Annotated in this window: 53 protein-coding genes; 29 read left to right on the top strand and 24 right to left on the bottom strand. The window is 41.2% G+C overall.

From position 1 onward, the window contains the following. Positions 1 to 50: 50 nt before the first annotated feature. Positions 51 to 1,526, top strand: a complete 1,476-nt coding sequence (locus tag KVY11_RS03010) for a sodium:alanine symporter family protein (RefSeq protein ID WP_218288060.1) — start codon at positions 51 to 53, stop codon at positions 1,524 to 1,526. A gap of 53 nt (positions 1,527 to 1,579) precedes the next feature. Here KVY11_RS03010 and chrA read toward each other — a convergent pair whose 3' ends face one another. Beyond that, positions 1,580 to 2,767, bottom strand: a complete 1,188-nt coding sequence (chrA, locus tag KVY11_RS03005; protein WP_218288059.1) for a chromate efflux transporter — start codon at positions 2,765 to 2,767, stop codon at positions 1,580 to 1,582. Positions 2,768 to 2,905: 138 nt separating this feature from the next. Here chrA and KVY11_RS03000 point away from each other — a divergent pair, with 138 nt between their 5' ends. Both KVY11_RS03000 and KVY11_RS02995 read left to right on the top strand, forming a co-directional pair. Beyond that, positions 2,906 to 3,904: a patatin-like phospholipase family protein gene (locus tag KVY11_RS03000; RefSeq protein ID WP_218288058.1), complete on the top strand. Its 999-nt coding sequence runs from the start codon at positions 2,906 to 2,908 to the stop codon at positions 3,902 to 3,904. Positions 3,905 to 4,211: 307 nt separating this feature from the next. Further along, positions 4,212 to 4,733, top strand: coding sequence for an acyl-CoA thioesterase (locus KVY11_RS02995; RefSeq protein ID WP_058869179.1), 522 nt, complete (start codon positions 4,212 to 4,214; stop codon positions 4,731 to 4,733). A 248-nt stretch (positions 4,734 to 4,981) separates the two neighbouring features. Here the strand turns inward: KVY11_RS02995 and KVY11_RS02990 are convergent, their stop codons facing one another. Continuing rightward, entirely contained in the window at positions 4,982 to 5,185 is a 204-nt protein-coding gene (locus KVY11_RS02990; protein WP_218288057.1) for a hypothetical protein, read from the bottom strand. Between the two features lie 475 nt (positions 5,186 to 5,660). Here KVY11_RS02990 and KVY11_RS02985 point away from each other — a divergent pair, with 475 nt between their 5' ends. The 4 genes from KVY11_RS02985 (at position 5,661) to KVY11_RS02970 (ending at position 9,657) form a co-directional block, all read left to right on the top strand. Then, complete coding sequence (locus KVY11_RS02985) at positions 5,661 to 6,665, top strand: GTP-binding protein (protein WP_218288056.1); 1,005 nt, start codon at positions 5,661 to 5,663, stop codon at positions 6,663 to 6,665. Between the two features lie 68 nt (positions 6,666 to 6,733). Continuing rightward, the gene (locus tag KVY11_RS02980; RefSeq protein WP_087010480.1) at positions 6,734 to 7,264 is read left to right on the top strand and encodes a YaeQ family protein; all 531 of its coding nucleotides are present in this window, start codon (positions 6,734 to 6,736) and stop codon (positions 7,262 to 7,264) included. Positions 7,265 to 7,312: 48 nt separating this feature from the next. Next, complete coding sequence (locus KVY11_RS02975; RefSeq protein ID WP_004981094.1) at positions 7,313 to 7,651, top strand: FKBP-type peptidyl-prolyl cis-trans isomerase; 339 nt, start codon at positions 7,313 to 7,315, stop codon at positions 7,649 to 7,651. A 131-nt stretch (positions 7,652 to 7,782) separates the two neighbouring features. After that, on the top strand, positions 7,783 to 9,657 hold the full coding sequence (locus KVY11_RS02970; protein ID WP_218288055.1) for a diguanylate cyclase: 1,875 nt from the start codon (positions 7,783 to 7,785) through the stop codon (positions 9,655 to 9,657). A gap of 32 nt (positions 9,658 to 9,689) precedes the next feature. On the opposite strand, the gene KVY11_RS02965 is transcribed toward KVY11_RS02970, so the two are convergent. Next, on the bottom strand, positions 9,690 to 10,136 hold the full coding sequence (locus KVY11_RS02965; protein WP_218288054.1) for a GNAT family N-acetyltransferase: 447 nt from the start codon (positions 10,134 to 10,136) through the stop codon (positions 9,690 to 9,692). Positions 10,137 to 10,473: 337 nt separating this feature from the next. Between KVY11_RS02965 and KVY11_RS02960 the strand changes: the two genes are divergently transcribed. Continuing rightward, complete coding sequence (locus KVY11_RS02960) at positions 10,474 to 10,950, top strand: hypothetical protein (protein WP_218288053.1); 477 nt, start codon at positions 10,474 to 10,476, stop codon at positions 10,948 to 10,950. A 9-nt stretch (positions 10,951 to 10,959) separates the two neighbouring features. Here KVY11_RS02960 and KVY11_RS02955 read toward each other — a convergent pair whose 3' ends face one another. The 3 genes from KVY11_RS02955 to KVY11_RS02945 are packed head-to-tail and all read right to left on the bottom strand — an operon-like array spanning position 10,960 to position 13,310. Continuing rightward, positions 10,960 to 11,544, bottom strand: a complete 585-nt coding sequence (locus tag KVY11_RS02955) for a TetR/AcrR family transcriptional regulator (RefSeq protein WP_218288052.1) — start codon at positions 11,542 to 11,544, stop codon at positions 10,960 to 10,962. Positions 11,545 to 11,550: 6 nt separating this feature from the next. Then, positions 11,551 to 12,459, bottom strand: coding sequence for an alpha/beta fold hydrolase (locus KVY11_RS02950; RefSeq protein WP_218288051.1), 909 nt, complete (start codon positions 12,457 to 12,459; stop codon positions 11,551 to 11,553). A gap of 53 nt (positions 12,460 to 12,512) precedes the next feature. Continuing rightward, positions 12,513 to 13,310 (bottom strand): crotonase/enoyl-CoA hydratase family protein, encoded by a 798-nt coding sequence (locus KVY11_RS02945; protein ID WP_218288050.1) that lies wholly within the window; start codon positions 13,308 to 13,310, stop codon positions 12,513 to 12,515. A gap of 199 nt (positions 13,311 to 13,509) precedes the next feature. Here KVY11_RS02945 and pnuC point away from each other — a divergent pair, with 199 nt between their 5' ends. The 3 genes from pnuC to KVY11_RS02930 all read left to right on the top strand — a co-directional run bounded on the left by pnuC (position 13,510) and on the right by KVY11_RS02930 (position 15,007). Further along, positions 13,510 to 14,085: a nicotinamide riboside transporter PnuC gene (pnuC, locus tag KVY11_RS02940; protein ID WP_218288049.1), complete on the top strand. Its 576-nt coding sequence runs from the start codon at positions 13,510 to 13,512 to the stop codon at positions 14,083 to 14,085. Positions 14,086 to 14,093: 8 nt separating this feature from the next. Beyond that, positions 14,094 to 14,363, top strand: a complete 270-nt coding sequence (locus KVY11_RS02935; RefSeq protein WP_218288048.1) for a hypothetical protein — start codon at positions 14,094 to 14,096, stop codon at positions 14,361 to 14,363. A 134-nt stretch (positions 14,364 to 14,497) separates the two neighbouring features. Beyond that, a complete protein-coding gene (locus KVY11_RS02930; protein ID WP_218288047.1) occupies positions 14,498 to 15,007 on the top strand; it encodes a DUF2505 family protein in 510 nt (169 codons plus the stop codon). A gap of 70 nt (positions 15,008 to 15,077) precedes the next feature. Here the strand turns inward: KVY11_RS02930 and KVY11_RS02925 are convergent, their stop codons facing one another. After that, complete coding sequence (locus tag KVY11_RS02925) at positions 15,078 to 16,355, bottom strand: MFS transporter (RefSeq protein WP_218288046.1); 1,278 nt, start codon at positions 16,353 to 16,355, stop codon at positions 15,078 to 15,080. 213 nt (positions 16,356 to 16,568) lie between these two features. On the opposite strand from KVY11_RS02925, the gene def reads away from it, so the two are divergent. Further along, positions 16,569 to 17,054 (top strand): peptide deformylase, encoded by a 486-nt coding sequence (gene def, locus KVY11_RS02920; protein WP_218288045.1) that lies wholly within the window; start codon positions 16,569 to 16,571, stop codon positions 17,052 to 17,054. A 16-nt stretch (positions 17,055 to 17,070) separates the two neighbouring features. Here the strand turns inward: def and KVY11_RS02915 are convergent, their stop codons facing one another. Beyond that, on the bottom strand, positions 17,071 to 17,853 hold the full coding sequence (locus tag KVY11_RS02915) for a helix-turn-helix domain-containing protein (RefSeq protein ID WP_218288044.1): 783 nt from the start codon (positions 17,851 to 17,853) through the stop codon (positions 17,071 to 17,073). 104 nt (positions 17,854 to 17,957) lie between these two features. Between KVY11_RS02915 and KVY11_RS02910 the strand changes: the two genes are divergently transcribed. Together KVY11_RS02910 and KVY11_RS02905 are read left to right on the top strand one after the other, a co-directional pair. Further along, positions 17,958 to 19,178 (top strand): MFS transporter, encoded by a 1,221-nt coding sequence (locus KVY11_RS02910; RefSeq protein ID WP_218288043.1) that lies wholly within the window; start codon positions 17,958 to 17,960, stop codon positions 19,176 to 19,178. 136 nt (positions 19,179 to 19,314) lie between these two features. Beyond that, positions 19,315 to 19,764 carry a hypothetical protein gene (locus KVY11_RS02905; protein ID WP_125274054.1) on the top strand — a complete coding sequence of 150 codons (450 nt, stop codon included), beginning with the start codon at positions 19,315 to 19,317 and terminating at the stop codon, positions 19,762 to 19,764. 12 nt (positions 19,765 to 19,776) lie between these two features. Here the strand turns inward: KVY11_RS02905 and KVY11_RS02900 are convergent, their stop codons facing one another. Further along, positions 19,777 to 19,980 carry an amino acid transport protein gene (locus tag KVY11_RS02900; RefSeq protein ID WP_218288042.1) on the bottom strand — a complete coding sequence of 68 codons (204 nt, stop codon included), beginning with the start codon at positions 19,978 to 19,980 and terminating at the stop codon, positions 19,777 to 19,779. A gap of 82 nt (positions 19,981 to 20,062) precedes the next feature. Between KVY11_RS02900 and KVY11_RS02895 the strand changes: the two genes are divergently transcribed. Continuing rightward, positions 20,063 to 20,443 (top strand): endonuclease domain-containing protein, encoded by a 381-nt coding sequence (locus tag KVY11_RS02895; protein WP_125274076.1) that lies wholly within the window; start codon positions 20,063 to 20,065, stop codon positions 20,441 to 20,443. 111 nt (positions 20,444 to 20,554) lie between these two features. Here KVY11_RS02895 and KVY11_RS02890 read toward each other — a convergent pair whose 3' ends face one another. Together KVY11_RS02890 and metH are read right to left on the bottom strand one after the other, a co-directional pair. Next, positions 20,555 to 21,847 carry a hypothetical protein gene (locus KVY11_RS02890; protein ID WP_218288041.1) on the bottom strand — a complete coding sequence of 431 codons (1,293 nt, stop codon included), beginning with the start codon at positions 21,845 to 21,847 and terminating at the stop codon, positions 20,555 to 20,557. 244 nt (positions 21,848 to 22,091) lie between these two features. Beyond that, complete coding sequence (gene metH / locus KVY11_RS02885; RefSeq protein ID WP_218288040.1) at positions 22,092 to 25,778, bottom strand: methionine synthase; 3,687 nt, start codon at positions 25,776 to 25,778, stop codon at positions 22,092 to 22,094. Positions 25,779 to 26,204: 426 nt separating this feature from the next. Here metH and KVY11_RS02880 point away from each other — a divergent pair, with 426 nt between their 5' ends. Further along, complete coding sequence (locus KVY11_RS02880) at positions 26,205 to 27,824, top strand: inorganic phosphate transporter (protein WP_005399885.1); 1,620 nt, start codon at positions 26,205 to 26,207, stop codon at positions 27,822 to 27,824. A gap of 87 nt (positions 27,825 to 27,911) precedes the next feature. Here the strand turns inward: KVY11_RS02880 and KVY11_RS02875 are convergent, their stop codons facing one another. From KVY11_RS02875 to KVY11_RS02865, 3 genes are all read right to left on the bottom strand, one after another. After that, positions 27,912 to 29,459 carry a hypothetical protein gene (locus KVY11_RS02875; RefSeq protein WP_218288039.1) on the bottom strand — a complete coding sequence of 516 codons (1,548 nt, stop codon included), beginning with the start codon at positions 29,457 to 29,459 and terminating at the stop codon, positions 27,912 to 27,914. 144 nt (positions 29,460 to 29,603) lie between these two features. Then, positions 29,604 to 29,771 carry a hypothetical protein gene (locus KVY11_RS02870; RefSeq protein WP_218288038.1) on the bottom strand — a complete coding sequence of 56 codons (168 nt, stop codon included), beginning with the start codon at positions 29,769 to 29,771 and terminating at the stop codon, positions 29,604 to 29,606. A 129-nt stretch (positions 29,772 to 29,900) separates the two neighbouring features. Next, on the bottom strand, positions 29,901 to 30,518 hold the full coding sequence (locus tag KVY11_RS02865) for a rhomboid family intramembrane serine protease (RefSeq protein ID WP_218288037.1): 618 nt from the start codon (positions 30,516 to 30,518) through the stop codon (positions 29,901 to 29,903). Between the two features lie 160 nt (positions 30,519 to 30,678). Here KVY11_RS02865 and nfuA point away from each other — a divergent pair, with 160 nt between their 5' ends. Continuing rightward, the gene (gene nfuA / locus KVY11_RS02860; RefSeq protein ID WP_004981041.1) at positions 30,679 to 31,317 is read left to right on the top strand and encodes a Fe-S biogenesis protein NfuA; all 639 of its coding nucleotides are present in this window, start codon (positions 30,679 to 30,681) and stop codon (positions 31,315 to 31,317) included. Positions 31,318 to 31,491: 174 nt separating this feature from the next. After that, a complete protein-coding gene (locus KVY11_RS02855) occupies positions 31,492 to 33,552 on the top strand; it encodes a TonB-dependent receptor domain-containing protein (RefSeq protein ID WP_218288036.1) in 2,061 nt (686 codons plus the stop codon). A gap of 49 nt (positions 33,553 to 33,601) precedes the next feature. Here the strand turns inward: KVY11_RS02855 and KVY11_RS02850 are convergent, their stop codons facing one another. Both KVY11_RS02850 and KVY11_RS02845 read right to left on the bottom strand, forming a co-directional pair. Continuing rightward, the gene (locus tag KVY11_RS02850) at positions 33,602 to 34,603 is read right to left on the bottom strand and encodes a hypothetical protein (RefSeq protein WP_218288035.1); all 1,002 of its coding nucleotides are present in this window, start codon (positions 34,601 to 34,603) and stop codon (positions 33,602 to 33,604) included. A 15-nt stretch (positions 34,604 to 34,618) separates the two neighbouring features. Continuing rightward, positions 34,619 to 35,650: an alpha/beta fold hydrolase gene (locus tag KVY11_RS02845; protein WP_126035829.1), complete on the bottom strand. Its 1,032-nt coding sequence runs from the start codon at positions 35,648 to 35,650 to the stop codon at positions 34,619 to 34,621. A gap of 310 nt (positions 35,651 to 35,960) precedes the next feature. On the opposite strand from KVY11_RS02845, the gene KVY11_RS02840 reads away from it, so the two are divergent. Next, positions 35,961 to 36,575, top strand: a complete 615-nt coding sequence (locus tag KVY11_RS02840) for a carbonic anhydrase (protein ID WP_004694391.1) — start codon at positions 35,961 to 35,963, stop codon at positions 36,573 to 36,575. 30 nt (positions 36,576 to 36,605) lie between these two features. On the opposite strand, the gene KVY11_RS02835 is transcribed toward KVY11_RS02840, so the two are convergent. Next, the gene (locus KVY11_RS02835) at positions 36,606 to 37,247 is read right to left on the bottom strand and encodes an arylesterase (RefSeq protein WP_218288034.1); all 642 of its coding nucleotides are present in this window, start codon (positions 37,245 to 37,247) and stop codon (positions 36,606 to 36,608) included. An 11-nt stretch (positions 37,248 to 37,258) separates the two neighbouring features. Here KVY11_RS02835 and KVY11_RS02830 point away from each other — a divergent pair, with 11 nt between their 5' ends. Both KVY11_RS02830 and KVY11_RS02825 read left to right on the top strand, forming a co-directional pair. Then, the gene (locus KVY11_RS02830; RefSeq protein WP_218288033.1) at positions 37,259 to 37,987 is read left to right on the top strand and encodes an ABC transporter ATP-binding protein; all 729 of its coding nucleotides are present in this window, start codon (positions 37,259 to 37,261) and stop codon (positions 37,985 to 37,987) included. A gap of 1 nt (position 37,988) precedes the next feature. Then, the gene (locus KVY11_RS02825) at positions 37,989 to 40,478 is read left to right on the top strand and encodes an ABC transporter permease (RefSeq protein WP_218288032.1); all 2,490 of its coding nucleotides are present in this window, start codon (positions 37,989 to 37,991) and stop codon (positions 40,476 to 40,478) included. 30 nt (positions 40,479 to 40,508) lie between these two features. On the opposite strand, the gene KVY11_RS02820 is transcribed toward KVY11_RS02825, so the two are convergent. Then, on the bottom strand, positions 40,509 to 41,324 hold the full coding sequence (locus tag KVY11_RS02820; RefSeq protein WP_218288031.1) for a rhomboid family intramembrane serine protease: 816 nt from the start codon (positions 41,322 to 41,324) through the stop codon (positions 40,509 to 40,511). 77 nt (positions 41,325 to 41,401) lie between these two features. Between KVY11_RS02820 and mtgA the strand changes: the two genes are divergently transcribed. Both mtgA and ppk1 read left to right on the top strand, forming a co-directional pair. Then, positions 41,402 to 42,076, top strand: coding sequence for a monofunctional biosynthetic peptidoglycan transglycosylase (gene mtgA / locus KVY11_RS02815; RefSeq protein ID WP_004694386.1), 675 nt, complete (start codon positions 41,402 to 41,404; stop codon positions 42,074 to 42,076). A gap of 110 nt (positions 42,077 to 42,186) precedes the next feature. Further along, entirely contained in the window at positions 42,187 to 44,271 is a 2,085-nt protein-coding gene (gene ppk1, locus KVY11_RS02810; RefSeq protein WP_125274041.1) for a polyphosphate kinase 1, read from the top strand. A gap of 88 nt (positions 44,272 to 44,359) precedes the next feature. Here the strand turns inward: ppk1 and oxyR are convergent, their stop codons facing one another. From oxyR to rubA, 4 genes are all read right to left on the bottom strand, one after another. Further along, a complete protein-coding gene (oxyR, locus tag KVY11_RS02805) occupies positions 44,360 to 45,262 on the bottom strand; it encodes a LysR family transcriptional regulator OxyR (RefSeq protein WP_004981021.1) in 903 nt (300 codons plus the stop codon). A gap of 13 nt (positions 45,263 to 45,275) precedes the next feature. Then, positions 45,276 to 46,214, bottom strand: coding sequence for an alpha/beta fold hydrolase (locus KVY11_RS02800; protein WP_004694383.1), 939 nt, complete (start codon positions 46,212 to 46,214; stop codon positions 45,276 to 45,278). 57 nt (positions 46,215 to 46,271) lie between these two features. Continuing rightward, a complete protein-coding gene (locus tag KVY11_RS02795; protein WP_218288030.1) occupies positions 46,272 to 47,450 on the bottom strand; it encodes an NAD(P)/FAD-dependent oxidoreductase in 1,179 nt (392 codons plus the stop codon). Positions 47,451 to 47,518: 68 nt separating this feature from the next. Beyond that, the gene (gene rubA, locus KVY11_RS02790; RefSeq protein ID WP_004694381.1) at positions 47,519 to 47,683 is read right to left on the bottom strand and encodes a rubredoxin RubA; all 165 of its coding nucleotides are present in this window, start codon (positions 47,681 to 47,683) and stop codon (positions 47,519 to 47,521) included. Between the two features lie 511 nt (positions 47,684 to 48,194). Between rubA and KVY11_RS02785 the strand changes: the two genes are divergently transcribed. After that, positions 48,195 to 48,737 (top strand): adenine phosphoribosyltransferase, encoded by a 543-nt coding sequence (locus KVY11_RS02785; protein WP_184118625.1) that lies wholly within the window; start codon positions 48,195 to 48,197, stop codon positions 48,735 to 48,737. Between the two features lie 35 nt (positions 48,738 to 48,772). On the opposite strand, the gene KVY11_RS02780 is transcribed toward KVY11_RS02785, so the two are convergent. Next, entirely contained in the window at positions 48,773 to 49,279 is a 507-nt protein-coding gene (locus tag KVY11_RS02780; protein WP_004981014.1) for a YqiA/YcfP family alpha/beta fold hydrolase, read from the bottom strand. A 277-nt stretch (positions 49,280 to 49,556) separates the two neighbouring features. Here KVY11_RS02780 and lysS point away from each other — a divergent pair, with 277 nt between their 5' ends. From lysS to KVY11_RS02755, 5 genes are all read left to right on the top strand, one after another. Beyond that, complete coding sequence (gene lysS, locus KVY11_RS02775) at positions 49,557 to 51,083, top strand: lysine--tRNA ligase (protein WP_010326267.1); 1,527 nt, start codon at positions 49,557 to 49,559, stop codon at positions 51,081 to 51,083. Between the two features lie 141 nt (positions 51,084 to 51,224). Beyond that, the gene (locus KVY11_RS02770) at positions 51,225 to 52,670 is read left to right on the top strand and encodes a capsule assembly Wzi family protein (RefSeq protein WP_218288029.1); all 1,446 of its coding nucleotides are present in this window, start codon (positions 51,225 to 51,227) and stop codon (positions 52,668 to 52,670) included. 462 nt (positions 52,671 to 53,132) lie between these two features. Further along, entirely contained in the window at positions 53,133 to 54,047 is a 915-nt protein-coding gene (cysD, locus tag KVY11_RS02765; RefSeq protein ID WP_004694369.1) for a sulfate adenylyltransferase subunit CysD, read from the top strand. Positions 54,048 to 54,187: 140 nt separating this feature from the next. After that, positions 54,188 to 55,804, top strand: coding sequence for a sulfate adenylyltransferase subunit CysN (gene cysN / locus KVY11_RS02760; protein ID WP_218288028.1), 1,617 nt, complete (start codon positions 54,188 to 54,190; stop codon positions 55,802 to 55,804). 144 nt (positions 55,805 to 55,948) lie between these two features. Continuing rightward, positions 55,949 to 56,221 (top strand): hypothetical protein, encoded by a 273-nt coding sequence (locus tag KVY11_RS02755; protein WP_218288027.1) that lies wholly within the window; start codon positions 55,949 to 55,951, stop codon positions 56,219 to 56,221. A 119-nt stretch (positions 56,222 to 56,340) separates the two neighbouring features. Here KVY11_RS02755 and KVY11_RS02750 read toward each other — a convergent pair whose 3' ends face one another. Beyond that, positions 56,341 to 57,504: a sterol desaturase family protein gene (locus KVY11_RS02750; RefSeq protein WP_218288026.1), complete on the bottom strand. Its 1,164-nt coding sequence runs from the start codon at positions 57,502 to 57,504 to the stop codon at positions 56,341 to 56,343. Positions 57,505 to 57,671: the final 167 nt, after the last annotated feature.

The raw sequence follows: 57,671 nt of genomic DNA, 5'->3' as shown, positions 1-57,671 counted from the left end.
AACTAGGGCTTTTTTGCTTTCAGGTCTCTCACAATAATTAGGATATCGAGATGAATGATCAATTAAATGAAACATTACTCGGGTGGGTGAATACACTGAATGGACCTCTGTGGGACTTTTTGGTGATTTTCCTTGTTGCGGTCGGTGTGTTTTACACGCTAATTACGGGTGCAGTACAGGTTCGCTTATTTTTGCACAGCATCAAGGTCATGAAATCAAGCCGTAAGGAATGTGATGATGATCATGGCATTACACCTTTTCAGGCTTTTGTCACTGGGCTTGCAAGTCGTGTAGGGGTAGGTAATGTTGCGGGCGTTGCGATCGCAATTGCGATTGGTGGACCGGGTGCAGTATTTTGGATGTGGGTCACTGCATTTTTAGGCATGAGTTCGGCTTTTGTTGAGTCATCTCTTGCACAGTTGTTCAAGGTGCGTGACCAAGAAAATAAACAGTTCCGTGGTGGACCTGCCTACTATATTACCCAAGGCCTGAAACAAAAATGGTTGGGGGTAGTCTTTGCCGTTGCCCTCATTTCAACCTATGGTTTCGTGTTTAATGCAGTACAAGCCAATGCAATTACAGGTGCGACAGCACATGCATGGGGATGGGATAAAGCCAATCTGGCATTTGAACTCGGCGGCATTCATATTGTGGTGTCTTGGGTTGGACTAGCTTTAGTCTTGCTGACCGCGATGATTATCTTTGGCGGAATCAAACGTATTGCCAAAGTCGCAGAAAGTTTTGTGCCATTGATGGCCTTGTTGTATTTGGCTGTTGCTTTATATATCGCCGTAATCAATTACGCTATTTTACCTGATATCTTCCAACTCATTTTCTCTAAAGCTTTTGAGTTTGAAGCTGCTGCGGGCGGTTTCTTTGGTGCGATGGTTTCTATGGCAATGATGATGGGGATTAAACGTGGTTTATTCTCTAATGAAGCAGGTATGGGTTCAGCACCGAATGCGGCAGCTGCATCGGATGTAAAGCACCCTGTAAACCAAGGTTTGGTACAAATGCTCGGTGTATTTGTGGATACCTTCGTGGTGTGTTCATGTACAGCGATTATTATTTTGGCCTCAGGACTTTATCATGATGCGGGCTTTGAAGGCGTAGCGCTCACCCAAATGGCTTTAGAGAGCCAAATTGGTTCTTGGGGTGATGACTTCCTTGCAACGATTTTGTTCATGTTCGCCTTTTCATCAGTCATTGGTAACTATGCCTATGCGGAAGGGAATGTGCAATTTATCAATAACAATGCCAAGGTGATGTTCGTCTTCCGTATCTTTGTTTTGATTATGGTGTATCTCGGTTCAGTGATGAGTGTGCCTCTCATTTGGAACACTGCGGATTTGTTCATGGGCATTATGGCCACCATTAACTTGTTTGCTATTTTGCTGTTAACACCATTCTTATTGATGTTGTTAAAAGACTATTTGGCACAGCTGAAACAAGGGGTGAAAGAGCCAGTGTTTAAATTGGATAACCATCCTAAATTTAAAGACAAAGTGAAATCAGACATTTGGTAATTATTTAGTACATAAAAAAGCCTCTACATTGATAGGGGCTTTTTTATGGCTATTTAGCCGCTAAAGTAAAAGAACAGCTGATACAGTGCAAAACTTAAAATCAGGCTTAGCCAAATCGGGAGTTTGGTTCGAAGCAGTAAAATAACAGCGATTACAAAAACTAAGTCAGTCCAATGCTTGAAATAACTTTGTCCCATTTGTATCACTAAACACAGCAGTAAACTGACTACTGCAGCATTAATCCCAATCACGGCTTTTCGTATCGTAGCTTGCTGCATAAGCCAAGACCAATAAGGCAAGGTTGCAAAGATTAAAAAGAATGAGGGCAGAAAGATTGCTAAAGTGGCTAGAACCACATTCAGCCAAACAAAGGGCGTTAAAGGCAATAAAGCCCCTAAGTAACTGGCGAAACTAAATAAGGGGCCGGGCATGAGTTGAGCCAGCGCATAACCTAAGTCAAATTGTTCGGCAGATAAAATATGGTTGGCAACAAAGTCCTGATGTAAAAGTGGCAAAATAATATGTCCACCACCAAAAACTAAAGATGCGGCTTGGTAAAAACTAAACAGGCTCTGTGAGAAGAGTGAAGAAGATGAATGCCACACCATAAAAACTACAAAAGGCAAAACAAATGCAATCAGCCAAAGATAAGCCTGCTTTGCTTGGACTTTTGATTTTAAGCTGCTGTCTTGAAGCTTTGATGTCGAATCTGCTGCAAAATAAATACCGACGAGAGCAGCCACTAAGATGACGATAACTTGGCTGAATGACCATGGTACAAAGTAAAGAAACAAGGTGCTAAGTAACATCAGCATATATTGCCAAATGGTTTTGCAGAAACTTGTCAACATTTGCCAAAAGGCCCAGATCACCACAGCAAAAACGATCAACTGAATGCTATGTAGTGTCATCGCGCTGAGTTGATTGAAATACTGCTGACCCAATACCGCGAAACATGCCATGAGGAGCATAGACGGCAAAGTAAAACCGAGCCAAGCCGCGCACGCACCGCGGTAGCCTTGGAGTTGATAACCAATGGCAATACCCACTTGGCTGCTGGTTGGCCCTGGAAGTAATTGTGCGAGAGCAACCAGTTGAGCATATTCAGCATCACTCAACCACCGAAGTTGTTGTACAAAATGTCGGTGAAAAAACACCAAATGAGCAGCAGGCCCACCAAAAGACATGCAGCCCAATTTTAAAAAATGCAGAAAGATGCGAATGAGCTGCTGAGTGTGCATGTTGAATTATGCTGAAAAATTGAAACAGATTATAATAGAGGAATATGACGCTTTTACGAAAAACAACAGTACTTGGACTGCTGATTTTCATACACTATGCTGCTGGAAAACTTCGCTCTATCTCAACCTCGGTGAATCATGTTAAACATTAAACTTAGCCTTATGTCGTTTACATTGCTCGCTTTAGCAGGCTGTCAAAGCATGCCCAAAGTGGCTCAAGAAACGCCAAATCAGGCTTTTTCAGCCGAAACTGAGTCAGGGGAACCCCAAGAGCGACTCAACCAGATTAACTTTAAACAGCTCAAAAAAGAACAAAACCGCCCAATCATTGCTTTGGTATTGGGGAGTGGTGGTGCACGTGGTTATGCACATATTGGCGCAATTCAAGTTTTAGAGCAGTCGGGGATTCGTCCCGACTTTATCGTGGGAACCAGTGCCGGTAGTATCGTCGGTTCACTGTATGCTAGCGGTAAAAATGCCAATCAAATTCGTGATATCGCGCTGAATATGAAAGCCAATGATGTGCGCGATATCCGTTTGGACATGAAAGGTTTCTTTGATGGTCAAAAAGTTGAAGATTATGTGAATGAACAAGTGAGCGATATCCCTCTTCAGCGCTTATCTATCCCGATGTATGTAGTGGCGACTCAGTTAAAAGAAGGTAAAAAAGTCGTCTTTAACTATGGCAATACTGGGCAAGCGGTTCGGGCATCGGTATCGATCCCGAGTATGTTTATTCCAACCAAAATTGGTGCTGACGAATATGTAGATGGTGGTTTAGTCAGCCCCGTACCTGTTGATGTGGCACGTAAGTTAGGGGCAGATATTATTATTGCGGTCGATATTTTGGCGCAGCCGATGTATACCGAAACCTCAAATGTCTGGGGGCTGTTTAACCAAAATATCAATATCATGCAAAAGAACCTTGCACAAATTGAGCTGAAAAATGCTGATATTGTGATTCAGCCAGACTTACGTGAAAAGGTGCATATCTTTGATGTCAGTGGACGGGAAATGACTATGCAAGCTGGGGTCGATGCAACTGTTGCGCAGTTAGGACAGATTCAAAAAGTTTTTGCGCAGAAAAATTATAAGCAAAAATTGAATATTCAAAATATCCAAGCGCGAACGCATTGATCACGCGGATTTCAAAATAAAAGCCTGAATGGACTGGACTAACATGTGTTTCTATAACTCGAAATACAGTCAATCAGGCTCAATGCCATTTATATGCTGTAAAAATATCACAGCGACAATGTTTTTGAATAAATTAAAATTTAAATAAGGCCTATAGATTCAAAAGCTTAGTGTTCTTTATATATATTTTTTTGAATGATAGTCAAATCACTATAAATAATAATGATGGTTTTGTTACCAAATTCAGCGTTCAAAACCGATATAATAAATGTCACATATCCTATTATCTTACCAATTAGAGAACGCGATGTCCCCATTAGATCAAATTGCTGCGGCTGCGGATGACCAGTCTGAACTCACTATGTCGGTCTTAATGACACCTGATATGGCGAATTTTTCAGGAAATGTGCATGGTGGCACCATTTTGAAACTGTTAGACCAAGTGGCATATGCGTGTGCGAGTCGTTTTTCAGGAAGTTATGTGGTGACCTTATCGGTTGATAAAGTTAATTTTAAAGAGCCGATTCATGTGGGCGAGTTAGTGACTTTCTTGGCAAGCGTGAACCATGTCGGTCGTACTTCGATGGAAATTGGTATTCGTGTTGAAGCACAAAATATTCAAAAGCGTACAGTGCGCCATACCAATAGCTGTTACTTCACTATGGTTGCGGTAGATGAAAATGGTAAACCAAAACAAATTCCCGCGTTGAATTTGGACAATGACTGGAAGCGTTGCCGTTTTGAAGCGGCAGAACAACGTAAGGTCGCGCGTTTACAAGAGAACCATCATCCTTCGTGCAGTATTTATAAAAAAACCTCACATAGTTAAGTTTTTAAAAAAAAGATCTCCTACATAGGGGATCTTTTTTTTATGTCTGACGTTTATGTTTGGAATAGAAGTCGATATGGGGAAACTACGCAAATTTGGCTTTCTACACTTGATGATCTCGAATTGCTATAGTCCATGCGCATAAATAAAAAGAAACCAAGATAGGATATATCTTGGTTTCAAGTGACACTAAAAAGTTGTTGCGATCCAGCAGGAGAGTAAAGCCACAGGATCTCTCAACATTTCAATTATTTAGCGGCTTTTTCTTGATTCGGTTGTTCTGCTGATGCTTCCGAAGCAGGTGCATTTGTACTTAAGTCCGTAGTTTCAGCTGTTTCTTGGGTTGATACCACAACTTTGTCTTCTTGAGCTGGCGCTTGTTGAGGTGCAGCAAAAGTTGCAAAGCTCGCAGCTGTTAAAGATGTTGCAATAATTAAGTGAGAAAGTTTCATGGTTTTGGCATCCTTATATTTTATAGATAAAAATAGTTCAGACTGATCATCACATCAATTTGAACTGAGCTTCATGCTATCGCCTGAATATCTGCGGTTCAATCGAAGCAACAATGTGAAAAGTGCACATTACCTAAAACTACAGATGATGAAAAAATAGTAAGCTTTAAGTAACAAGTAGAAGTTTTTTGTGAATAGATTGAGAGGAAATGAAGAATTAATGATCAATATGGATGTTTGAAAACTCACATAAACTGTACAAAGCATGCGAATTAAGTGCGAAACCCTAATTTCAGTACTGAGTAAAATGTAAGGAAGTTTGTCCAATAGGGGTATAAATGAATGAAATGTCAGCCAACTGAATGCTGAGTGTTCGATGCCATGGATTTGAGATGAGAAAGTTGGTGATTTAAATTAAGATAAAGGCTTATTTTATTGTGCTGTTTTTATCATATTCCATGCTAGGTATAAAATTTTGAAACTGATGTCGATGCCGCAGGCGGTTCCTACGCATATTATTTCGGGCTTTCTTGGTGCAGGTAAAACCACTTTGCTCATGCATTTGTTAGGTCAGAAACCGGAACATGAAGTTTGGGCGGTACTGATGAATGAGTTTGGGCAAATTGGCGTAGATCAACAGCTCATGCCACAAACGGAAGGCTATGCGGTGAAAGAATTACTCGGTGGTTGTTTATGTTGTAGCAGCCAACTACCGATGCAAATTGCACTGTCTCGTTTGCTTTCAGAACAAAAGCCTGATCGGCTGTTTATTGAACCCACAGGCTTGGGACATCCAGCACAGTTACTAGAGCAACTGACCGAGCCTCATTGGCACTCGACCCTGCACATGCGTGCGCCGATCACGGTGCTGGATGGTTCGCGTTTACATGATCATGCATGGACAGCACAAAATCTCTATCAGGATCAATTAAAAGCGGCGCAGATTGTGGTGGTTTCGCATCAAGCTCAAATGCAAAAAACAGATCAAGATGCTCTTGAAAAACTGCAAACCGAATATCAGCCTTATGCTCAGCAGTGGCTGATGGCAGAGCAGGGCAAGATTGAGCTTACGCAAATCGATTTTGAGTACATCGGAACAAAACGATTCAAGCAGCCTTTACTGAACGTTCAGCAACAGTTGAAAGCGACTCAACAAGATTTTCCCGAGATTAAACAGTTGCCGTATCACTATGTAGAAACAGCGCAAGGTTATAGTGTTGCAGGTTGGAAAATGCCGAAGCGTTGGGTTTTTAACTTTTACGATTTACTCGATTTACTTTGTGAACAGCAAGATTGGCGACGGATTAAAGGAATTTTCCATACCAATCAGGGGTGGAAGGCATTTAATTTCAATCCTGAACAATTTAGCTATCAAGATGTCGAAGAAGGGATTGATAATCGAGTTGAATTGATTGTTCAAAACGAAAGAGATTGGATGGACTTTGAAAGCGCACTTTTTGAATGTCGCATAGAGCAATGACTTAAATTGTTTTAAGCAAAAAAAGCCGAAATCTTATATGCTAGTCGGCAAATTTGAGGATGGTATGTATGGCGCTTAAAGCTACAATTTATAAGGCAGATTTGAATATTGCCAATATGGATGTCCACCAATATGGGGACTATCAACTGACTTTGGCATTGCATCCTTCAGAAACCATTGAGCGTTTGATGGTGCGTTTGTTGGCATTTGCACGTTTTGCGGATGAAGCTTTAGAGTTTACCAAAGATTTATTTGAAACCAATGAGCCTGCGCTGTGGGAAAAAGACCTAACGGGTCAGTTGGTGAAATGGATTGAAGTGGGCAGCCCAGACGAAGATAAAGTGAAAAAAGCCAGTGCACGTTGTAAGCAAGTGGCTATTGTTACTTATGGCACAGCGGTCGATGAATGGTATAAGCGCAACAGTAAGTTGAAGACATTGAACAATGTTGAAATTTGGCAGTTGTCGACTGCAAGTACTGAAGCGGTTCAAGCCCTGTGTGAGCGGACCATGCAACTTCAGTTAAATGTAATGGATGGTGAGTGGACCTTAATTGGTGACAATGCTCAAGCCATTATTGAGTGGACGCAATTGCAATAAACAAGCAGTTTAACTAGATTTATTGATTGAACAGGTTGGAGCGAGAACATGAGCGCAGAATTAGAAATTATTGATTTGGTTGTCGGTGAAGGCAAAGAAGCAGTCAAAGGTGCTTTAATCACTACGCATTATACGGGCTGGTTAGAAGATGGAACCAAATTTGACTCATCTTTAGACCGCGGGAACTACTTTGAAACTGTGATTGGGACAGGCCGTGTCATTAAAGGTTGGGACCAAGGGATTATGGGCATGAAAGTGGGTGGTAAACGTAAACTCATCGTGCCATCACATTTGGCTTATGGTGAGCGTAAAATGGGCAATATTATTCCTGCCAATTCAAATTTGATTTTTGAAATTGAATTGTATGATGTAAAAACACGTGATTAATCAAAAATAGTGATAATTAAAAGAGTCAATTACAAGGATGTATTTGATTCATTTGTAAAAACACTTGGTTTTTAAGAAAAACATTTGTAGATTAATTCTTAGGCAGAGCGTATTTAAGGGAAGAGTCGCTTTTGTATAGCTCATTGAGCAAACAGTCTTTGTTTGGGCTTATTTTAGGCTGTTTGCTGGTTTTAAGTTTAATACCTTCGACGTGGGCACAATATGAAGCTGAGCCTACGCAGTATTATTTGCACCAAAAAAATGTCAATGACATTCAATTCACCGAACAAACCACCAGTTATTTAAAAGGTACATGGTCTTATTATGACCACGAGCTGATTTCTCAGCCTAATCGTAAACTCCCTTCTAAAACTACCGAATTGCCAATTTCATTTCAAGAACTTACAGGCAGTAATACGGGTTATGGGACTTTTGTCGGTCATTTCAAAATTCCGGATGAATTTATTGGCCGAAGACTAGCCATTCATATACCCAATCAAAATTGTGTTTATCGCGTTTATTTAAATGGTGATTTTTTAGTTCGTTTAGGAGATGTCGCTGATGATGCGGCAGAGCAGAAAACAGAAAATGCACCACGAATTGCTTATTTCGTTCCTGACGGCCCCTATTTTACTTTAAGTATACAAGCTTCAAACTTTACTAATTTACATGGCGGTCTTGAAAACCCCATGCATATTGGTATCGCTAAAACCATCAATCGACATTATCAGCAACTGATGATGAGTATCGCCATGATCTGTGGTGTGGTGTTTGGCGTGGGGATGTTCACCACCATGTTCTCGATGTTCCGTGGTTCGGATGAACGGAATAGTAAAAGTATTTTTGTTTTTGGTATTTTTATTTTATTTCTGGCCTTACATAATCTTTTTACCGCGCCATATGCCTACACGACTTTCTTAGATATCAATTGGTTGTGGGGCATCCGCTTAGAGTATTTATTTATCTATTTAGCGGTCATGTTTTTTTTGAGCTATATGTATTTGCTCAATCAACACTATTTACAGCATTGGATTTATACCGTTTCCATGTTGGTTTTGACCTTAAATATCGTCATTACCTTCTTATCCGAGCAAGTTGTTTTTGAGCAGCTGGCTTTTTATAGTGCTTTTTTTAGTGTTATTATTTTGCTTAATTTTGCCTATGGTTTTTACATTACTTTAAAGACCAAACAAAAATATTCGAAACTCAATTTATACGCCGTGGTATTGCTGTGTATATCGTTCATTCATGACTTTTTGCTAACGCTACATGTGATTGATTCGATTCATCTCTCTTTTATCTCTACCAGTCTGTATGCACTTTTGGTGATGTTTCAACAATCACGTAACTATGCTTATCAGACTTATCATACTGAACGTTTAAATAATAATTTAATTGAATTGAATGATTCTCTAGACCAAAAAGTGCAACAGCGCACTTCACAATTACATGACTTAAATGAAAAACTCGAATATCAAATTCAAATTGATGCCTTAACAGGCGCCTATAATCGGCGTGCATTGAATCAAGAAATTCAGCAGCGCTTTGTAGAAACACAACAAGATAGTCATGCAACTTTGGTTTTTGCCATGATGGATGTCGATTATTTCAAAAATTATAATGATTACTATGGGCACTTAAAGGGCGACGAAGTCCTGCAAAATCTGGTCAAAGTGATTGGTGCGGTACTGCCACATAATGCTTACTTAGCACGCTATGGTGGGGAAGAGTTTGCCATTGTTTTATATAATGTCCCGATTGTGATTATTAGCCAGATTATGCAAACCGTTTTAGATGCGGTACGTAGTGCGCGTTTTGAGCATCATAACCGTCTAGATGGCAAAGATTACGTGACTTTGAGTATGGGCGTGTCGTGGATGGATCGTGAAACAAGTTATGCTAATATTCACGACCTCATGAAAGCAGCCGATCTAAAACTGTATCAAGCCAAAGAAGCGGGCCGTGATCAGATAAAAATGCCCAATGAATCAGATGAAAATGAGTGAATTTAGTTGAGTCATACTTCTGTTAATAAACCTTAGGATAAGAGTTTAACCATGGTCACCATTTTGGGATTTGGAATGTCTTGGACGTGGATTTGAAAGCCATGTTTTTGATAAAAAGAGCATGCCGTTTGGGTGCTTTCTAAACTAATTTGGTAAATTTTTTTACGTTTAAGATGTTCAATAACAGTTTCTAATAAAGCTTTCCCAATGCCGCGCTGTTGTTCAGCGGATGAAATATAATTGAGTAAAATACGACCTTGATCACTGACCATAATAAACCCCACTACGTGCTGATTGAGTACATAGACCCAGCTGTCGTTATAGTGCATCCACATAATCAGGTTGGACTGCGTTTTATTTTCTAGCCAAATTTGAATCGTACTTTCATGGCGATGGTGGTCTTTGATACATGATCGAATACTGTCGTGCACGACATTTAAAATTTCAGGAATGTCCTGAAGTTGGGCTGCCCGTATCATCTTTTCTTCTTAGAGCTATAGAAAGAGCTATTTCATGCTAGGGACTGTATTTATTAAATTGAATTACTGTTAGTACGGATGTAACTTTGTTGTTCAATCGCACTAAGTTAATTATTTTTTATAGTGATTTTGTGAGTGAAAAATCACATTTTGTGATGCCTTTCACGTTTGTGCGAATATGTGTTGAATCACTTGAATGGGTCTGAGAATCAACACCCAATTACAAGTCATCGAATTGAGCATTTGAGTTCATACGTAGTCTGCTTTAATTAATTTGGTGTTTATTTGAGCGATAATGCTGTATTTTAAAAGGGAATATTGGTTACGAGAGCAGAGCATGGCGACATTTTTATTGATGATTTGCATACTCATTGCTTTGGTTGCAGCATCTATTATTGGAATCAAAATTCAAAAAAAGCAACGTTTTCTGAAGCGACAAAAAAAAGTGGTTGAATCGGAAGCAGCATCTGTGCAAATGGCAACGCATACCAATAGAGCACCTCAGGTTGAGCGTGTTATTGAAGTTGATGCTTATGAACAAGAGCTGTTCGATGACGTGGCGACTCTATTTCTAGATCAAGCGATATTGCTCACGGTCGAAGAAGATGCAACGCTGATGCAAAGCACCTTATTGGTCAAAATGCCTGCGAAAACCCAGACACAAATCCGCAAAATGGATTTAAATGAATGGTCTATTTTTTGGAGCTTTTATGATCAGTCGCTTGAATATTATGTAAGTCGTTATGGCATGTTTTATACGCATATTGACCGCAGTGGACGCGAGCATAAAAAAAGCCATCGTACTCGTGATTGATCTCCTCGCTTAAGCTTCTACAGCATCTATCACAGCCATGGATAACTGTTTAAGAATTCGTTCTGCCACATGAGTTAGATAGAAGTCATCTTGTTTTAAGCGTGTCATTAAAATTGCGCCCTCATAATCGGCAACACTGATTTTGGCCAGTGCCTCAGCTTGAGCGATAGGCATCACTTGCTGAAAATAGTGCAACAACGCCAACTCCCAATCTTGAAAAATAGACTGAATTTTGAGATGAATTTGTTCGGATAAATGCGGGATTTCCAGTGACAGCATCCCGACTAAACAGCCTTGAACACCCGCATTAAAAAAGCGGACAGCTTGCTGGTGCAAGTGTTCAAAGCGAACGTAATACTCTAAGTGCGTATCACACAAAATGCTGAACAGTTTATGGTTTAAGTATTGCTGGCTGACTTGCAAAATATCTAAAACCAAAGCTTCTTTATTGGGATAATAATAATAAAATGCCGCTTTACTGAGCCCACAAGACTTTGCTAGTAAATCCATACTGGTGCCTGCATAACCATGGGTTTTAAAGGTTTGCATGCAGTGCGACTGGATTTGTTCTTTACTCAGTTTTTGTGGGCGCATAGAGCTTTAACGTTCCGTAGTGGTTGGTAATGATAAATAACCATTGAAAGTGTTCAGCATATCTTCCCAGATGGCTTCGGCCCCTTGGCGGAAATATCCCATGTGTCCAATTTCTTTCAAGCCATAGTCACTGGCTTCAATATTGAGGTAATGCATGTTCGCATGCCGATAATGCTGCATAAATGCATGCCTTGAGTTGGGTAAAGCCCAGTCATCATCTAGTGCTGAAACAGCATAGATTGGGGCTTTGACCTGTGCATACTGTTCCAGTAAGTGTTGTTGCTCGGGATCTGCAAAAAAGTAGGTCGGATTTTTACACCATTTTCGCCACTGTGTGTAGACATCCACAGGTAAATCGGTACCCATTTTAAGCAGGCTCCAAGGCAGATAGCCCTTTAGTGCAACCATCGGCGGGAAAATAATATTCCACATCACATGCACTTTCATTTTCTCCCGAAACGGCATATAGCCATGCCAGCCTGCACCCGTGCCAAAGCAATACATCGCAGTGACTTGGTCATGGTTGTGGGTTAAACCGAGTGCTTGGCCTCCATAAGAGTGTCCAACCACAAAAATAGGTTTGCCATCTTTGCGGATAGAGTCAATAGCAGCCGACAAGTCTAGCTGTCCCCAGTCCAAATAGGACATGCCGAAACCTTTGAGTTGCTTCGGTGCAGAAAGCCCCACACCACGATAATCAAAAGTTAGGACTTGATAACCTAGAGCTACTGCATACTCGGCAAAGCGGCGATAAAACTGCTGTGGTACACCTGTTGCACTGGCAACAATAATGTTGGCTTTGATCGGCTCAGATGAGGAATAACGTGTACCAACGAGTACATAACCATCGGTTGCTGAAAATTTTACAGGTTGTTTCTCAATTTGGGTCGAAACTAAATGGGCGGTGGCTTGCATTATCATTTCTTCTTTTTTGTTAAATCCTAAAGTCGATTCCAGATTTCTGGGCTTTACTGTCCTTTAAACTGAGCAGGGCGGCGTTGCAGCATTGCCATGACACCTTCTTGGACATCTTGGGTTTTGAGTAGTGGGCTGAGGTGCTCTTGTAAATGTGCAAAGGCATATTCTGCGCCGTGTTGTACTGCTTGTTGCGCAGAAGCTAGCGTAGCTTGAACGGCCAGTGGTGCAGCTTGTGCAATTGATTCTGCAAGGCTCAATGCTCGCTCTAATGCAGCGTTTGGCGTGGATGCTTCTATGACCTCGGTAATTAAATTGAGATCGATAGCTACTTGCGCATTGAAGCTGTCACCTGTGAGTAGATAGCGCATAGCCTTGTTCCAACCCGCCGCTTGTACAAAGCGAACCGTTGCACCGCCAAAGGGTAAAATGCCGCGCTGTACTTCCATTTGGGCAAATTGTGTATTGGCATCGGCAATCACCACATCGGCATTGAGCATCAGTTCAATTCCGGCGGTGAAGCAAAAGCCTTGGACTGCCACAACCACGGGTTTGGCGCGGGGTCTGGAACTGGTGCCCCAAGGGTTAATTTGTGACGCAGGAAAGTCGAAAACGCCTGCAGTGAGTTTGGGTTGCAACTCAACCAAATCAAGCCCAGCAGTAAAGTGTTCTCCGTGCGCAAAAATTACAGCACAGCGCAGTGAAGGATCATCCTCATATTCGGTAAGGGCCAGTGATAAGTCATGAATCATATGGCTATCAAAAGCATTGCGCTTGGCTGCGCGATCTAAACCAATTAAAAATAATGAACCGCGAACTTCGCGACTGACACGACCTTGTTGTTCTGACATTTTGATTATTCCTGCATCGTTTTATAAGTTTTTAAACGATTGTTAGAAAACTGTCAAAACTTATGCGTATGCATTCTGTGACTCGACAGTTTGATCCGATTCCCCGAAAAAAGAGCGGTGTTTAGATTGAGCGGAATTGTCTTGCCTTTATTGAGTTTTTTTTCATAATAGCAGCACTTCTTTGAATGCCAGTTGAACCATGTCTAGCCTTGAAATATTTGCAGTCATCATTAGCTTAATTGGGGTGACGTTGACCATTAAGCGCAATATGTGGTGTTGGTGGTTTAACTTCGCTGCTTTCTTGTTATATGCCTATTTGTTTTATACCTATAAGTTATATGGCGAAACCATTTTGCAGTTTTTCTTTGTGGTGGTGAACTTTTACGGTTTTTATCACTGGCTCAAAGGCAAACAACAAGATCACGATATTCGGATTGAACCGATTACAGCTCGGCAAGTGATTTTGCAAATGCTATTTGCCGCAGCGGCTGGTGCAGTATTTGGTCTGAGCTTAAAGTATTTGACCGATGCAGCTGTACCGCTATTGGATGCGCAGCTCGCAGCGTTTAGTCTGTTGGCGACCTATTGGACCAGTCGTAAACATATTGCGACATGGGTGCTGTGGGTATTTGTCGATATTGTTTATGTTGGTATGTTTATCTATAAAGATTTGTTCCTAACCGCGGCTTTATATGCAGGCTTTGTTGGCTTGGCAGCTTTTGGCTGGTGGCAATGGACTCAGGTACGCCATAAACAACAGCTAAAAAGTGTATAGGCTGGGTAGTGTTGATTGACTTTAAACAAACACAATTGGCTCAATTTGAGTCGGTCATTGAACGGTTAAATGGAAGTCCACAGCAATATCTGGACTTTGCTTCGGTTGCGGATTTTTATCAGGCCACTTGGCTGGGTGATTTACCCAGCACTGCAAGTTGGGCGGTTACAGGACTGGATGATGGGGCCGAGCATTTTGATATTCGCTTGGCCTGTTTTGAGCGCGTGGTTTTTATTTATATTGCAGATGATATTGTCATACAGAATGGTGCACATTGATATCTAGATCACGGTATAGTCGGTGCTGGAGCATCGTCTATATTTGACCCTTCTACAGGATGACGAGATCCAGTTTTTCAGTCCTGATCAGGGCATGGATGTTTACAAAAACAAAAAATAAAGGATTTAATACTATGGCACATCAGTTTGTAGTCAATGCCACCATCAAAGGTGTTTCATTGGATGACTTCCGTCGACTCGCAGCCGATATCAGCTTACATGAAAATGTTTGTCGTCGTATTCCCGGTGAGAAGTTGGAAATTTTGGAGTCGAATAAAGTCGGCGATATTTATACCCTCAAGCGCGCGTATAATTTGGATGTCAATATTCCTGATATTGCGAAGAAATTTTTAAAAGATGCCTTTCGCTTACAACGTACCGACGTCAGCAATTTAGTTGTATTGAGCTCGGAAGTCCGTTTAGACCCCAACTTACCTTTAGAAGCCGTGTGCCAACGTAGTGTATCGGGTAATGATGAGCAGATTCACTTTCAACTGGAGTGGACGGTAAAAGTGAAAGTGCCATTGATTGGCGGTATGTTAGAAAAACATGCTGAAGGTGAAATCCGTAAGTTTAGCCAAATCGAGCTGGATATTGTGGAAGATGAACTGCGTCAAAATCTGCATGCAGAAGCCTTAAGCTAAAAGCTTTGACCTCATGTTTTCAAAGTAGGTTAGATAAAAAGAAACCCTTCGATTGAAGGGTTTTATCATTTTAGTGCTTCGTCTCGAACTGAGTTCGATAAACCAAAGCTGTGAAGAAGCAAACCAAACAAACCAGCCAAATATAATACATCGCGCCAATGTTGCTATAGAGGCTGAGCCATTGAACCAAAGGCAGTGTGATGCCTCCTGCAATGGCATAGGCGACATTGTAAGAAAACGAAATGCCCGAAAAGCGGATCGGAGCAGGGAACATTTTGACCATGCTATAGGACACAAGCCCTACCGTGCCTGAAAAGAATCCCAAAAGCATATACAGTGCAAACACAGTAGTTGGACTGACCGCACCTAAACTGTGATAGAAAATGGTTGAGATAGCGGCGACACCGAGCGAGCCAAAAATCAAGACCTTGGCTGCACCAAAACGATCAGCCAGTATCCCAGCGAGTATGCATCCCAGCATTTGCATGATGATCGCAGCACTTTGCATTTGAAAAGCATCGCTACGTTCAAATCCAAAGGCACCTGTCAGTAAGTTTGGCATGGCTAAAATCAGAACCACTACACAAGCAGTTAAGAACCAAGTCAAGAGCATACCAATCACCACGGCGGTTTTATGGCTGGCTAAGACTTGTTTCACTGGCATTTCTTTGGACAATTCTTTACGTGCTTGCATGGCTTTGAATACAGGCGTTTCTTTCAAATAACTGCGTAAATACAAGGCCACTAAACCAAAAATACCGCCCACAATAAAGGGAATGCGCCATGCCCAATCATGTATAGCTGCTTCACTAAACTGAAGAGAAATGAAAAGTGACATTAAAGCACCGAGCAAGATGCCGAGTGACAAACCAGCCGTAAGTAAGCCATTGGCAAAACCAATTTTTTCAGAAGGGACATGCTCAGAAACAAAGGTCCATGCCGCTGGAATTTCTCCACCAATCGCGATGCCTTGTACCACCCGCATAAAGAGCAAGAGTAAGGGCGCGGCATAACCAATCGTTTCAAAAGTTGGCATAACTCCGATCATGAGGGTAGGTAAAGCCATGAGCAAAATAGATAAACTAAAGAGACGCTTGCGCCCGATGAGGTCGCCAAAGTGCGCCATGACTACACCGCCAAGTGGACGGAAGAAGTAACCTGCGGCAAAAATACCGTAAGTATTCAGCATGGCCCAAAATGGGCTGAGCCCTGCGGGAAAGAATAACTCAGAAATAATTTTGGCGTAAAAAACATAAATAACAAAGTCATAGAACTCAAGTGCACCACCGAGTGATGACAGCCCAAGGGTACGTTTGTCTTCTCTGGTCAAACGTGGTGTTGCATCCATGCGTATATTTCCAAAGCTGAATAAAGGTTTATATTTGATTTTAAAGAAGTCTTTTTTGAATGAATAATCAATCTTTCTTTACTGGGTTTGAACTAAAAATTATACATGAATCAACATCGTTGATTTGATGGTCAACGTAAATATATAACGCAGGCGAGATAAAAAGCTTATGATATAAAAAGAATAAATATGTATAAAAATTAGGATTTGCGTATGAGTGTCATTTTACCTGTTGCACAACGTGGTGAAGATATTTTAAGACTCAAAGCTGCTCGCGTCGCAGATGCAGAATTTAATAGCGACTGGCTTATGCAGTTGGCTTCTGCCATGATTGCGACCATGTTAGAGCGGAGCGGTGTAGGCATTGCTGCACCACAAGTCTATATTTCAAAGCGGGTTATTATTGTGGCTTCACGGCCAAATTTACGCTATCCCGATGCGCCTGAAATGGACGCCGTGGTGATGGTCAATCCTGAAATTTTAGAGTTTTCACAAGCAACGACCTTAGGTGAAGAAGGCTGTTTAAGTGTGCCGAATGAACGCGGTCAGGTACAGCGTGCGCAAAGTATTAAGGTGCTGTATCACACTTTGACTGGTGAAGTAATGGAAAGCACTTTTGAAGGTTTTCCTGCGCGCATAGTGCAGCATGAAATCGACCATCTAAATGGTATTTTATTTGTCGATCGTTTGACTGCCTAAGCCATTCGTCACTGTTTTATTCATCTTTATATTTAAACTGTTGCGGCGTCTGTCCCAAATGACGTTTAAACATGGTACTAAATGCACTCGGATTGCTGTAGCCAAGAGATCTTGCAATCTGCGCGACAGATTCACCACTGGCAATTTTACTTAAGGCATGGGCAATATGCATTTGCTGAACCCATGCCCGATAAGACAGCCCCGTTTCCTTTTGAAACATGCGCATCAAGGTTCTGGAACTGGTGCCAATTTCATCTGCCCATGTGCTTAAATCTTTTAACTGATCGGGCGTACTTAACAGCGCTTGGCAAATATTCATTAAGCGTTGATCTTGCGGCCATGGAATCTGAATCGGCAACAGATTGGCTTTATGAATTTCATCAAAAATTAAAATCTGTAAAGATCGTGACAGTTCATCAGAGCTGATCAGTTCGGAGGGTGGAATGTGTTCAATCGCATTGAGCCGAATGAGCAGTTCATGCAATAACTTACTGACCCGAATAATAAAACAATGTTGCCCCAGCAGTGCAGCTGCATCGGCTTGAACCAATGCGGTATTGAGCTTAACTCGACTTAATGAAATCACACTGTGTTCAACATGGGTCGGAATCCATAGTGCGCACATCGGCGGCACGATCCAAACGTGGTTTGGGGTGAACACTTGAATCATCCCTGTCGAAGCATACAGAAACTGTGCCCGCGAATGGGTATGCGCAGGGGTAATCTCTCGATAGGTATGCTCAGAAGAAAGCCCAATCACCAATTCGGACATTTCGGTTTGAATCAGAGAATTTGGCATGTGCAGTTTAAAATTGTCAGTTATACAATGATTATTGGAAGATAGTCTCATGAATGACATTTTACAATCAATGCCTGATGAAAAATACATGGAGTTTGCGAGGTATGTCGTCTTCAATTCAAATGAAAGAGGGTATAGGCGAAGCTACGATCAATGAGCAGCCGCAAGGCATGATCATAAAAGTGGTGGGGGCTGTGGCTATTGCACATCTGCTCAATGACTTGATTCAAGCCGTTTTGCCAGCCATTTACCCGATGCTGAAAACCAATTTTTCCTTAAGCTTTGCGCAAGTCGGACTGATTTCATTGGTGTATCAAATTACGGCATCGCTACTGCAACCTTGGATTGGACTCTATACAGACAAACATCCCAAACCTTATCTGTTACCACTCGGTATGGTAGTGACTTTTAGTGGCATTTTACTGTTGGCATTTTCACCAAATTTTATCGTACTACTTATGGCCTCGGCATTGATTGGTGTGGGTTCCTCGACCTTTCACCCTGAAGCCTCACGTGTGGCGCGTATGGCTTCGGGCGGGCGTTTTGGTACAGCACAATCGACTTTTCAGGTCGGTGGTAATACAGGTACAGCCATTGGGCCTTTATTGGCAGCGCTGATTATTGTGCCTTTTGGGCAGCATGCCGTGGCATGGTTGATTGTATTTGCCTTACTTGCGATTTGGGTGTTGTTTGGTGTCAGTCGTTGGAGCATCAGTCACAGTAAAAAACAATTGGCTGCCAAAGTGCATCAAGTGCAAAGCAAACTGCATGGGCGTCAACTCGTCATCGCGCTGTCGACCATTTGCGTGTTGATGTTTGCCAAATTTACTTACATCGCCAGCATCAGTAACTATTTCACTTTTTATTTAATGCACAAGTTTCAGCTCAGTTTGCAAAGTGCGCAGTTACATCTCTTTGCCTTTTTGGCTGCGGTGGCTCTGGGTACATTTGCTGGTGGGCCGATTGGAGACCGAATTGGACGTAAAGCAGTGATTTGGGTGTCTTTTGTTGGCATGGCACCGTTTGCTTTAATGATGCCTTTTGCCAATCTGTTCTGGACTACAGTATTGTCAGTCATAACAGGTCTAGTGCTGTCTTCTGCCTTTGCCGCAATGGTGGTCTATGCGCAAGAAGCTGTTCCGGGACGAGTTGGCATGATTGCAGGTTTGATGTTTGGCTTAATGTTTGGTGTGAGTGGCATCGCCGCAGCAGGTTTAGGATATTTGGCTGACGTCAAAGGCATTGAATGGGTGTTTGGTGTGTGTTCGTTATTGCCTTTGCTCGGTTTGGCAACTTTCTTTTTACCGAAGACTCAAGCAAACTAACGGAATACGGCTGACCTTCAGTCTTAATCGCGTTATCTTATCAAACGAAGATGGCGCGATTGTATTTGGGCCTGATGATTATTGTTATGTATAAATGCACTAGGGTTGTGTGTTTTGATTTTAGAGGATTGATGTAATGACTGATCCGAATGGTGTACTCAAATTTTCATTAGGACTAGACCAACTTTCATTTGAAATGGATGGACAGCGTATCCTGCTAGATCAAGGTTTAAGCTTTATACAGTCAAACAGTATGCGTCATGAGGTGTTGGATGAGCTTGCGATTGAGTCGATGATTTATGTAATTGAAGAAATATTAGAGTCGGTTCCAATTCATTATGGTCAGCCCAAAAATGCAATCAGTGCTGATGATTTATTTCAGCAAGTTCTGACTTTATTTTTCCAGAATCAGCACAGTATAGACCGAGTACAGCTTGAAAGTGGCTTTAACGCATTTATTGAGCGTAGGGAATACTATGTGTCTAAAGTGGCTGATGACGGTCTTTCTAGTTTGGTTTACTTTATTGTACTGCGGGAGATGATGCATCACTGGAATGTGGTGGAGATTCAATTAGAACAGTTTTGATTTTTAGTGAGATTAAAAGCGTAAAAAATACGGAACAATAGACAAAAGTAAGCCGAGACCACTTAGTAATGCGTTACTTTCAATAAAATAAGGAAAAATCATTAAAACTAGACCTACAGTTAAAGGTATGGTCATTTTTTGCTTTTTGCCATACAGAAAATAGCCTAAGCCAATTGAGCTAAAGATCACACCGAGGAAAAGTTGAGTTGAGTTCATGGTGATGTTTCGTGCATTGTTATTCTCTGGCAGTATTATGCCAAGGTTATTATAAGAAGATATGAAAATTAAGAGTGCCGTGATGCAACCGTATAATAAAAAATTAAAACAGCCATCTCGTGATTTACGTAATAATATGACTGATGCTGAACAACTATTATGGCAGAGATTAAGACGTAAACAGATTTTAGGGCTACAGTTTTATAGACAGAAGCCGATTCTCAATTTTATCGTCGATTTTTATTGTCCTGCTGCAAATTTGGTGATTGAGTGCGATGGTGGGCAGCATTACACAGCAGAAGGGTTGGAGGCTGATCGGGCGAGGGATCAAGCTTTGGCGCAGTTGGGGTTGAACGTGCTGAGGTTTGATAATAGGCAGATTTTGACTGAAACTGATGCAGTCGTGGAGCAGATTTATTGGAGTGCGAAACAGAGATTGGAATCCGCCTCTTGCGAAACGTAGCTTCTCACTTTAATAAAGGGGGACTTTACGCGAATTTAATGTAGGTATTGGATACTCGGCACACCCTCCTTTTTAAAGGAGGGTTGGGGAGGATTATTAGTAAAGATAAATTTAATAACCTAATAACTCAAAATGTTTAAAAAACTTTCCAATTCTAGCTTGAGGTATAAAATCGAAAATAGTTTCTAGATCGTAAATCTGAATAATTTTTTCAGCTAAATCTATTTGATCAAGAAAAAACAATCTTTTTAATAGTTCTTCTAAGAATGTGCTTTTAGATAATAGATGATCTAAAGAGTCAGATAAAATCTTATATCTAGCTTCGTTCTGGAAATTTTTAAAGCGGAACATATAATTCTCACTGTATTGATGCTGGTCTATAGACAAATAGTACAAAGCTTGAAGATCAGCGACATAATCTGCTGATAATTTATTTCTTAATAAAGTCATACCTTTTTTATGTAATTCAGCATTTGTAATCCATGCTTCTATTTGATCTGAAGAATTATCTTCTGAAGCTAAATCAGTATGATTATAAAGTTCTCTAAATTTTGGCTCAAAGTAAGTAACCCCAATATCACATATTTCTAAGATATCAGTATCACCTAAAAAAGCTAAATTTTTCTTTAAACCAATTTTATAACTTAATTCATAATTGTTTTTTATATAATTTAGTATTTTTGAAAAATCATTATTTGATAGATTATAGTTGTACTTTAGGTCTTCTCTTATTTCTTTGAAGGAAATTTTAGACCATTCATGATAGGAAGGAAGTATTTTAGCAAAGTTAAAAATTTGGGCTCTTGAAAGCTTTGATGTAAAGGTTCCTAATTTATATTCATCAATCAGTAAGTTTGTTAAAAGTATAAGATCATCTAAATGTTTTTCTAGCTCATTAAATTTAATTTTTAAAATGGCACAATTTATTATCTTTTGATCAACTAAATGCTTTTTGTTCTCATTATTAAGGGGATATCTAAAAGTTTGACCTGTAGAGTCTATTTCTGCCATATCTATAATAGTTGCATCTAATTTGTCATTTACTGTTTTAAAACGAATATCTAAGATTTCCGAATTCGTCTTGAAATATGACCAAATATTGCCAATATCGTGTGAGGAAATTAGATCAAAAGATGGTTGTTTTTTCTTTTTAATTCTTGCTAATTCACTAAATTCTTGAATAGCACCTTTAATTCTAAGTTCAATAGAGTGACGCATATTGAAGCAGATTGGGTAAATGTATAAATCAACCTCTTTACCACGAGTGTTCAAAACATTATTCAAGAGTAAATTAGCAGCTTTGGAGTAGCCTTTTGAGTATTGGATGTAATTAGGTGAGCCATTTTCACCAACACAAGCATTAGCCCAAGTTGGATCACTTCCAGTAAATGTCTGATTTGTCATAAGTCTTTATTAATTGTATTTACGAATTATATTAATACAAATATTACTAATTTAATCCCTCCCAACCTCCCTTTGAAAAAGGGAGGAGCTGTCACGTAATTCATTTAATCACATGGCATCCCCCTCTTTTTAAAGAGGGGTTAGGGGGAGATTCAACGTAAAAAATCCCCTCAAGCGAGGGGATTCTTTTATTTGATACGAATTGATTTTCTTCCCCTTTTGTTAAAGGGGGATCGAGGGGGATTTAAACAATCGAATCATCCAAATTTGGTGCTAACCAACGCTTCGCTACATCCAGTGACCAGCCTTTACGTTTCGCATAATCCTCAAGCTGATCTTGAGAAATCTTGCCTACGTTAAAGTATTCACTTTCAGGGTGTGAGTAATAGAAACCACTTACAGAAGAAGGTGGCATCATTGCAAAGTGTTCAGTCAACTTAGTCCCAATCTTCGCTTCAGAACCCAACCAGTCGAACAATGCCGCTTTTTCAGAATGTTCAGGGCAAGCAGGGTAGCCAGGTGCAGGACGGATACCGACATATTTCTCTTTAATCAGCTCTTCATTGTTCAGCGTTTCATCAGCTTTATAGCCCCAGAAATCTTTACGAATACGCTCGTGTAAGTGCTCGGCAAAAGCTTCAGCAAAACGGTCTGCCAATGACTGCACTAAAATCGCAGAGTAGTCATCACCTTTGGCTTTATATTCGTTTGCCAACTCTTCCGCACCGAAAATCGATACAGTGAAGCCGCCCAAATAATCTTGCTGAGTCGTTGACGGCTTAATGTAGTCCGCCAATGACAAGTTTGGTTTGCCTGTTACTTTGTCAGACTGCTGACGTAGGTGCTCAAAAGTATGCGTAACGGTTTGACCTGCTTCATCAAACACACTCACGCTATCTGCACCTGTACGTTGTGCAGGGTATAAACCAAACACTGCACGCGCATCGAAACGATTATTCTCGATAATGTCTTTTAACATGATTTGCGCTTGATTGTACAAATCAGTCGCTGCTTCCCCCACCACTTCATCTTCTAAGATTTTCGGGAATTTACCCGCCAAGCTCCAAGAGATAAAGAACGGTGTCCAGTCAAAATATTCAACCAGCGTTGCCAATGGGTAGTTGGTGATGACTTGCGTACCCAAAGCATTTGGCTTTGGTGGCACATAGTTGTCATCAATCTTAAAGCCATTTTCAGCAGATTCGGCATAGCTGAGTTTGGCTGCTTTCGGTTGCTTATTGGCTAGGCGTTCACGAATCTTGGCATATTCAGCACGATGTTCTGCAATAAAATTGCCACGCATTTCTTTTGATAGCAGGGTAGTTGCTACACCGACTGCACGAGAAGCATCAGCCACATAAATCACCGCGTCATTTTGATACTGAGGATCAATCTTCACCGCAGTATGTGCTTTCGATGTGGTTGCGCCACCAATCAACAGTGGAATGTCGAAGCCTTTACGTTGCATTTCTTTGGCAACAAATACCATTTCATCTAAAGATGGGGTAATCAAACCCGACAGACCAATGATGTCACATTTCTCATCAATCGCGGTTTGTAGGATTTTTTCACACGGCACCATCACACCAAGGTCAACAATGTCGTAACCATTACAACCCAAGACCACGCCCACGATATTCTTACCAATATCATGTACATCGCCTTTTACCGTTGCCATTAACACACGACCTTTGGATTGTGCATTGCCTTTTTCAGCTTCAATGTACGGGTTCAACCATGCTACGGCTTGCTTCATTACACGTGCAGACTTCACCACTTGCGGTAAGAACATTTTGCCTGAACCGAACAAGTCACCGACAACGTTCATACCATCCATCAAAGCGCCTTCAATGACATCTAAAGGACGCTTGGCTTTGAGACGCGCTTCTTCGGTATCTTCATCAATATACGTCGTGATACCTTTAACCAGTGCATACTCAAGACGTTTTTCAACCGATTCATTACGCCATTCAAGGTTTTCAGCTTCACGCTGCGCGCCACTATGACCACGGAATTTTTCTGCCACTTCAAGCAATTTTTCTGTGGCGTTTTGACCTGATTCACCTTGGTTTTGATTCAGAACAACATCTTCAACAGCATCTTTCAGTTCTTTTGGAATATCGTCATAAATCGCCATTTGACCCGCGTTGACGATCCCCATGGTCATGCCTTGTTTGATGGCATAGTAAAGGAACACAGAGTGAATCGCTTCACGTACAGGTTCATTACCACGGAAGGAGAAGGAGACGTTAGAGACACCACCTGAGATCATAGCATGCGGTAAGTTTTGCTTAATCCAACCTGTGGCTTCAATAAAATCCACACCATAGTTATTATGTTCTTCAATCCCTGTTGCGACTGCAAACACGTTCGGGTCAAAAATAATATCTTCGGCAGGGAAGCCCACCTCATTAACCAAAACGTCATAAGAACGTTTACAGATTTCACGCTTACGTTTTGCGGTATCTGCCTGACCTGTTTCATCAAAGGCCATAACAATTATCGCAGCACCGTACTGACGGCATAAGCGCGCTTTTTCGACAAACTCGTCATAACCTTCTTTTAAGGAAATCGAGTTGACGACTGGCTTACCTTGTACGCATTTCAAACCAGCTTCAATGATTTCCCATTTTGATGAGTCAATCATGATGGGCACACGAGAAATATCAGGCTCAGATGCAACGAGATTTAGGAAATGCACCATCGCATTTTGCGAATCGAGCATCCCTTCATCCATGTTAATGTCGATGATTTGTGCACCAGCTTCAACTTGTTGTTGTGCAACTTCTAAAGCTTCAGCAAACTTTTCTTCACGGATGAGACGTAGGAATTTTTTTGAGCCTGTGACGTTGGTACGTTCACCGACGTTCACGAATAGCGAATCATCATAAATGTTAAACGGTTCTAAACCACTTAAACGGCAGGCAGGTTTGGTTTCTGACACCTGACGTGGCTGAATGTCTTTCACTGCATTGTAAATTGCACGGATATGATCAGGCGTTGTACCACAGCAACCACCGGTAATATTGATCAAACCACTTTCTGCAAATTCTTTAATGAAGGCTGCGGTTTGTTCAGGGGTTTCGTCATATTCACCAAAAGCATTTGGCAAGCCTGCATTTGGATGCGCTGAAACAAAAGTATTGGCTACATCAGCAATGGTTTTAACGTGTGGACGCATCGCGTCTGCACCGAGCGCACAGTTAAAACCAATTGAGAGTAAGTCACCATGACGAACCGAGTTCCAGAACGCTTCTGCGGTTTGACCTGTTAAGGTACGACCAGATGCATCGGTAATGGTGCCTGAGATCATGAGTGGAAGTTCACGACCAATTTGTTTGAACACTTCTTTTACTGCAAAGATCGCAGCTTTACAGTTTAAGGTATCGAACACGGTTTCAATCAGAATGATATCTGCACCGCCTTCAATCAGCGCATGAGTTGCCTCAATATAGTTTTCTTTTAGCTCATCAAAGGTAATGTTACGAAAGGCAGGGTCATTTACATTGGGCGAAATTGAACAGGTACGCGATGTTGGGCCGAGTACCCCTGCTACAAAACGCGGTTTATCTGGAGTCGAATACTTTTCACAAGCTGCTTTAGCTAAACGTGCTGCTTCACGGTTAATCTCTGGAACCAAATCTTCCATGTGGTAATCCGACATTGAAACACGTGTGCCGTTAAAGCTGTTGGTTTCAATAATGTCTGCACCTGCATCGAGGTAAGCTTCATGAATGCCTTGAATAATTTGCGGCTGAGTCAGTACCAAAAGGTCATTATTGCCTTTGAGGTCAGAAGCCCAATCTACAAAGCGTTCACCACGATAATCTCCTTCTTCGAGCTTGTGGCGCTGAATCATGGTACCCATTGCACCATCGATAATAAGGATGCGCTCGGCAAGAAGTGCTTTTAAGGTGGCAAGTGTAGACATTCAAAACTCACAAACAGGTTTTCAAAACGTGCAATATTTTAGCAGAAAAGCAGGTTGATTGATGCCTAATTCAAGTGGTATTGGCTATATGGCAAATAAAAAAGGCTGATTTAGCTTTAGTTTTCACGAAAGTGAAATATAGACCCGCTATGTTTATAGATCAGAATAAATAGAGATGAAAAATATTGATTGGAGCAGATTGTTACAGACAGCATAGTCAAATGTAAGAAAATAATTCAGCGTAATCCGCACCGAAAAGTTAAATTTTGAGCCAGTACATTGCGTTCAAGGCTTATAAGCGATTTACTGCTGATCTAAAATAAGCCAATTATGAAAAAATTGGCTTCATGTGACACGCATTTGTCATATAATTGTCACAATTAAATTGAACAATAGGGGATATTGATATCCTCTTTAGCCGTCTGCATGAATTCTAATATTCCTCCCGTCCAAGATCAGGTGCACGTGACACAGGTCAAGTCGACGAATGTGCACGTACCTACACCGAAATTTTTTATGCCGGTGTTTTTAACGGTCATTATTTCAACGCTAATTTATATTGGCTTTCAGCTTTCTGCTGACTTATCGCATGTTCCTGCACTGAATCTTTACTCTTTAATTCTTTTAGCGACGGCATTGTTCATTGCTTTGGGTTTTGAGTTTGTAAATGGCTTTCACGATACTGCCAATGCGGTTGCAACGGTCATTTATACCAATGCACTGTCTGCACCTGTTGCGGTGATGTGGGCTGGTTTCTGTAACTTCCTTGGGGTTATGGTCGCAAGTGGTGCAGTGGCTTACGGTATTATTGCGCTTTTGCCTGTTGAGTTGATTATGAATGTCAGCTCAGGTGCAGGTTTTGCCATGGTGTTTGCCATGTTGATTGCTGCGATTTTGTGGAACTTGGGCACATGGTTCTTGGGTATTCCAGCATCAAGTTCGCACACTTTGATCGGTTCGATCTTGGGTGTGGGCATCATGAACTACCTGATGCATTCAGGCAGTGGTGCTTCGGGTGTCGATATGGATCAGGTGATTAAAGTCGGTAAAGCTTTACTGTTTTCACCCATGATCGGTTTTGCTTTTGCAGCAGTGTTGTTCTTATTGGTGAAAAAAATCTTTAAGAAACAACTGGAACTGTTCCAACCACCTGAAGGTAACAAACCACCACCGCCACTGATTCGTGCCATTTTGATTTTTACTTGCACAGGTGTGAGTTTTGCGCACGGTTCAAATGACGGTCAAAAAGGTATGGGTCTAATCATGCTGATTTTGATTGGTATCGTGCCTTTGGCTTATTCTTTAAATAAGAATTTAGATTCACAGCATATTCAGTCATTTGCTCAACTTTCAGATCAAACTGCGGCTGTGATTTATCCGAATCATAACGATATTGCAGATGAAAAAGCCCGTACGGTGATCACGCAATATATTCAAACCAAAGAAATGACCCCAGAAGTCGTACCTGCTTTAGCCAGTTTGACAGATCATTTGGGTGAGCGTGTTGGTCATTATGGAGATCTTAAAGATATTCCTGAAGCTGAAGTTTCTGCACTACGTAATGACATGTACTTAAGCACGACAGCATTCAAACGTTTGGATAAAGCGGATCAATTGCCGGCGATGTCTGAAGCGGGCAAAAAGACAGTAAAAGAATATCGTAGTAACTTAGATTCATTCTTACAGTACATCCCAACATGGGTGAAAGTGGCTGTGGCATTGGCTTTAGGTCTAGGTACGATGGTCGGTTGGAAGCGTATTGTCGTGACTGTGGGGGAGCGTATTGGTAAAAACCATATGACTTATGGTCAAGGCATGTCAGCAGAATTGGTGGCGATGACCACGATTGCAGCCGCGGATGGCTTTGGTATGCCCGTATCGACCACACACGTATTAAACTCTGCGGTAGCAGGGACCATGGTGGCGAATAAGTCAGGTCTGAACTTTGCAACAGTGAGAACCATTCTTTCGGCTTGGATCTTTACCTTGCCAGCGACGATCTGTTTATCAGGTGGTTTGTTCTGGTTGTTCCTACAGTTCGTTTAATCTGATGTGTAAAAACCAATGATAAAAAACGCTACCTTGAGTAGCGTTTTTTTAGCTCTGTATTTTATGAACGATGCTGTTCATATTTTACTTTTTGAACTTCGCCCAGACTTTGTCTAAAGGTAGTTTATCTGCGGCAAAGCCATAAAGTGCTGCAAAGGGCAGTGCAGTACGTGCTAAATAAGCTACACGCCATAAGCCACCGTGGTTTGCACCATGCATCATCAGCTCTAGAGGATGTTCAAGATTGACCTCTGGGTTAGCTACAGACTCAGGATTACGGAGATCATGGATCCATAAGGCCGCCATAATGGCATTGGTGGTTGCTGGCTTAAAGGCTTCTACATCAAACAAACTCGCTCCATTAAATGCGGCTTTGAGTAGTGGGTTTTTGGTGACGGAATGCGTGGTAGTTGATGGTGCAATATTGATGCTGACGCGTTGACCTTCCGAGCGAGCAAGCGTTGCACGCCACTGCTGAATACGTTTAGCCAATGCATAGTTTGGCCCTTGCTCAATCACTAAACAGTCGGTGATGCCGTAAGACTTGTCATTATCTGATTCGACGAGGTCATGTAGGTTTTTCTTAAAGAAAAGTTGCCCGCTGAGGGTTGAAATACTCTTGCTGATCACTTGCTGTGTTTTAGAGCGTCCACTGAACTTTTGCTCAGATGCGGTAATGACTTCCTCTGGAACTGCATAGACATCGGTAGGTGTACACATATACATCAAACTGGTATCTACTTTGTGCGCACTGACATATTGCATAATCGCATCCATTGCAACAGAAACACGGACATGCTTTTCACCATCCAAATACGCAATCGCGGCCAAATCTAACTGATGTGGGTTTTGTACCAACCATTGTGCAATTTCAGGCACTTGTGTCAGTAAGTTCGCGCCGAGTTTTTCTTTGAGAACACACACTGGTGTTTCCGCACTCAAGGCTTCAACCGATGGGGCATATAGCGTGGCATTGCCGTGTTGAATGGTGTCTAAAATTTTGCCCCATACACGGCTATTGGGTAAATCAACCGCCACAATATTGGCTTTCCATTGAGCTAACCATGTGAGTGGACCCGCTTCAGATGCGGCACCGAACAAGACCATCGTGCGATCAGATAAATCAAACCATTCAGGATGCTCTACACAGGCGATCAGTGCTTCAGCGTGACTGGGTTCAATCACCCCAGCATCTAACCATGTTTGAATTTGTGCGAGTAAGGCATCATCTCTGAGTTGTTGGCCTTTATAAGGCACTGACCACTCAGGCGCAGCATCACTCTCACCTTTGAGCTTGATGGTATACAGCGGTGTGGTTTTAAGTGCCATCACATCTTTGAGCAGATGTTTTTGCCCATCTCGATAAAACTCAAACACATTATGTGCTTTGTTGAGTCCATCTTGTGCCATTTGAATCGGTGCAATTTGATTGCGAATCCCAAATTCAACTAAGGATTTAAAATAGCGTGGATATTGTTTACGCCAGTTCTTTTCTGTAAGAGCTGTAACAGAGCTTTGGTGATCAACATTGGCTAAGGCCTCTGCAATAATCTCTTTCCCTGTACGTGAGGTACTAACTTTTTGTGTTTTCGAGTAAATTGGAAATTGAAGACCATCTAAGGGATTGGACATGCAAGAAATCTCACTGGCATTTGCTATTTATATACAGTTGTAAACATTATCTATGCCAAATCAAATTCCTGCTTGGCATTTCATACCAAATTTATGTAAAAATATATGTAATAAAAAAGCCTTCTGAACAGAAGGCTTTTGAGTTTAGCAGCGACCTTTTTTGGCCTGTCCGGGTGGACAGAAATCGCCTTGGCCATGAGGATAATAAGAACCATGTGGATCAACAACAATACTCCCCTCAGGTGTGTGTACCGCACAGGCTGTTAGACTCAAGCCCACTATCAGTGTTGCTAAGATTGACATTATTTTCATCGCAATTTCCTTGGTTTATAGTTGTCCTGATGTTTATTGCAAAAATCAGGACCACCCGTTGCTGTGAAAAAATGTTACTGAGCCTATATGCGTATGGATGCAATCCATTTGCAATCTAGGGGGTCGGCTTTAAATAGGTAACTGGGTTAATTTGTTCAGAAAGTGTGGGATAAGACGCGGCTCTAAAATTAAGGTCATGATGACCCCATAAGCAGCTCCCCAAAGGTGGGCGCTATGATTGATGTTGGAGTTGCCTTTTTTACCTGACCAGATGCTATATGCCACGTACAACACTGCAAAAATAATCGCAGGTACGGGAATAAAAAATACAAAAATCAGCTTCCAAGGTTCAAACAACACATAAGCGAACAATACCGCAGAGACCGCACCAGAAGCACCAAGGCTTGCCCAGCGCACATCATTTTTATGTTTTAAATAACTTGGTAAAATGGCAAAAATTAAGCCACCCAGATAAAACAAAATAAAACCTAACTCATAGAAGTATTGACGGTAAAAACTTTCAATAATGCTACCAAAGAAAAACAAGGTGAACATATTGAACAGGAGATGCATACCATCGGCATGAATAAAGCCATGTGTAATAAAACGATCGTATTGCCCACGATGCATCGCAGGAGGCCAGAAAATCAGACGGTTCATCACGTTCTGATTTGAAAATGCCACCATAGAAATTATGACAGTAATAATAATGATCGTAACTGTATGATTAAAAGGTAAATCCAACATTTCTGAGATGTTCTACATATAACTATCTTGTGGTCATAATGCCATTAAATTGAGCGAAAAGATGAACTTTCACAATAAATCCGACAATTTTGGTTGATTTTTTTTAATTACCCCGCATCTTCAGTTAAAATAGCAACTTCAGCTTGAGGAAATGATTGTTATGTCGACTGAGAACAGCAGCACTGCAGTTGCAGAGGAAATTCCAAACTTATTGATTACTCCGACTGCACAAGAGTATTTACGTGATTTATTAGAAAAACAAAATACACCGGGCATTGCTGTACGTGTATTTGTTGAAAATCCGGGTACACCACGTGCTGAATGTTGTATGGCATATAGTGCGCCTGAAGAAGTGATCCCAACCGATTACCGTCAAGATTATCCAGACTTTCCTGCGTATATCGACACACCGTCTATTCCATATTTATTAGATGCAGTGATTGATTACAACAAAGACCGTTTTGGTGGGCAATTAACTTTCCGTGCACCAAATTCGAAAGTACCACGTGTTGGTCCTGATGCATCGATTGAAGAGCGTATTACGTATATTCTTCAGTCTGAAATTAACCCAGGTCTAGCAGGGCATGGTGGTAACTGTGCATTGGTTGAAGTTGTTGAAGATGAAGAGCATGGTTTAACGGCTGTACTGAAATTCGGTGGTGGTTGCCAAGGTTGTTCAGCAATTGATGTCACGTTGAAACAGGGTGTTGAAACGACTCTGCAACAACACATTCCTGAGTTACGTCGTGTGATTGACCAGACGGATCATACGCAGGCAGAAGGCGCATACTTCAAATAAATTTCAATCAACTTTACCAAATAACCTCCTTAAATTAGGGGGTTATATTTTATCTAAAGTTAAAATGTAATTGAGAATAATTATCAATATTTATTGCAATATGTTTATCGTTTGTTAAAATGCCCTACGAAATTTACACAATCTCTCCTTCTTTTGTATTTGGGTGTATGCGTTATGGGTAAAAATCTGACGAGATCAACTTTGGCTTTGGCTGTTGTAGGGGCAATGAGTTCGTTTGCGATGGCGAATGAAACTGTGACAACTGGGGCAGAAAAAGATACAACACAATTACAGACGATCGTTGTATCGGCAACGGGTTATGAGCAGGATGTTTCAAAAGCACCAGCATCAATTACTGTGATTAGCCGTGAAGAATTAGATAAACGTGAATATAACGATATTACAGATGTTTTGAGAAGTGTTCCGGGTGTTGTCATTACGGGTGAAAATGCAAGTCAAACAGTTAGTATTCGAGGAATGTCTTCGAATTACACCTTGTTCTTAGTCGATGGAAAGCGTCAATATTCTAAAGACGTTAACCCAAATGGCGATGACTACGGTATGGAGAAAAATATTCTTCCTCCAGTTGCATCCATTGAGCGAATTGAAATTATCCGTGGTCCAGCATCTACATTGTATGGTTCTGATGCAATGGGTGGTGTAATTAATATTATTACTAAAAAAGTGACGGATGTTTGGACTGGAAATGTTGAGTTAGGCACAACTATTCAGGATAAAAATAATTCTGGAGACATTCGTAATGGTTCTGTTTATTTAGCAGGGCCGATTATTCAAGATAAAGTTGGCTTGCAGTTAGGTCTAAATCGTTTAGAGAGAAAAGAAGACTCTTATTTAGGTGGTTTTACAGGCCATATAACGGAAAGTTTAAATTCACGTTTAACTTATGTGCTTAATGATCAACACGACTTAGCTGTAGAGGCAAATTTCTTCACGCAAGAGTCTGAGGCTACGGCAGGTAAAACGGTTGCGGCAACAGGTACTGACTCTGCAAGTCGAAATATACGTAGTGTTTATGCCTTAACGCATAATGGGCGATATACCGATAATTTGGATAGTAAATCTTATATTCAATATGAAAATTCTAAAAACCCAGATCGTGAAAATACAGTCGTGGGAACGAAGGGAATTGATTTAGAAACATGGACTGCAAATACACAGTGGAATTGGTTGTTAGGTAATCACACACTGGCTTTTGGTGGTTATTTTAAAGATGAAAGTTTATTGGATCGAGCAACAAACCGAAATCCGTTGGTTCCAGAGTTTGATGAATTGACACGCTGGTCAGCTGCTGCATTCTTAGAAGACACATGGAGTTTAACCGATCGTTTTAATTTAACGCTTGGGGCCCGTTATGACCATGATGAACTATATCAAGGTAATATTTCTCCGCGAATTTATGGTGTTTATAACTTTACTGACCAATTTACCGTGAAGGGTGGGGTTTCTACAGGTTATAAACAACCAGATATTCGTTCTGTGACTGACGGCTTCTATAGTGTGACAGGAGGAAGTGGTTCTCCAACAACAACGGGTCGAGGAATTATTAAAGCAAATCCAGACCTAGAACCAGAATCAACTGTTACTTCAGAATTAGGTTTTTACTGGAACAATGACTACGTTAATACCTCTATTACAGGTTATGTAACTCAATTTAAAGATCGAATTGAAGAAATTCGTGAATGTGATTCAACGGGTAATGCTGACTACAACCGTAATGATGTTTCAACGTGGAAATGTTCTGAAAGCGGTATTCCATTTGCATTTATCAGCACACGTGAAAACATTGGTAAAGCTGAGTTACGTGGTGTAGAGGTGACATTTGATGCCAAATTAGCTGAATATACAACCTTAACTGCAAATTATACGTTCACAGATACAGAAATTAAATCAGGTCAATTTAAAGGGCAGCCTTTAAATGGCATGCCTGAACATGTATTTAATGTAACAGTAGATCATGACTTAACCGATGCTTTGAATATTTGGAGCCGATTACATGTGCGCGGAGAAACTACACCGTATTTAGGTCGCTCAAGTATGTCTGACCCAATTCCTGGATATAACTTCCTGGATGTTGGTTTCAACTATAAATTTGCACCAAACTTGAAAGGTAAATTTGGTGTCTATAATGTGTTAGATGAAACTGCACAGAATGCTGATGGTGAGCAAACTTTAGATGGTCGTCGCTATGGTGTAAGTTTTGTTGCTAATTTCTAATTCATAGAAATAAGAATTAAAGACCCGTTTACTCAACGGGTCTTTTTATTTAGGGGATTAAAATACTCTGTGCTTGGTCAGAATAATAAAACTGTTCTAAATAATAGCGCGCTCGATCACGTAAGTAATCAGAACGAATGAGTTCTTGAATAATAGGGTTCAACAAATCTTGAAGTTGATTTTGGACTAAGGCTTCGTCGATATTTAAGTCGCGTAGTAGTAAATCAAAAGGCTGTTCTTGGTTGCGAATGTACCAAGCGTAAACACCATCATGCACCTGTTGCTGCAGATAGTCTGTTTGACGCATATGCTCCCAAATTTCGTGCCCCATAGCGACAGTTTGAAGCAAGTCCTGCACTTCAATATAATTTTTCAAAACTGATAAAGGCATATCTTTGATTTTGTGCCAGAGGTTGGCTTGAAAGTGATATAGCTTTTCATCATTAAAGTTTTGATTTAACACCTGTTCGCTCATTTGACTGAGTTTTAAGATGTTCTTTTGCAAATAATGCCCAATAGTGTCATTTAGGTTTGAGTCAGTGACGGTTTCAAGTACCGACTTGCCCATTTTCATAAAACTAGAAACACCCGGCACACGTTTAGTCATCACAGAGTTGTTCAAATAGTCTTGAATCGAGTGTTGAATCAGCTGGGTAATCATGGCTGAAAAAGCTGGGTTATTTACCACGGTTTTAATCAGGCGTTGACGGTGCCCACTTTTACTCGCGACATACTGCGCAATTTTATCGATGGTGAGTACAGGAATCACATCGGCAATTTTGGTTGATTCATTGATGGGGTGAATCAAAGCAAACTTAATGTGCTCAGCAATTTGTGAGATTAGATGATCGGTTGCAGGTGTGGCTAGGATTTGTTTTTGCAACAACGCATTGATGTCTTCAAAGCTCCACAGTTGCTGCAAAGTTTGTTTTCTAAACCATTGATAAAAGAGGGTGAATTCATTTTGTACGGTACTTGCTTGCGAAAACTCATGATCTAAAAAATTAAGATGAGCTTCAATGAGCTGCTCAATCATCGGGTGTTTCTGCATACGTACTCAACAAAATTAATTTAGTGGAATCAGTTTATCAGCCAATGGATTTTTTAACTTTTGTGTTTTTGCAAGAAAAGGCAGGTAGTGCTGTGCAACTGCTTGTTCTGCCTCCAAAAGTGGCATATGACCAACATTGTTAAGGATGACAGGAGCTTCAGCACGTTTCAATAAAGATTTGAGCTCATTCGCCACTTCGACATTAATAATTTTGTCCTGCTTACCCCATAAAATGAGGGTGGGTGCTTCAATGTTACGGGTCACTCGGGCAAAGGAGTCAGTGGTATAAATTCGGTTCAAGGTCACCAATTGATCAATCACTTTACTGTTTTTTTCAGCCTGAGTAATTAACTGTTTTTCTTGGGCGCGTTTTAAATAATAGGGCATTTTGATTGGGGTTTGCATAACACGTTGCATTACATCATCCAAATCGCCCGGCTTGCTCACAATCAAGTGCTTTAAATATTGAGGGTCTTTAGCATAGTTGGTGTTGGCGTTTTTATAAATGCCTGCACTGTTTAATAGAAACAAACTTTGCGTGTCAAAAGGATATTGCGCGGCATATAGGGTTGCAATAGAACCACCGATGGAATGTCCAGCAACATTCAGCTTATCTTGTATATGAATGGCTTCAACAAAACGTCGGAGTCGCTCTGTGACATTTGGCATAGAGAGATCAAAATCATCAGGGACTTTGGTGTCGCCATTGGTCGGAAGGTCAGGGATGACCACGTGGTAATACGGCGTTAGAAACTGTGCCACACGGTTCCAATTGTCCCGATTTCCAGCAAAACCATGAATCAACAAAATCGTTGGTTTATCAACTGCACCACCTTCGTTATAGCTCCAAACGATATCATCCACTTTAAGTGTTTTAGTTTTTAAGCCGGCGGTGACGCGTTCTTGTAGAAGGTAGCTTTGTAAACTGAGTTTGTCTTTGATGATGGTATTTTCGACCGCATGGCTGGCGAAAGAAAATGACAAAGCTAAGGCGAATAGACTGGCCTTTAGACTTTGTTTCAAGACGGATTTTGAGCGCATCATCATGGTTCATCCTTAAACGGAGATGAATGAAAAAACTGACCGAATAAGATAAAAATGCTCTGATTTTGAATAGTTTTTATGTTTATTTACAGGTCTGTTTGATTCTAATCGCTTTCATGCAAATGTCATTAATTATTTATTTGAAAGGATATACTGCATTTGGATAAAGTGTGAACTGTGTAACGATTTGTTTGAGATAAAATGCAAATTTAAAATTAAGCAAAAAAAGAAGCCGCTATGTTTTTTGCAAGTGACAATCAATTTCGCTGGGATTAAACTAGTCCAACTTAATAACACTCGGGTGGGAAAGGGAATGCTAACAGCTCAAGAAGCTTTAAGCCGTCTAAAACAAGGTAACCAACGTTTTGTAGCGGGTGAGACAACCCACCATAAGCAATTGTCTCACCAAGAACGAGCAGAGATGGCGGAAGACCAAAACCCATTTGCGATTGTACTCGGATGTTCTGATTCCCGTGTACCTGCAGAAATGGTATTTGACCAAGGCTTGGGTGATCTGTTTGTCATTCGTGTTGCAGGAAATGTGGTTGCACCTTCGCAAGTTGGCAGTGTTGAATTTGCGGCTGAGCGTTATGACTGCGCGGTAGTTGTGGTACTTGGCCATAGTCACTGTGGTGCGATTCAAGCCACCATTGACACCTTGATGAACCCAGATAGTCCACCGTCTGCAAACTTGATGTCGATTGTAAACCGTGTCCGTCCTTCAGTTGAAACCTTGATGCAAACCGAACTGAAACATGACTTATGCAAACTGTCTAAACACGCGGTGCGTTCAAATGTATTTGCCTCTGTAAATCAGTTACGTCATGGCTCAGCTGTGCTTGAAAGTTTAATTGCCAAAGGCAAGTTACAAGTGGTTGGTGCTGAGTACTCACTTGAAAGTGGTGAAGTGGTTTTTTTTGACTTCTGATCAGCGGATATGATCAGAATAAAAGGCGCTTTATAAAGCGCCTTTTATATAGGGATAAGCTAAATTTAATAAAATAGGCTGTGCCTTGCCATTTGGATGAACCAAATCTTTTTGCATCAAGCTGTTATTTCCCGCTATACCTTCTAAAAAGAAGGGCAGTAATTTCACTTTGAACTGTTGACTGACCACTTTGTAATTATTTTCAAATGCCTTGCTATAGGCTGTGCCATAGTTTGGTGGCATTTTCATTCCTAAGACAACCACAGTGGCATTGGTTTTTTGACTCTGTTGAATCAGTTGCGCTAAATTTTTTTGAATCATTTGAGGGGGGAGACCCCGCAGTCCATCATTCCCGCCAAGCTCAATCACCACCACATTTGGCTTATGCGTTTGCAATAGTTTGGGTAAACGAGCCAAAGCGCCACTGGTGGTTTCACCACTCACACTGGCATTGACCACTTTGTGTTGTTTCGGATACTGTTGGTCTAACCGTTTTTGCAGTAAATTTACCCATGCTTGCTGTGGTTCTATGCCATAACCTGCACTAATGCTATCGCCTAAAACCATCACGGTTTTTGCAAAAACCCAAGTGGGGCTTAGGCACAGTGCAAGCAAAACCAAGTATGAATTGATACGTTTTTTAAATTTGCGATTTTGCACGAATATTTGCATATAGGGATGTTATGACCCAAGTTCATAGTGATGTAGGCATCATGCCACAAGTGATTATTTCTGCCCAGCAACTGACACAAAAGATTAAACTTCCGCCAAAAGAACTGACTATTTTCTCAGATTTGAGTCTGAGCATCGCAGCAGGGGAGCAAGTCGCAATTACAGGACGTTCAGGTTCAGGAAAGTCTACCTTACTAGGTATTTTGGCGACTTTAGATCAGGCTAGCGGTGGTGAGCTAATCGTTTGTGGTGAAAGTATTTCCAAGCTCAATGAAGAACAGCGTGCACAGGTGCGTTTAAAGCATATTGGCTTTGTGTTTCAGTCCTTTCAACTGCTGCCACACCTGACTGCTGTTGAAAATGTGATGCTGCCGTTACGCCTTCATGCATCATTTAACTTTGTAGAAGCTGAACGTCGTGCTTTGAGTTTATTGCAAAAAGTTGGATTAGAGCGACAGGCCACCCAAACACCGAAGGTACTTTCGGGTGGGGAGCAGCAGCGCGTTGCAATTGCCCGTGCGCTGATTGCTGAGCCAAAAATTATCTTTGCCGATGAACCGACAGGAAACTTAGACAGTCAAACTGCGCGAGAAATTGAGCAACTATTGTTTCAGTTGAACCGTGAGTTGGGTACGACCCTCATTTTAGTGACGCATGACCATACGCTTGCAGAACAGTGCCAGCGCCATTTTGAATTACTCGATGGTCAGTTGATCGAACATCCTCGAACAGGAGGATGAAATGAATTCTCTATTTCAGCCCTTACTGAAGCAAAGTTTTAAAAGTAGTGGTGTGTATTTATTGATTATTGCGTTGATTCTCGCGATCAGTGCAACGACCGCGCTGAAGTTTAGTAATGAACAAATTCAAAATGCCGTAGCGCTGCAAGCCGCCGAGATGCTAGCAGGGGATTTGGTTTTAACGGACAGTCAAAAGCTCGATCCGAAATGGAAAGCGCAAGCGAAAGCTCTCGATTTAAAACAATCCGAAGTCACTGTCTTTAGTTCGATGGCATATACCAATGATCAGTTTGTTATGGTCAATGTGAAAGCCATCGACCAAGCTTTTCCTCTGCGCGGAGAGTTACGCATTCAGCCTGCGGCGAAGCATATTGCTTCGGGTGAAGTGTGGTTGAGCCAGCGTGCTATGGATTTGCTACAGGTTAAACTGGGCGATGAACTGAATATTGCAGATGGTACTTTCAAGGTGACAGGCTTGATTGAGCATGACTCCAATCAAGAGTTAGGTTTTTCTGGGTTCTCACCGACGGTGATTATTTCTGAAGCGGATATTGCCAAGACTAATGCCATACAAGTCGGTAGTCGTATTGACTATCGTCTATTGATGGCAGGTACAGCACAAAATACTCAGCAGTTTGAAGCAAATTTTAAGAAGCAAAATGTATCTTCTGAAGATGCCAGTGCGGCAGCTCAAAGTCCTAATGCGGAAGAACCACAAAACAGCTTACGCTTACGTAATGCCAGTGAGGGTAATACCCGCTTAATGAAACCAATTGCAAATTTGGACACTTTTTTGCAGTTGGCGAATATTTTAACGATTTTGCTGTGTGGAATTGCGATTGCTTTGACCAGTCAGCGCTTTGTACAACAAAATCAAGATCACATTGCGCTATTGCGTTGTATGGGGGCGGCGAAGTCACAAATTCTCTGGGCTTATCTCAGCTTGTTGGGTGTGGTGTTCTTGCTTGCGATGCTGGTCGGGAGTGTCGTGGGGGTAGGGCTGGGTTATGGCCTGTTACAGTTGATGTTACAACTGATTCCACACTTAAGTATTGCGTTTTCAGCTTGGGATATGCTGCTCGGGCCGATTCCGATTGCCATGTTGACCAGTGCCGTAGTGCTTCTGGGTTTTGTCTTACCGAGTTTTTGGGAGCTTTTGAATACTCCTCCGATCCGTGTCATTCGCAGCCAAGAAAAATCGGTTTCGTCGATGTTTTGGATGTTGCTCGCAGGAACGGCTAGTCTGGTGCTGTTTAGTATCGTTCTGACTGAAAACATGGTACTGACAGCCATGGTGATTGGTGCAATTATCCTTCTATGTGGAGTGTTATACAGTGTAGTTTGGCTGAGTTTGAAGTTTATCCGTGGCTTAAAAAATGCGGTTTCTGCCTATGTCCGAACACCTTATCAAACAGCGTTTCAGATTACTGCTTTGGCTTTGGGACTTAGTTTAATTACGGTCTTAGCCGTGTTACGAACCGATTTGTTAGAGCGTTGGCAGCAACAAATTCCTGCGGGAACCCCGAATCAGTTTGTCTATGGTTTACCGCCCTTTGACATGCTTGAGTTAAAAGCACAAATTGAGCAGAATCACTGGAACAGTACACCGCTCTATCCCAATATTCGGGGCAGGCTGATTGCCAAAAATGGACAGCCTTTTGCTGAGGATTTGGTGAAGCAAAATAATTCCTTACGCCGCGAGTTAAATTTAACCCAAGCAGACAGTTATCCTAAAGATAATGTAATTGTCTCTGGAGCATCAAAACTCACAGCAAAAGGACAAGTTTCGGTAGAAGCCAATACCGCAACAGAGCTTGGGATAAAAGTGGGGGATCAACTGACCTTTAGCTTACCAGAGGGTGTCATTCACGCCAAAGTGGCAAACTTACGAACTGTAGAATGGGAAAGTTTTAGCCCAAACTTCTTCTTTATTTTTGCGCCACAGACCATGGATGAAAATGCGGGCAGTTATTTGGGCAGTTTTTATGTACCAGAGTCTGACAAAGCGAAATTGGTCAGCATTATTCAGCAATTTTCCAACACCGTCTTTATTGATGTCAGTTTAATTTTAGACGAAATTAAGCGCATTGTTACGGTGTTGGTGCAGATTGTCACGATCCTTGCAGTTTTAGTGAGTATTTCAGGTATTCTGGTTTTAATTGCGTGCCTGAACTTACTTATGGATGAGCGTAAACGAGAAGTGGCGCTATTACGTTCATTTGGTGGTTCCAAGCAAAAACTCAGAAGCATGCTCAGTCTAGAAATTGGCTTTATTGGTTTTATGGCAGGTGTGGTTTCTTGTTTATTTGCTGAAGCAATAAGTGCGGTAGCATGTTATCGCATGGGCTTAGCCATTCAACCACACTGGGAAATCTGGCTCATTTTACCATTGTTCATGACCTTACTCTGCGCGCTGATTGGGCGTTATCGCTTAAGTTATCTCAGTGATATTCCACCTTTACAAAGTTTGAGAGAGATCAATCAATCGTGATTGATCTCTTAATACGTTAAGTGTTGAATCTTAGAAATTGAGCTGTTGACGCATCATCATTAACACTTCTGACCATAAGGGTTGAATATAGACCACAAGGTTTTGGCAGTGTAAGTAAAACCAATACGAACCGCAGGCTGCCAAAACAAGGCTCAGCGGCATAATCCAACGCTGCTGCGTTTTTTGTGAGAGATACCAAAGTGCCGCCAAAACAGCACCCATCAACATGCCGCCAATATGTGCGGCATTATTAATCCCTGAAATCATAAAGCCCATGGCTAAGTTGATACCCATCACGATGAGCAAAGTCTTTTTATCTAAAATAAAACGTTGCTGTGGGAGCATCGGCAGTAGCGATAGAACCGTCAGTGCTGCCCCCAGTCCCATGACGGCACCTGAAGCCCCTGCACCGACACGCGGCAAGAGTTCAGGATTTGCTAACCCAATACGAATCAGTTCATAACTGTCTTGAATGGCAATATAACCACTGAGCAAGCTACCCATGAGACCCGCAAGAACATATAGCGCAAGAAAATAGACACGTCCAAACATTTGCTCCAGCACACTGCCAAAAATATACAGCGCCCACATGTTCAACATGAGGTGAACCAAGCCAAAATGAAAGAACATACTGCTCAATAAACGCATCGGTTCAGCCAAGAAGGTAAGTGGTGCATAGTCTGCTCCCCAGCGTATGGCATCGGCTGTACTTGGATTGCTGACATCCATGCCATGCAGGACTTGCCAAAAAAACAGCCCAACATTCACAGCAATAATGACAGCGGTAATCCACCATAAATGTATGTCGAATTTTGTTTTGATTTGCGGAGGTGTAAGCTCGGTCATGCTATTCTTGCTAAAATTTTGCTATATTTGCCCAAGCTTAGCATGAATAAAAATGATTTTTGGAGTAAGCCACTGGCATGAAAGCTTTTATTGTTCGTAGTTTGTTAGTCGTTGTCAGCTTCGTGCTTTTGGTACAGTTGTGGATTTTTGCAAGCCTAGCGTGGTGGCGTTACAAGCCAGTGGAAACCACCATGTTTATGCGGATTGATTATTGGTCTGAGCCATCTAAACCCATTCAACACGAATGGCGTGATTATGACGAGATCAGTGAGTACATGAAAAAAGCCATTGTTGCGGCTGAAGACGGCAAATTTATGCAACATCATGGTTTTGACTGGGATGGGATTCAAGCGGCGCTTGAGCGTAATAATGACACGGGCAAAGTGGTTGCGGGCGGTTCAACAATTTCTCAGCAATTGGCCAAAAACTTATTTTTATATAACAAGCGTTCATTCATTCGTAAAGGTCAAGAAGCTGTTGCAACTTGGATGATGGAACGGATGTGGAGTAAAGAACGCATCTTAGAGGTATATCTGAACTCGGTGGAGTTTGGCGATAATATCTATGGCGTGGAAGCTGCGACCCAACACTACTTTGGTAAAAGTTCACGTAGCTTAAGCCGAGAGCAGGCGGTCTTTTTAGCGGCCATTTTACCCAATCCGAAATACTACCAAGACCATCAAAATGACCGTAAGTTGCAAAACCGTGAGCGCATGATTCGAAAGTATATGCGCTATAGCGATATCCCTTAATTTGATTGATGTGAAAAAGCCCAAATTTATGGGCTTTTTTTTATGAAATTGTCACAAAATTGAAGCATACTTATCATGATAAAACGCATTCAAATAATCAAAGGTTAGCTATGAATACGGCAGCAAGCACATCTCCGATACTACAACCTGAATACGCGTATAACGATCGCTATATTAACCGTGAGTTATCGATATTAGATTTCCATTTACGTGTATTGGAACAAGCCGTAGATCCTTTACATCCGCTGTTAGAACGGATGAATTTCTTACTGATTTTTTCACGTAACTTAGATGAGTTCTTTGAAATTCGTGTTGCGGGCGTCATGGAACAGTTGGATCTGGGCAATGAAAGCCGTAGCCCCGATGGCTTAACTCCACGCCAAGTCCTCGATCAAATTTCGCAAACTGCACATGCTGCAATTGAACGTCAGTATCGTATTCTCAATGATGAAATTCTACCGAAATTGCGTGAGGAAGACATTTGCTTCTTACGCCGTGGGGAACTGACGCCTGCACAGTCTTCATGGGTGAAGAAATATTTCCAAGAACAGGTCGCACCTGTCTTAACACCGATTAGCCTTGACCCTGCGCATCCATTTCCGCGTTTGGTGAATAAAAGTCTCAACTTTATCGTGACTTTGGAAGGGAAAGACGCATTTGGTCGTCAGATTGATTTGGCCGTTGTGCCTGCACCACGTTCATTGCCACGTGTGGTTCGTCTACCTGATGAACTCACAGGTGGAAAAGAACATCATGTGATGCTTTCAGCGATTATCCATGAGCATGTTTCTGACTTGTTCCCAGGTATGACTGCGACTGGTTGTTATCAGTTCCGTGTCACACGGAATGCCGATTTGGCGCTCAATGAAGATGTGGAAGACTTAGCCAAAGCACTGAAAGGTGAGTTAAGTTCACGTCGTTTTGGGCGAGCAGTACGTTTGGAAGTCACACAAAACTGTCCAGAACATATTTATAATTACTTGCTAGATGAATTTGATCTGCATCAGGAGCAGTTGTATAAAGTCGAAGGACCGGTGAACTTGGCACGTTTATTGTCCAATTTTAAACGTCCACATCTACGTTATGACGCGCATATTCCTGTTATTCCGAAAGTGTTGAAAAAGTCGGAAAGCATGTTCTCTGCAATGCAGAAACAGGATATTTTACTACATCATCCGTTTGAGTCTTTCGCACCTGTGATTAACTTATTGCGTGAAGCGGCACGTGACCCACAAGTGTTGGCGATTAAACAAACCCTATACCGTAGTGGTGCAGACTCTGAAATTGTACAAGTCTTAGCAGAAGCGGCGCGTAATGGTAAAGAAGTTACCGCGGTGATTGAGCTGCGTGCGCGTTTTGATGAAGAGTCAAATATCGAAGTGGCAAATGTGCTGCAAGAAGCGGGTGCTGTGGTTGTTTACGGCATTGTGGGCTATAAAACTCATGCCAAAATGATTCTTGTGGTACGCCGTGAAAATAATAAACTCGTTCGTTATGTGCACTTGGGAACGGGTAACTACCATGCGGGTAATGCACGTATTTATACCGACTATGGTTTGCTCACGACCGATAAAGAGTTGTGTGAAGATGTACACCGTATTTTCCAAGAATTGACAGGTATGGGGAAAATGGCGAAGCTGAAAAAGCTACTTCATGCGCCGTTTACGCTCCATGCACAACTGATCAACTTTATTGATGATGAAATTGCCAATGCGAAAGCGGGTAAGAAAGCGCAGATTATTGTGAAAGTGAATGCACTAACTGAAGTGCAACTGATCAACAAGCTGTATGAGGCATCGCAGGCGGGTGTACAAATTGATCTCATTATTCGTTCAATTTGTTGTCTACGCCCAGGCTTGCCAGGGCTTTCGGAAAACATTCGTGTACGTTCGATCGTGGGGCGTTTCTTAGAACATACGCGTGTTTTCTATTTTAGTAATAATGGCGATGCGCGTATTTATGGTTCGAGTGCCGATTGGATGGATCGGAATCTATTTAATCGTGTTGAGGCCTGTTTCCCAATTGAAGATCCAGCTTTGAAAAAACGTATTTATCAGCAAGGTTTGTTGACTTATTTGCAGGATAATCAACAAGCTTGGTTACTACAGGGTGATGGAACTTGGCTTCGTGCGACGCCAGCTGAAGGCGAAACCGAGCATAATGCACAGCGTTATTTGCTAGATGTGATTAAATAACTTTAGAGGGGTGCTTTGGTCTAAAAAAGATTCAGGCACAAAAAAAAAGGAGTCATGTTTGACTCCTTTTTTATGCACTAAAATAAGCTTAGTGCAGATCTTGAGTAATTTTTTGCAGGATTTGTAATAGAACATCAAATTCGCTTTGTAGCGGGGTGCTTTTACGTGTCACCAAAGCCAAGATACGGCTTGGAGCAGCTTCAATTTGTTTGACCATCAAATCTGGATTCGCTTTAATCATATTGGTATGAATTGCAATTTCAGGTAATAAGGTAAAACCAAGATCAGCCGATACCATTTCTACAAGGGTCGGTAAAGAACTCGCTTTTAAACGATGGTCATTCTTACGTTCACCAATAGGGCAGGCACTTAGAGTATGGTCACGTAAGCAGTGGCCTTCTTCAAGCAACATTAAACGCGAAAGGTCTAAGTCATCTAGCGATTTGGCTTGGCTTGCGATATCTGATTTATTACAGACCAAAAACAAACTTTCTTTTGCGACTTCAGCAACTTTTAAGCCACGTGTATCAAAAGGTAGAGCCAAAACGACCATGTCTAAATTACCATGTTCGAGTTTTTCTACAATTTTCTCACTTTGCGCTTCGTGTAAATGTAGTTGAATTTTAGGGAGTTGCTTATGCACTTCATCTAACAATTGAGCCAAAATAAATGGCGCAATGGTTGGAATAACACCTAGATGTAAATCACCAGTTAAAGGCTCGCTCATTTCTCGGCTTAAACGCATCAGGTCTTGAGCATCTGCCAGTAGAACACGAGCACGAGCAACGACTTGCTCGCCTAGAGGAGTTAAGCGCACATTTTGGCGATCACGCTCTACAAGTACGCCACCGAGTAGGCGTTCAAGCTCCATAATCCCGCCCGATAAAGTCGATTGGGTTACAAATGAACGGCGTGCAGCTTCAGTAAAATGCAGCGTTTCTGACAGTGTAACGAGATATGACAGCTGTCTTAAGGATGGTAATGCAGCCATAGTGTCCTAATGATTATGATTTAAAGTGTTGTGCAAATAATTCGCTAAGATTTGGAATGAAGTGCGGTGGGATATCATGCCCCATTCCATCAATTAATTCAAATTTAGCGCCCATAATTGCCTTTGCAACGGCCTTTCCGTGACTAGGCGGGAGTAAACGGTCTCGCGAACCGTGTACCACAAGGGTCGGTTGTTGAATCTGTTTGTCCAGTTGCAATAAAGAACCTGTACATAATATTGCTAAAAACTGCTGAAGTACACCCGCAGGGTAATAACTTCGGCGATATAATTTGCGAGAAGTCTGAATTGACTCGATTGGATTGTGATAATCAGGCGAGCCAATGATCTTAAACACTTTCAAAGAGTGGCTTACAATTCCTTCTTCATCGGTCGATTCAGGTCGACCAATTAGACTAAAGAGTTGCTTTGGAAAAGGCGGCGGCAGTAAAGGTTGGTTGTTACTGGTGAACATTAGGCCGAGCTTTTTGACCTTCTGTGGATGACGCGCTGCTAGAATTTGCCCAATCATACCACCCATGGATGCACCAATCACATAACTTTCATCTAAACCTAAACGGTCTAAAAGCAGTGCCACATCGTCAGCCATGTCGTATAAGTCATAAGGTGCACCACGGTTATCTAAACCTAAAGCAAAACGCCCCATCAGTTTGAGGGTGTTTAAGCGTGGACCTTGATGTTTAATTTTTGAAGATAAACCAATATCGCGGTTATCAAAGCGAATGATACGAAATCCTTGATCAATCAGAGATTTACAGAAGAAATCAGGCCAAAATAAGAGCTGTGCTCCTAAGCCCATGATCAAAACAATGGTCGGATGATGGTCTTCTCCACCGATTTCGACATGGAGTTCAATACCATTGCCTAAGTCGACTTTGGTTTCGCGCATGAAAGAGGTATAGGGTGAAAGATTATATTGGAGTGCGCTATTCATTATTGTAATCCTCACATAAAGGACATCTATTGTTATAAATGTCCTTTTATTTAAACTCTAAACCTGTGCTGGAATCAAGTCTGGAACTAGTTTTGTTAATGCTAAACGTTGTTTCGCTGCGGTTGCACCGAGCAGTACGAATCCGCGAAGTGTACCTTGACTGTCTAGGGCTTTGGCAATCATGCCATCGTCTAATTCCTCAGTTTCCCAGTTCACCTCTGCATCGATTGGCGCAGGCAAAACAGTGAGCGGCGCAGCGGGTGTTTTAACTGCTACAGGCATAGCAGGGTAATGCACCGCAGTGGTGTCACCATTTAAGGTTTTGGCTAAAGCGCGTGCTTGCTGCATGATTGGCATGACATAAGGCAGCAAGAGTCCGTTCACTTCAGCACAATCTCCTACGGCGTAGATATGCGGTTGATTGGTCTCAAGTTGTGCATTGGTCAAAATGCCACGACTGGTTTGAATATCTGCTTCTTTTGCAAGGGAAATGCTTGGTTGTAGACCAATTGCAGATAAAACAACATCGGCAACTAAAGACTGACCGTTGGCCAAGGTCACAACATAGTCACCATTTTCAATTTTAGACACTTTTTCAACTGTGGTGCCAAGGACAAAATGAATACCCGTTGCCTCAAGGTTTTCTTTAAAGGCACTTGAAACATGCGCTGGCAATAAACGGCCCAAAGGCTGGTTTGCCAAGTCGATAACGGTGGCTTGATGGCCTGTATGTTGTAAATCATTGGCAAATTCACAGCCGATGAGACCAGCACCTAAAATGACTACGCGTTTGTCTGCACGCTTTTCAAGTTCTGCACGGAAGGCTTTATAGTCGTCTAGATTGTTTACAACTTGAATGTCATTGCTTCCATCGCCCGCAATGGCTAAGCGAATTGGGTTTGCACCTACCGCTAAAACCAATTGAGAGTAGGGCTGTGTAGATTCAGCGCCATCTTTAATAACGGTTAACTGCTGCTGTTCAGCATGAATCTCTTTCACCCAAGTATGCGTGGCAATTTGCATTTTCAGTTGTGTTGCCATTTTCTCTGCATCACCCAAAGCAATCTGTTCAGGCGCTTTGTTGGCAACAAAGGCATTGGACAATGTTGGTTTGGCATAATTAGTCGCATCATCTGCACATAGCATAAGCAGCTCTTGTTCAGGGTTCAGCTTGCGAAATTCACGTGCTACAGCATAGCCTGCCATACCTGAGCCAATGATGACGATGGGATGCATAAGGTTCTCCAGAGATTATTTTAAAGATGTAAAAAAAGACCATGCTGCATGGTCTTTAACACTATGAATTAGATTTCAACCATTTCAAAATCGATTTTTGACACGCCACAATCTGGGCAAGTCCAATCGTCAGGGATATCGTCCCATTTTGTTCCCGCTACGATGCCATCTTGTGGCCAACCTTCTGCTTCGTCATAAATCCATCCACAAACGATGCATTGATACTTCTTCATTTGACTCTCCAAAACGCTGAACAAGAAAGGGTTCAGCAAAATAATCCATTACGCAAGCTGCTACTCATCTGAGTGGTTAGCATACTTCGCTAATCTAAATTTTTACGCAGTTCTAATACGAATGTAAAGTAAATATCGGAGTTTAATGATTGAATCTATCTGCTAAAAGCGATGATCAGGACAAAACGTATCATTTAAAACCAGATCGTATTTTGCAAAAGTATGAAAGATATAGATGATTGCAAGTCAAAAAGATTTTTTTCAATCGGCTAGTCTTTTAAAATCCTTAAACTATAGACTATGGTAGTGATGCAAATGTGGAATTGAATTGCTATTTTAATATTGAGTACATCTATACCTAATATTTATTAAATAAATGATTTAATTGAAAACAATAACTTACATAAAAATTTGGATTGTTCAGTCGGCTGCATAGCCAGTGCTTGACTGTTTTTTTAACAGATAAAGCTGTAAAATTCATCTATTCCTTTTCAAATTTTATTGATCTCCTATGAACAACTTGTCTACAACGTTGTGGTCGCACATTCGTACGGTCCAAGATTTTCCAAAACCTGGGATTTGCTTCTTCGATTTAACACCATTGTTTATGAGCAATATTGAGCCTTTAACCGACGCGTTAATTGCAAGTATTCCTGCTGAGCAGTTGGCGGAAGTAGATAGTTTTGTTGCTGTAGAAGCGCGTGGTTTTGTGCTTGCGAGCTTATTGGCACAACGTTTAGGTAAAGGTTTATTGTTGGTACGTAAAGCAGGCAAGCTGCCACCACCGGTGGTAGGTGTGGGTTATAGTTTGGAATATGGTTTAGACCGTTTAGAAATGGCTGCCAATACTCCATCGCAAAAAGTGATTATTGTGGATGATGTTTTAGCGACAGGCGGTACATTAAAAGCCGTTAAACAGTTGGTGGCAAAATGTAATCATGAAGTGCTCGGTGCTAGTATTTTTCTTGATTTGCCTGATTTGCATACTGACTTAGGTTTGAAGATTTGGTCAGTATTAGATGACAAATCAAAACCAGAATCTGTTGCGGCATAAGCAGATTAAAAAGCCTTGGGACATCCAAGGCTTTTTTATTTATACAAATATTGTTGTTCCAAATGTTCAATCAGTTGATTAATATTTTCAGGTTTAAGTAGTCGGTGATGTCCACCTTCAACTGCTTGAATCAACATATAATTTTCTAAAATTTCCTGTGCTGCATACATATCGATTAATTCATCTCCCAGCTCTAAATAGGCTACTTGCGGTACATTGTGATCTAAGTCAGTCTCATTAATGCTCGGGTAATCATCGCGAAAGTCAGGCGCTAAGCGTGGGTTGGCAATCACACATGGAATTTGATGTAGCAGCGACATTTTCAATGCCCAATATGCACCAATACAATGTCCAACAATAATTTCAGGTTTTATTTTTTCAATAATATCGTCGTAGAAGCTGGCTACGGTAGAAAAATTGAGATAGCGATAATCGATATCGATACAAAATTTCTGCTTTGCATCAATGGCATGGAATTTAGTGGACTCTCGCGAGGAGTCTAATCCATGCAAAAACAAAATTTTAGATTCGCATCTGCTCATGATTTATCATTCAATTAAAAAACTAAATTATTTTATGAGTGGAGAAAAGTTTACTTTTCCACGATTTATAACATCCATTGTAGAGGGATTAACCGTGAAATGAAGTTAGCTTTTGGTCTAAGAAATAGACAGACCTTTTATACGGTGGGTGTCTTAGCGCTGAAATAAACAGGATGTATACTTTTTTATATACCGCGCGGTTTTTGATGATGCTCATTCGTTTGGAATTCTGCTATGCTATGCAACTTCCGTTTTTTAATACATATACGAGGCAGAGATGACGCAACAAAACGCTCAATCGACTTCTGAACAAGCCATTTCCGAAAACGATTTAATTGCACAGCGTCATGCCAAGTTAAAGCAGATTGAAGATCAAGCCAAACAAACGGGCACTAGCCCATGGCCAAACACCTTTAAACGTGAACATTATGCTCAAGACTTACAAGATCAATTTGCAGACAAAAGCAAAGAAGAAATTGAAGCAGCAGAGCATGTTTATGTGTCTGTAGCGGGTCGTGTGATGTTGAACCGCGGTTCATTCATCGTGATCCAAGATATGACGGGTCGTATCCAGTTATATGTAGCGCGTAAAGAGTTAGCACCAGAAACCTTAGAAACCATTAAGAGCTTAGATCTTGGCGATATTATCGCGGTGAAAGGTTATATTGGTCGTTCTGGTAAAGGTGACCTTTATGTGCATATCGAACATTTTGAGCTTTTAACCAAGTCGCTTCGCCCACTTCCAGATAAATTCCACGGTTTAAATGATACTGAAGTTAAATATCGAAAGCGTTATCTTGACCTGATTGTGAACGAAGAAACACGTAAGACTTTTGAAATCCGTGCCAAAGTGGTTTCAGGCATTCGTGCATTTTTAACAGAAAAGCGCTTCATGGAAGTAGAAACACCGATGATGCATGTGATTCCGGGTGGTGCATCAGCGCGTCCATTTGAAACGCATCATAATGCTTTGGATATGCCACTTTTCTTACGTATCGCGCCTGAGCTTTACTTAAAGCGTTTGGTTGTTGGTGGTTTTGAGCGTGTGTTTGAAATTAACCGTAACTTCCGTAACGAAGGTGTTTCGACGCGTCACAACCCAGAATTCACTATGATTGAATTCTATCAAGCTTATGCAGACTATAAAGACTTGATGGAACTTACCGAAAATATGCTTGAACGCTTAGCGCTCGATATCTTAGGTTCAACCGATGTGCCTTATGGTGAAGAAGTGTATAGCTTCAAAGGCCCATTCAAGAAAATTTCAATGTTTGATGCCATTCTTGCACATAACCCACAGTTCACGCCTGAAAATGTCAATGACCGTGAATTCTTGGCTAAATTTGTGCAAGAAGAGCTGAAAGAACAGGTAAAACCAGGTTTTGGTCTGGGCAAACTTCAAACCATCGTATTTGAAGAAACTGTTGAAACTCAGCTACGTCAACCGACTTTCATTACAGAATATCCTGCTGAAACATCGCCATTGGCACGCCGTAATGATCATAACCCACATATTACGGACCGTTTTGAGTTCTTTATTGGTGGCCGTGAACTTGCGAATGGTTTCTCAGAGTTGAATGACCCGATTGACCAAGCCGAACGTTTCCAAGCTCAGGTTTCAGAAAAAGACGCAGGTGATGATGAAGCAATGCACTACGATGCAGACTTTGTTGAAGCACTTGAGTACGGCTTACCGCCGACAGCGGGTGAGGGTATTGGTATTGACCGTTTAGTTATGTTATTCGCTAATGCAGCAAGTATTCGTGATGTGATTCTGTTTCCACACATGCGTCATAAAAACTAAGTTTGATATCTGAACATAAAAAGCCCGCATTCATTGCGGGTTTTTTTTGATATTTACAACATTACTAAATAGAAAAGCTTGTAAAAAAGAGATAAAAAAAATAAGGTAACACTTAGCTTTAAGTCCTGAGAATAAAACGGAATGTTTCTAAAAAAAACACTTGCAATCGCTGTGCTAATGGGTGCAACAACGAGTATCTTTGCTCAAGGTCTCGTTTTAAATGATCAAAATTTAAGAACAGATCTAAACTGGTTAAATCAGCAGGGTGTGATTCAAATTAGCACATCTACATGGCCAATGAGCGGTGATGAAATTCAAAGAGTATTGTCTCAGGCTAAAGTTGCGACTCCTGCTCAGCAAAAAGTTATTGAGTCAGTGCGAGCTCATCTCGATCGTGAGAACGCGATGTTTAAAGCACGTTTATTTGCTGAGAGTGATCAAAAACAAATTCCGCAAGCTTTTGGTGATCAAGAAAAGGCACAGTACCAAGCAGGTTTGGAATTTAATGCCGGTGGTGAAAATTGGGATGTTCGCCTTAGGGTGAATGGAGAAAAAGACCCACAAATTGATAATGGCCATGATGTGAATGTTGAAGGTTCATATATTGCAGGAAAATTGTGGAATCAATGGGTAGTTGCAGGTCAGATACCAACATATTGGGGCCCAGGGCATGATGGGAGTCTTTTACGAGGTGATGCGAGCCGCCCAGTCTATGGCTTTACCGCTCAGCGTGCAGATCAATCAGCTTTTGAAACAAAATGGTTGTCATGGATTGGTCCGTGGCAATATCAAGCATTTGCAGGTCAATTAGATGACTATTCTGCTGTACCTGATGCTAAATTAGTGGGTCTACGTCTTACGGCACAACCTTTACCTTATTTAGAATTAGGTGCTTCACGTGCTTTTCAGTGGGGGGGGGAGGGACGACCAGAAAGTTTTAGCTCATTCTGGGATGCTATGATTGGAAACAAGGATAACGGTGGTACAGGCGAACCAGATCCGTCTAATCAGGTTGCAGGATTTGATGCTCGATTAAATTTTCAGCAGTTGTTGAGTGTGCCTATAAGTCTGTATGGACAATATGTAGGTGAAGATGAGGCTGGTGGTTTACCTTCTAAAAAAATGTATCTTGCGGGTGTGGACTATTCGTCATCTTTTAAAAACATGCCATATCAACTTTATACAGAATGGGCTGATACTCGAACCAATCGGGAAGCACAAGGTATTTCATATAACCATAGTATATATAAAGACGGATATTACCAACATGGTTTCCCATTAGGCCATGCCATGGGTGGAGATGGTGAAATGGTATCTTTGGGTGGTGATATTCGATTCGATGCAATGAACCGTCTAAATGGTCGATTATTATTTGCAAAGGTTAATCAATCTGGTCGTATTACCAATGCCGCCTTTCCTGAAACAGATGATATTAAAGCTATTGATTTAACTTGGTCACATTACTTAAGACCATTTGTACCAATCAAAATTAATGGTTGGTTCAGTGATTCTGATTTACATGGTAATGATGCTGGTGCATCGATTGGTATAGAAATACCTTTGGATAAACGCGTTTTTCATTATTAATATTTGAGAGTAATAGAACCCGCATTCATTGCGGGTTTTTTATGGTTCGTGCAATTAGCTGAACTTTCTTTGCTATCATGTTGATATATAAAATCAACAAGCTGTTCTGCATTGAGTGTTATTTTTAGTCTTCTAGGTTGCGGGTTTGGTGAGTCACATACATAGAACCTCAATGAAACCGACTTTAGGTATTTGTAAATGTATTGCCAAGTAGAAATATAGATAAAGAATCGAAGCGTGGAAGGCTGAATACTTTGAATGAAGTTGATGTAATATTTGAGTGTATTTAGGGGTTTATGATCATTGAATAAAACTTATAGATCTTATCAATTTTGTTTTATATGAGGTTTTTGCATATAAATATAATAAAACAAGCAATAGTGTGTATAACTAAATCTTTATAATGAATATATATTTTTAAAAGTGTAATAAGTACACGATTTTTGTGAGTTGGTGCTGTCAATGTCATTAAATGAGGAAAGACTTACTCATCTTAAACAGCTTGAAGCTGAGAGTATTCATATTATCCGCGAAGTAGCTGCTGAGTTTGAAAACCCAGTGATGCTTTATTCTATTGGTAAGGATTCAGCCGTCATGCTGCATCTGGCGCTCAAAGCGTTCTATCCTGCCAAGCTTCCATTTCCGCTTCTACATGTAGATACGGGCTGGAAATTTAAAGACATGATTGCTTTCCGCGACAACATGGCAAAAACCCATGGCTTTGATTTGATCGTACATCAAAACAAAGAAGGGAAAGATGCGGGTATAAACCCATTTGATCATGGTAGCTCAAAATATACCGACATCATGAAAACTCAAGGCTTAAAACAAGCACTTGATAAATACGGTTTCGATGCGGCATTTGGTGGTGCACGTCGTGATGAAGAAAAATCACGTGCTAAAGAACGTGTCTACTCATTCCGTGACTCGAAACATCGTTGGGACCCAAAAAACCAACGTCCTGAACTTTGGAATCTTTACAACGGTAAAGTGAACAAAGGTGAAAGTATTCGTGTATTCCCACTATCAAACTGGACTGAGCTTGATATTTGGCAATACATATACTTGGAAAGCATTCCATTGGTTCCACTTTATTTAGCTGCAGAACGTCCTGTGGTTGAGCGTAGTGGCACCCTGATTATGGTTGATGATGAACGTATGCCTTTAAAAGAAGGCGAAGTTCCACAAATGAAATCGGTACGTTTTCGTACTCTTGGTTGTTACCCACTTACGGGTGCAGTGGAGTCAACGGCAAATACCTTACCTGAAATTATCCAAGAAATGTTGCTTGCAACCAGCTCTGAGCGTCAAGGTCGTATGATTGACCATGATGAAGCGGGCTCGATGGAGAAGAAAAAGCAAGAAGGTTATTTCTAAAATCTCCCCCTAACCCCTCTTTAGTAAAGAGGGGAGAACTCCCGAAAAAATGGAGGGAAAGTCCTCCTTTATCAAAGGAGGATTTAGGTAGATTTGAAGATTAAAAACCGCTTTCTAAAGAATATGTGGAGTTTTGAGCAATGTCTCATCAATCAGAACTGATTAGCCAAGATATCTTGGGCTATCTAAAACAACATGAAAATAAAGACTTATTGCGTTTTCTGACTTGCGGGAACGTCGATGATGGTAAGTCAACTTTAATTGGTCGTTTGCTTTACGATTCAAAATTGATTTATGAAGATCAATTGCAAGCGGTGACTCGTGACTCTAAAAAAGTCGGTACGACAGGCGATGCACCTGACTTAGCACTCCTTGTAGATGGTCTACAAGCTGAACGTGAGCAGGGTATTACCATTGATGTGGCTTATCGTTATTTCTCAACTGAAAAACGTAAGTTCATTATTGCTGACACACCGGGACATGAGCAATACACGCGTAACATGGCCACGGGTGCGTCGACTTGTGACCTTGCGATTATCTTGATTGATGCGCGTTATGGTGTACAAACTCAGACACGTCGTCATACTTATATTGCAAGCTTACTGGGCATTAAGAACATTATTGTTGCAATTAACAAAATGGACTTGGTTGAATTTTCTGAAGCGCGCTTCAATGAAATTCGGACGGAGTATGCAGGTTTTGTGGCGCAATTGGGTGACCGTAAGCCAAACAACATTATCTTTACGCCTATTTCAGCATTGAATGGTGATAACGTTGTCAATAAATCACCAAATACGCCATGGTATACAGGCGAAACGTTGATGGGTACGCTTGAGTCTGTGGAAATTAACCGCAATTCAGTGACCAACGATTTCCGTTTCCCTGTGCAATATGTGAACCGTCCAAACCTCGACTTCCGTGGTTTCTGCGGTACGGTTGCGCTGGGTGATGTATCAGTAGGTGATAAAATCGTGGCTTTACCATCAGGTAAGTCATCGACCATCAAAGAAATTGTCACTTATGATGGTAATTTAGAGCGTGCCGTTGCAGGTCAAGCAGTAACGTTGACGCTGAATGACGAAATTGATATTTCGCGTGGTAACGTGCTTGTACGTGCGGATCAAGCTGCGCCAGAAATTTCACGTTCGGTCAATGCCACTGTGGTTTGGATGGCAGATCAACCGCTGGTGATTGGTAAGTTGTATAACTTAAAAGTGGGTACGCAAACTGTTCCTGCAAAAGTCACTGCAATTAACTACCGTACCAATGTCAATACATTGGAAAAGGTACAAGTCGATAGCCTTGAGCTGAATGCCATTGCTAATGTTACCGTTGAGTTTGATGCACCTGTGGTATTTGATCGCTACCAAGACAGTCGTTATACAGGTTCGTTTATCTTCATCGACCGTTTAAACAACGTGACGATTGGTGCGGGTATGGTGGAAGAGTCTGTGGAATGGTCTGCGCATAGCAACCCTGTCACAGCGGAAGACCGTGCTGCACGTTTAGGTCAAAAACCTGCTGCGGTAACTGTATCTGTGAAAGCCCTAGAAAATACACAAGTACTTGAAAACTTGTTAATTCAACAAGGTGTGGTTGCAATTGCGAAAGCAGGTCTAACTGCTGATCAGGTTGCACTACTACGTGAAACAGGTGTGGTTGTGGTGACTGACCTTGTCGATGGTACAGATGTCGCATTCACTCAAGATGCGGTTGAAGAGCTAGCTGATAAAATTGTTGAATTGGTTCGTCTGTAACTGATTGAGCGAATTTGAAAAGGAACCCACCGTAAGGTGGGTTTTTTATTTCTATTTTAGATGGATAAATATTATTCAAATAAATAATGTGATATTTCAATAAAAATTCAGTGCTATAGAATGCCTCTTTTGTAGAGGGGTATTATGAAAAAAATATTATTATTTATTGGTTTAACTTTAACTTTTGCTGCTGATGCTAAACAGGCTACGCAAAGTGATGAAGCGATTAAGAAGGAAATTATTCAACAATCGATACAAACGTATTCGGGAAATTGTCCTTGTCCTTACAATACTGCAAGAAATGGAAGTCGGTGTGGTAAACGTAGTGCTTACAATCGAGTCGGTGGTGCTGCGCCACTTTGTTATCCAGAAGACGTGAGTGATCGTATGGTAAAAGAATTTAAAGGGCGAGCGTAATTTAAGTTCGATTTACAAGGCTTGGAAAATGAAAGAAAACCTGCGGAGATACAGGTTTTCTATTTTGGTGAGGGATTAGACAAGCTTTAATTATTGAGATTGTTAATCGATTGGTTTTGTTAGGAAGTCTCATTATCTTTGTTTAAGCGCTTTTTCAGTTTATTCACATAACGTTTAAATGGCCAAGTAAACTGCTTCACAAAACTGTTTGGAATTTTATAGCCGACTGTGCCATATACACTGGCCAAATGATTAGGCATATAAATCGATTTAAAAATCACGTCATAAAGTGGAATAAAGGCTGCATAATTTTTATCAATCGCAGGCTTTTCGGAAGAATGATGCCAGTGGTGAAACTCAGGTGTTGCGATTAGCCAGCGCAGATAGGGAAAGCGAAAACGCACGTTGGAGTGAATAAAAATGGCATGGAAAGAAATAAAGACTAAATAAGCAAACACTGCGGAGGTATGAAAACCTAACAAGAAAATTGGTAAGGTTGCGATAAAACGGGTCATTAACACTTCAACGATGTGTAAGCGTGAAGAGGCTAACCAGTCCATTTGTTCCGTTGAATGGTGAATGGCATGAAAGCGCCATAAAAAGTTCACTTCATGCATCGCACGGTGTAACCAATAGGTGGTGAAGTCCACCACAATTAATAACTCAATAAACTGCAACCAAGTTGGCTGCGCCTGTACATAAGGCACAATCGGGTTATTGGGAATATGCGTGATCCAATACTGAATAGGCATGACCGTTAAAAATGAAAAAAGCTGAATGCCAATATGGCTAAACATGAAATATTTCATGTCTGTGACCCAGCCAACGCGCAGAATTTTCTGTTCAGTGTTCTTTGCAAAGAATCCTTCAAGTGGTATGAAAACTAAAGCAAGGATGATTAAGGTAATAACGAAATAATCAAAACCTGCATAAAAGGGTAGGGCAGGCAATGTCGGTGCTTTGATCAGTCCACAGCCTAAAATAGTTGCTAAAATGGTGATACACAAACCATAAAAACCATATTTATTCTGTTTAATGATCGCACTATAAGTACCAAAACCAGCACTAACGACAATACCAAACAGTAAGGTATAGTAGAAAACATCATAGTGTTTGCTATATAGCGGGCGTAGCTCTGGCGTGGTGAGCACAGTGGGAAATAAAAAACATAAAGCAGCAAAAATACCCAAAAAGCCTAAGGAAACAGAAAGAAATGCACTGATCTTGCCTTGCCCGGCATTGAGTTGTAGGTTTTCAAATTTTTTTCTGAGTTGATCTGCCATTTTAATTTAATTCTGAATTTTAGGAGTTTTGTCCGAGTTCACTTGATGATATGAGCATGCAAACAGAGGTTAAATTTTAGCGGTATTGCAACTGTTCAGCAATCTTATCTAAAAATATCAAGTAATCCTTCATGTTTACCCATTTGATCTTAAATTTTGATGTTCTA

It is taken from the genome of Acinetobacter sp. CWB-G5, from assembly GCF_019209785.1.
Lineage (GTDB): Bacteria > Pseudomonadota > Gammaproteobacteria > Pseudomonadales > Moraxellaceae > Acinetobacter > Acinetobacter johnsonii.
This window is presented reverse-complemented; position numbering and strand designations above follow the sequence as displayed.

What these genes read in the sequence shown, in the direction of transcription:
- KVY11_RS03010 (WP_218288060.1), top strand. Translation starts at nt 51, where the DNA reads ATGAATGATCAATTAAATGAAACATTACTCGGGTGGGTGAATACACTG.
- chrA (WP_218288059.1), bottom strand. Translation starts at nt 2,767, where the DNA reads ATGCACACTCAGCAGCTCATTCGCATCTTTCTGCATTTTTTAAAATTG.
- KVY11_RS03000 (WP_218288058.1), top strand. Translation starts at nt 2,906, where the DNA reads ATGTTAAACATTAAACTTAGCCTTATGTCGTTTACATTGCTCGCTTTA.
- KVY11_RS02995 (WP_058869179.1), top strand. Translation starts at nt 4,212, where the DNA reads ATGTCCCCATTAGATCAAATTGCTGCGGCTGCGGATGACCAGTCTGAA.
- KVY11_RS02990 (WP_218288057.1), bottom strand. Translation starts at nt 5,185, where the DNA reads ATGAAACTTTCTCACTTAATTATTGCAACATCTTTAACAGCTGCGAGC.
- KVY11_RS02980 (WP_087010480.1), top strand. Translation starts at nt 6,734, where the DNA reads ATGGCGCTTAAAGCTACAATTTATAAGGCAGATTTGAATATTGCCAAT.
- KVY11_RS02975 (WP_004981094.1), top strand. Translation starts at nt 7,313, where the DNA reads ATGAGCGCAGAATTAGAAATTATTGATTTGGTTGTCGGTGAAGGCAAA.
- KVY11_RS02965 (WP_218288054.1), bottom strand. Translation starts at nt 10,136, where the DNA reads ATGATACGGGCAGCCCAACTTCAGGACATTCCTGAAATTTTAAATGTC.
- KVY11_RS02960 (WP_218288053.1), top strand. Translation starts at nt 10,474, where the DNA reads ATGGCGACATTTTTATTGATGATTTGCATACTCATTGCTTTGGTTGCA.
- KVY11_RS02955 (WP_218288052.1), bottom strand. Translation starts at nt 11,544, where the DNA reads ATGCGCCCACAAAAACTGAGTAAAGAACAAATCCAGTCGCACTGCATG.
- KVY11_RS02950 (WP_218288051.1), bottom strand. Translation starts at nt 12,459, where the DNA reads ATGCAAGCCACCGCCCATTTAGTTTCGACCCAAATTGAGAAACAACCT.
- KVY11_RS02945 (WP_218288050.1), bottom strand. Translation starts at nt 13,310, where the DNA reads ATGTCAGAACAACAAGGTCGTGTCAGTCGCGAAGTTCGCGGTTCATTA.
- pnuC (WP_218288049.1), top strand. Translation starts at nt 13,510, where the DNA reads ATGTCTAGCCTTGAAATATTTGCAGTCATCATTAGCTTAATTGGGGTG.
- KVY11_RS02930 (WP_218288047.1), top strand. Translation starts at nt 14,498, where the DNA reads ATGGCACATCAGTTTGTAGTCAATGCCACCATCAAAGGTGTTTCATTG.
- KVY11_RS02925 (WP_218288046.1), bottom strand. Translation starts at nt 16,355, where the DNA reads ATGGATGCAACACCACGTTTGACCAGAGAAGACAAACGTACCCTTGGG.
- def (WP_218288045.1), top strand. Translation starts at nt 16,569, where the DNA reads ATGAGTGTCATTTTACCTGTTGCACAACGTGGTGAAGATATTTTAAGA.
- KVY11_RS02915 (WP_218288044.1), bottom strand. Translation starts at nt 17,853, where the DNA reads ATGCCAAATTCTCTGATTCAAACCGAAATGTCCGAATTGGTGATTGGG.
- KVY11_RS02910 (WP_218288043.1), top strand. Translation starts at nt 17,958, where the DNA reads ATGTCGTCTTCAATTCAAATGAAAGAGGGTATAGGCGAAGCTACGATC.
- KVY11_RS02905 (WP_125274054.1), top strand. Translation starts at nt 19,315, where the DNA reads ATGACTGATCCGAATGGTGTACTCAAATTTTCATTAGGACTAGACCAA.
- KVY11_RS02900 (WP_218288042.1), bottom strand. Translation starts at nt 19,980, where the DNA reads ATGAACTCAACTCAACTTTTCCTCGGTGTGATCTTTAGCTCAATTGGC.
- KVY11_RS02895 (WP_125274076.1), top strand. Translation starts at nt 20,063, where the DNA reads ATGCAACCGTATAATAAAAAATTAAAACAGCCATCTCGTGATTTACGT.
- KVY11_RS02890 (WP_218288041.1), bottom strand. Translation starts at nt 21,847, where the DNA reads ATGACAAATCAGACATTTACTGGAAGTGATCCAACTTGGGCTAATGCT.
- metH (WP_218288040.1), bottom strand. Translation starts at nt 25,778, where the DNA reads ATGTCTACACTTGCCACCTTAAAAGCACTTCTTGCCGAGCGCATCCTT.
- KVY11_RS02880 (WP_005399885.1), top strand. Translation starts at nt 26,205, where the DNA reads ATGAATTCTAATATTCCTCCCGTCCAAGATCAGGTGCACGTGACACAG.
- KVY11_RS02875 (WP_218288039.1), bottom strand. Translation starts at nt 29,459, where the DNA reads ATGTCCAATCCCTTAGATGGTCTTCAATTTCCAATTTACTCGAAAACA.
- KVY11_RS02870 (WP_218288038.1), bottom strand. Translation starts at nt 29,771, where the DNA reads ATGAAAATAATGTCAATCTTAGCAACACTGATAGTGGGCTTGAGTCTA.
- KVY11_RS02865 (WP_218288037.1), bottom strand. Translation starts at nt 30,518, where the DNA reads ATGTTGGATTTACCTTTTAATCATACAGTTACGATCATTATTATTACT.
- nfuA (WP_004981041.1), top strand. Translation starts at nt 30,679, where the DNA reads ATGTCGACTGAGAACAGCAGCACTGCAGTTGCAGAGGAAATTCCAAAC.
- KVY11_RS02855 (WP_218288036.1), top strand. Translation starts at nt 31,492, where the DNA reads ATGGGTAAAAATCTGACGAGATCAACTTTGGCTTTGGCTGTTGTAGGG.
- KVY11_RS02850 (WP_218288035.1), bottom strand. Translation starts at nt 34,603, where the DNA reads ATGCAGAAACACCCGATGATTGAGCAGCTCATTGAAGCTCATCTTAAT.
- KVY11_RS02845 (WP_126035829.1), bottom strand. Translation starts at nt 35,650, where the DNA reads ATGATGATGCGCTCAAAATCCGTCTTGAAACAAAGTCTAAAGGCCAGT.
- KVY11_RS02840 (WP_004694391.1), top strand. Translation starts at nt 35,961, where the DNA reads ATGCTAACAGCTCAAGAAGCTTTAAGCCGTCTAAAACAAGGTAACCAA.
- KVY11_RS02835 (WP_218288034.1), bottom strand. Translation starts at nt 37,247, where the DNA reads ATGCAAATATTCGTGCAAAATCGCAAATTTAAAAAACGTATCAATTCA.
- KVY11_RS02830 (WP_218288033.1), top strand. Translation starts at nt 37,259, where the DNA reads ATGACCCAAGTTCATAGTGATGTAGGCATCATGCCACAAGTGATTATT.
- KVY11_RS02825 (WP_218288032.1), top strand. Translation starts at nt 37,989, where the DNA reads ATGAATTCTCTATTTCAGCCCTTACTGAAGCAAAGTTTTAAAAGTAGT.
- KVY11_RS02820 (WP_218288031.1), bottom strand. Translation starts at nt 41,324, where the DNA reads ATGACCGAGCTTACACCTCCGCAAATCAAAACAAAATTCGACATACAT.
- mtgA (WP_004694386.1), top strand. Translation starts at nt 41,402, where the DNA reads ATGAAAGCTTTTATTGTTCGTAGTTTGTTAGTCGTTGTCAGCTTCGTG.
- ppk1 (WP_125274041.1), top strand. Translation starts at nt 42,187, where the DNA reads ATGAATACGGCAGCAAGCACATCTCCGATACTACAACCTGAATACGCG.
- oxyR (WP_004981021.1), bottom strand. Translation starts at nt 45,262, where the DNA reads ATGGCTGCATTACCATCCTTAAGACAGCTGTCATATCTCGTTACACTG.
- KVY11_RS02800 (WP_004694383.1), bottom strand. Translation starts at nt 46,214, where the DNA reads ATGAATAGCGCACTCCAATATAATCTTTCACCCTATACCTCTTTCATG.
- KVY11_RS02795 (WP_218288030.1), bottom strand. Translation starts at nt 47,450, where the DNA reads ATGCATCCCATCGTCATCATTGGCTCAGGTATGGCAGGCTATGCTGTA.
- rubA (WP_004694381.1), bottom strand. Translation starts at nt 47,683, where the DNA reads ATGAAGAAGTATCAATGCATCGTTTGTGGATGGATTTATGACGAAGCA.
- KVY11_RS02785 (WP_184118625.1), top strand. Translation starts at nt 48,195, where the DNA reads ATGAACAACTTGTCTACAACGTTGTGGTCGCACATTCGTACGGTCCAA.
- KVY11_RS02780 (WP_004981014.1), bottom strand. Translation starts at nt 49,279, where the DNA reads ATGAGCAGATGCGAATCTAAAATTTTGTTTTTGCATGGATTAGACTCC.
- lysS (WP_010326267.1), top strand. Translation starts at nt 49,557, where the DNA reads ATGACGCAACAAAACGCTCAATCGACTTCTGAACAAGCCATTTCCGAA.
- KVY11_RS02770 (WP_218288029.1), top strand. Translation starts at nt 51,225, where the DNA reads ATGTTTCTAAAAAAAACACTTGCAATCGCTGTGCTAATGGGTGCAACA.
- cysD (WP_004694369.1), top strand. Translation starts at nt 53,133, where the DNA reads ATGTCATTAAATGAGGAAAGACTTACTCATCTTAAACAGCTTGAAGCT.
- cysN (WP_218288028.1), top strand. Translation starts at nt 54,188, where the DNA reads ATGTCTCATCAATCAGAACTGATTAGCCAAGATATCTTGGGCTATCTA.
- KVY11_RS02755 (WP_218288027.1), top strand. Translation starts at nt 55,949, where the DNA reads ATGAAAAAAATATTATTATTTATTGGTTTAACTTTAACTTTTGCTGCT.
- KVY11_RS02750 (WP_218288026.1), bottom strand. Translation starts at nt 57,504, where the DNA reads ATGGCAGATCAACTCAGAAAAAAATTTGAAAACCTACAACTCAATGCC.